General features: G+C 40.0%; 49 protein-coding genes (1 of these 49 running past the window's edge). 24 read left to right on the forward strand and 25 right to left on the reverse strand.

The window, feature by feature from the left end:
- Positions 1 to 131: 131 nt before the first annotated feature.
- Both norW and norV read right to left on the reverse strand, forming a co-directional pair.
- The gene (norW, locus tag C0T34_RS13990) at positions 132 to 1,286 is read right to left on the reverse strand and encodes an NADH:flavorubredoxin reductase NorW (RefSeq protein ID WP_109850339.1); all 1,155 of its coding nucleotides are present in this window, start codon (positions 1,284 to 1,286) and stop codon (positions 132 to 134) included.
- Positions 1,283 to 2,731, reverse strand: coding sequence for an anaerobic nitric oxide reductase flavorubredoxin (norV, locus tag C0T34_RS13995; RefSeq protein ID WP_109850340.1), 1,449 nt, complete (start codon positions 2,729 to 2,731; stop codon positions 1,283 to 1,285). The genes norW and norV overlap by 4 nt, the downstream gene beginning before the upstream one ends.
- Before the next feature lie 190 nt (positions 2,732 to 2,921).
- Here norV and norR point away from each other — a divergent pair, with 190 nt between their 5' ends.
- Complete coding sequence (norR, locus tag C0T34_RS14000) at positions 2,922 to 4,439, forward strand: nitric oxide reductase transcriptional regulator NorR (RefSeq protein WP_098941609.1); 1,518 nt, start codon at positions 2,922 to 2,924, stop codon at positions 4,437 to 4,439.
- Between the two features lie 99 nt (positions 4,440 to 4,538).
- On the opposite strand, the gene dmsD is transcribed toward norR, so the two are convergent.
- The 4 genes from dmsD to C0T34_RS14020 form a co-directional block, all read right to left on the reverse strand.
- Complete coding sequence (gene dmsD, locus C0T34_RS14005; protein ID WP_109850341.1) at positions 4,539 to 5,108, reverse strand: Tat proofreading chaperone DmsD; 570 nt, start codon at positions 5,106 to 5,108, stop codon at positions 4,539 to 4,541.
- A gap of 79 nt (positions 5,109 to 5,187) precedes the next feature.
- A complete protein-coding gene (locus C0T34_RS14010; protein ID WP_098941611.1) occupies positions 5,188 to 6,087 on the reverse strand; it encodes a DmsC/YnfH family molybdoenzyme membrane anchor subunit in 900 nt (299 codons plus the stop codon).
- Positions 6,084 to 6,725, reverse strand: coding sequence for a DMSO/selenate family reductase complex B subunit (locus C0T34_RS14015; RefSeq protein ID WP_075673997.1), 642 nt, complete (start codon positions 6,723 to 6,725; stop codon positions 6,084 to 6,086). Before C0T34_RS14015 ends, C0T34_RS14010 begins: the two co-directional genes overlap by 4 nt.
- The gene (locus tag C0T34_RS14020; protein WP_109850342.1) at positions 6,722 to 9,142 is read right to left on the reverse strand and encodes a DMSO/selenate family reductase complex A subunit; all 2,421 of its coding nucleotides are present in this window, start codon (positions 9,140 to 9,142) and stop codon (positions 6,722 to 6,724) included. Before C0T34_RS14020 ends, C0T34_RS14015 begins: the two co-directional genes overlap by 4 nt.
- Positions 9,143 to 9,588: 446 nt before the next feature.
- Between C0T34_RS14020 and C0T34_RS14025 the strand changes: the two genes are divergently transcribed.
- Complete coding sequence (locus C0T34_RS14025) at positions 9,589 to 10,374, forward strand: helix-turn-helix transcriptional regulator (protein ID WP_088495979.1); 786 nt, start codon at positions 9,589 to 9,591, stop codon at positions 10,372 to 10,374.
- 69 nt (positions 10,375 to 10,443) lie between these two features.
- On the opposite strand, the gene C0T34_RS14030 is transcribed toward C0T34_RS14025, so the two are convergent.
- Entirely contained in the window at positions 10,444 to 11,943 is a 1,500-nt protein-coding gene (locus C0T34_RS14030) for an MFS transporter (RefSeq protein ID WP_109850343.1), read from the reverse strand.
- An 87-nt stretch (positions 11,944 to 12,030) separates the two neighbouring features.
- Between C0T34_RS14030 and C0T34_RS14035 the strand changes: the two genes are divergently transcribed.
- Positions 12,031 to 12,585, forward strand: a complete 555-nt coding sequence (locus C0T34_RS14035; protein WP_109850344.1) for a TetR/AcrR family transcriptional regulator — start codon at positions 12,031 to 12,033, stop codon at positions 12,583 to 12,585.
- Between the two features lie 63 nt (positions 12,586 to 12,648).
- Here C0T34_RS14035 and C0T34_RS14040 read toward each other — a convergent pair whose 3' ends face one another.
- The 4 genes from C0T34_RS14040 to C0T34_RS14055 are packed head-to-tail and all read right to left on the reverse strand — an operon-like array spanning position 12,649 to position 16,331.
- The gene (locus tag C0T34_RS14040; RefSeq protein WP_088494264.1) at positions 12,649 to 13,404 is read right to left on the reverse strand and encodes an ATP-binding cassette domain-containing protein; all 756 of its coding nucleotides are present in this window, start codon (positions 13,402 to 13,404) and stop codon (positions 12,649 to 12,651) included.
- A 1-nt stretch (position 13,405) separates the two neighbouring features.
- Positions 13,406 to 14,413, reverse strand: a complete 1,008-nt coding sequence (locus C0T34_RS14045; protein WP_098941615.1) for an iron chelate uptake ABC transporter family permease subunit — start codon at positions 14,411 to 14,413, stop codon at positions 13,406 to 13,408.
- Entirely contained in the window at positions 14,400 to 15,362 is a 963-nt protein-coding gene (locus C0T34_RS14050; RefSeq protein WP_098941616.1) for an iron chelate uptake ABC transporter family permease subunit, read from the reverse strand. Before C0T34_RS14050 ends, C0T34_RS14045 begins: the two co-directional genes overlap by 14 nt.
- 9 nt (positions 15,363 to 15,371) lie before the next feature.
- The gene (locus tag C0T34_RS14055) at positions 15,372 to 16,331 is read right to left on the reverse strand and encodes a siderophore ABC transporter substrate-binding protein (RefSeq protein ID WP_098941617.1); all 960 of its coding nucleotides are present in this window, start codon (positions 16,329 to 16,331) and stop codon (positions 15,372 to 15,374) included.
- Between the two features lie 453 nt (positions 16,332 to 16,784).
- Here C0T34_RS14055 and C0T34_RS14060 point away from each other — a divergent pair, with 453 nt between their 5' ends.
- The 6 genes from C0T34_RS14060 to chbG all read left to right on the forward strand — a co-directional run bounded on the left by C0T34_RS14060 (position 16,785) and on the right by chbG (position 22,153).
- Positions 16,785 to 17,111, forward strand: a complete 327-nt coding sequence (locus tag C0T34_RS14060) for a PTS sugar transporter subunit IIB (protein ID WP_069369489.1) — start codon at positions 16,785 to 16,787, stop codon at positions 17,109 to 17,111.
- Positions 17,112 to 17,212: 101 nt separating this feature from the next.
- Positions 17,213 to 18,571 carry a PTS N,N'-diacetylchitobiose transporter subunit IIC gene (gene chbC / locus C0T34_RS14065; protein WP_006534492.1) on the forward strand — a complete coding sequence of 453 codons (1,359 nt, stop codon included), beginning with the start codon at positions 17,213 to 17,215 and terminating at the stop codon, positions 18,569 to 18,571.
- Between the two features lie 61 nt (positions 18,572 to 18,632).
- A complete protein-coding gene (chbA, locus tag C0T34_RS14070; protein ID WP_088494268.1) occupies positions 18,633 to 18,980 on the forward strand; it encodes a PTS N,N'-diacetylchitobiose transporter subunit IIA in 348 nt (115 codons plus the stop codon).
- A 1-nt stretch (position 18,981) separates the two neighbouring features.
- A complete protein-coding gene (gene chbR / locus C0T34_RS14075; protein WP_098941618.1) occupies positions 18,982 to 19,839 on the forward strand; it encodes a transcriptional regulator ChbR in 858 nt (285 codons plus the stop codon).
- Between the two features lie 160 nt (positions 19,840 to 19,999).
- Entirely contained in the window at positions 20,000 to 21,355 is a 1,356-nt protein-coding gene (locus C0T34_RS14080; RefSeq protein ID WP_098941619.1) for a 6-phospho-beta-glucosidase, read from the forward strand.
- A 36-nt stretch (positions 21,356 to 21,391) separates the two neighbouring features.
- Positions 21,392 to 22,153 carry a chitin disaccharide deacetylase gene (gene chbG / locus C0T34_RS14085; RefSeq protein WP_109850345.1) on the forward strand — a complete coding sequence of 254 codons (762 nt, stop codon included), beginning with the start codon at positions 21,392 to 21,394 and terminating at the stop codon, positions 22,151 to 22,153.
- 105 nt (positions 22,154 to 22,258) lie between these two features.
- Here the strand turns inward: chbG and C0T34_RS14090 are convergent, their stop codons facing one another.
- The 13 genes from C0T34_RS14090 to C0T34_RS14150 all read right to left on the reverse strand — a co-directional run bounded on the left by C0T34_RS14090 (position 22,259) and on the right by C0T34_RS14150 (position 40,637).
- Positions 22,259 to 22,771: an outer membrane beta-barrel protein gene (locus tag C0T34_RS14090; RefSeq protein ID WP_109850346.1), complete on the reverse strand. Its 513-nt coding sequence runs from the start codon at positions 22,769 to 22,771 to the stop codon at positions 22,259 to 22,261.
- Between the two features lie 67 nt (positions 22,772 to 22,838).
- The gene (locus C0T34_RS14095) at positions 22,839 to 23,390 is read right to left on the reverse strand and encodes an Ail/Lom family outer membrane beta-barrel protein (RefSeq protein WP_098941622.1); all 552 of its coding nucleotides are present in this window, start codon (positions 23,388 to 23,390) and stop codon (positions 22,839 to 22,841) included.
- Positions 23,391 to 23,661: 271 nt separating this feature from the next.
- Positions 23,662 to 24,150 carry a hypothetical protein gene (locus tag C0T34_RS14100; protein WP_226892341.1) on the reverse strand — a complete coding sequence of 163 codons (489 nt, stop codon included), beginning with the start codon at positions 24,148 to 24,150 and terminating at the stop codon, positions 23,662 to 23,664.
- A gap of 17 nt (positions 24,151 to 24,167) precedes the next feature.
- Positions 24,168 to 24,851, reverse strand: a complete 684-nt coding sequence (locus tag C0T34_RS14105) for a hypothetical protein (RefSeq protein WP_109850347.1) — start codon at positions 24,849 to 24,851, stop codon at positions 24,168 to 24,170.
- Between the two features lie 24 nt (positions 24,852 to 24,875).
- On the reverse strand, positions 24,876 to 26,432 hold the full coding sequence (locus tag C0T34_RS14110; protein WP_204100985.1) for an SUMF1/EgtB/PvdO family nonheme iron enzyme: 1,557 nt from the start codon (positions 26,430 to 26,432) through the stop codon (positions 24,876 to 24,878).
- Positions 26,422 to 27,657, reverse strand: coding sequence for an FtsX-like permease family protein (locus C0T34_RS14115; protein WP_109850348.1), 1,236 nt, complete (start codon positions 27,655 to 27,657; stop codon positions 26,422 to 26,424). Before C0T34_RS14115 ends, C0T34_RS14110 begins: the two co-directional genes overlap by 11 nt.
- On the reverse strand, positions 27,638 to 28,330 hold the full coding sequence (locus C0T34_RS14120; RefSeq protein ID WP_109850349.1) for an ATP-binding cassette domain-containing protein: 693 nt from the start codon (positions 28,328 to 28,330) through the stop codon (positions 27,638 to 27,640). The genes C0T34_RS14115 and C0T34_RS14120 overlap by 20 nt, the downstream gene beginning before the upstream one ends.
- Positions 28,330 to 30,333, reverse strand: coding sequence for a vWA domain-containing protein (locus C0T34_RS14125; protein ID WP_109850350.1), 2,004 nt, complete (start codon positions 30,331 to 30,333; stop codon positions 28,330 to 28,332). The genes C0T34_RS14120 and C0T34_RS14125 overlap by 1 nt, the downstream gene beginning before the upstream one ends.
- A 9-nt stretch (positions 30,334 to 30,342) precedes the next feature.
- The gene (locus tag C0T34_RS14130) at positions 30,343 to 31,353 is read right to left on the reverse strand and encodes a hypothetical protein (RefSeq protein WP_109850351.1); all 1,011 of its coding nucleotides are present in this window, start codon (positions 31,351 to 31,353) and stop codon (positions 30,343 to 30,345) included.
- A 3-nt stretch (positions 31,354 to 31,356) separates the two neighbouring features.
- Positions 31,357 to 34,062 (reverse strand): virulence factor SrfC family protein, encoded by a 2,706-nt coding sequence (locus C0T34_RS14135; protein WP_239450332.1) that lies wholly within the window; start codon positions 34,060 to 34,062, stop codon positions 31,357 to 31,359.
- 2 nt (positions 34,063 to 34,064) lie between these two features.
- Entirely contained in the window at positions 34,065 to 37,049 is a 2,985-nt protein-coding gene (locus C0T34_RS14140; protein WP_098941629.1) for a virulence factor SrfB, read from the reverse strand.
- Between the two features lie 3 nt (positions 37,050 to 37,052).
- Positions 37,053 to 38,528: an SrfA family protein gene (locus tag C0T34_RS14145; protein WP_109850353.1), complete on the reverse strand. Its 1,476-nt coding sequence runs from the start codon at positions 38,526 to 38,528 to the stop codon at positions 37,053 to 37,055.
- A gap of 579 nt (positions 38,529 to 39,107) precedes the next feature.
- The gene (locus C0T34_RS14150; RefSeq protein WP_109850354.1) at positions 39,108 to 40,637 is read right to left on the reverse strand and encodes a VWA domain-containing protein; all 1,530 of its coding nucleotides are present in this window, start codon (positions 40,635 to 40,637) and stop codon (positions 39,108 to 39,110) included.
- Positions 40,638 to 41,049: 412 nt separating this feature from the next.
- On the opposite strand from C0T34_RS14150, the gene C0T34_RS14155 reads away from it, so the two are divergent.
- From C0T34_RS14155 to C0T34_RS14180, 6 genes are all read left to right on the forward strand, one after another.
- Entirely contained in the window at positions 41,050 to 41,835 is a 786-nt protein-coding gene (locus C0T34_RS14155) for a class I SAM-dependent methyltransferase (protein ID WP_098941632.1), read from the forward strand.
- 11 nt (positions 41,836 to 41,846) lie between these two features.
- Positions 41,847 to 43,421: a nickel ABC transporter substrate-binding protein gene (nikA, locus tag C0T34_RS14160; protein ID WP_109850355.1), complete on the forward strand. Its 1,575-nt coding sequence runs from the start codon at positions 41,847 to 41,849 to the stop codon at positions 43,419 to 43,421.
- A 71-nt stretch (positions 43,422 to 43,492) separates the two neighbouring features.
- Positions 43,493 to 44,419: a nickel/cobalt ABC transporter permease gene (gene opp1B / locus C0T34_RS14165; protein ID WP_098941634.1), complete on the forward strand. Its 927-nt coding sequence runs from the start codon at positions 43,493 to 43,495 to the stop codon at positions 44,417 to 44,419.
- Between the two features lie 2 nt (positions 44,420 to 44,421).
- On the forward strand, positions 44,422 to 45,291 hold the full coding sequence (opp1C, locus tag C0T34_RS14170; protein WP_098941635.1) for a nickel/cobalt ABC transporter permease: 870 nt from the start codon (positions 44,422 to 44,424) through the stop codon (positions 45,289 to 45,291).
- The gene (locus tag C0T34_RS14175) at positions 45,269 to 46,084 is read left to right on the forward strand and encodes an ABC transporter ATP-binding protein (protein ID WP_098941636.1); all 816 of its coding nucleotides are present in this window, start codon (positions 45,269 to 45,271) and stop codon (positions 46,082 to 46,084) included. Before opp1C ends, C0T34_RS14175 begins: the two co-directional genes overlap by 23 nt.
- A 24-nt stretch (positions 46,085 to 46,108) precedes the next feature.
- Positions 46,109 to 46,861, forward strand: a complete 753-nt coding sequence (locus tag C0T34_RS14180) for a dipeptide/oligopeptide/nickel ABC transporter ATP-binding protein (protein ID WP_098941637.1) — start codon at positions 46,109 to 46,111, stop codon at positions 46,859 to 46,861.
- 51 nt (positions 46,862 to 46,912) lie between these two features.
- Here C0T34_RS14180 and C0T34_RS14185 read toward each other — a convergent pair whose 3' ends face one another.
- Entirely contained in the window at positions 46,913 to 47,341 is a 429-nt protein-coding gene (locus tag C0T34_RS14185) for a hypothetical protein (RefSeq protein WP_098941638.1), read from the reverse strand.
- Between the two features lie 440 nt (positions 47,342 to 47,781).
- Between C0T34_RS14185 and C0T34_RS14190 the strand changes: the two genes are divergently transcribed.
- The 9 genes from C0T34_RS14190 to C0T34_RS14230 form a co-directional block, all read left to right on the forward strand.
- The gene (locus C0T34_RS14190) at positions 47,782 to 49,368 is read left to right on the forward strand and encodes an FGGY-family carbohydrate kinase (protein WP_109850356.1); all 1,587 of its coding nucleotides are present in this window, start codon (positions 47,782 to 47,784) and stop codon (positions 49,366 to 49,368) included.
- Between the two features lie 50 nt (positions 49,369 to 49,418).
- Positions 49,419 to 51,065, forward strand: coding sequence for a signal transduction protein (locus C0T34_RS14195; RefSeq protein WP_075671193.1), 1,647 nt, complete (start codon positions 49,419 to 49,421; stop codon positions 51,063 to 51,065).
- A gap of 10 nt (positions 51,066 to 51,075) precedes the next feature.
- The gene (locus C0T34_RS14200) at positions 51,076 to 52,005 is read left to right on the forward strand and encodes a dihydrodipicolinate synthase family protein (RefSeq protein WP_109850357.1); all 930 of its coding nucleotides are present in this window, start codon (positions 51,076 to 51,078) and stop codon (positions 52,003 to 52,005) included.
- Between the two features lie 22 nt (positions 52,006 to 52,027).
- Positions 52,028 to 53,080 (forward strand): exo-alpha-sialidase, encoded by a 1,053-nt coding sequence (locus tag C0T34_RS14205; protein WP_098941640.1) that lies wholly within the window; start codon positions 52,028 to 52,030, stop codon positions 53,078 to 53,080.
- Between the two features lie 20 nt (positions 53,081 to 53,100).
- Positions 53,101 to 54,075 carry a tripartite tricarboxylate transporter substrate binding protein gene (locus C0T34_RS14210; protein ID WP_226892343.1) on the forward strand — a complete coding sequence of 325 codons (975 nt, stop codon included), beginning with the start codon at positions 53,101 to 53,103 and terminating at the stop codon, positions 54,073 to 54,075.
- A 61-nt stretch (positions 54,076 to 54,136) separates the two neighbouring features.
- Positions 54,137 to 54,598, forward strand: a complete 462-nt coding sequence (locus C0T34_RS14215) for a tripartite tricarboxylate transporter TctB family protein (RefSeq protein WP_109850358.1) — start codon at positions 54,137 to 54,139, stop codon at positions 54,596 to 54,598.
- A 19-nt stretch (positions 54,599 to 54,617) separates the two neighbouring features.
- Entirely contained in the window at positions 54,618 to 56,135 is a 1,518-nt protein-coding gene (locus tag C0T34_RS14220; RefSeq protein WP_109850359.1) for a tripartite tricarboxylate transporter permease, read from the forward strand.
- Positions 56,136 to 56,189: 54 nt separating this feature from the next.
- The gene (locus tag C0T34_RS14225) at positions 56,190 to 57,194 is read left to right on the forward strand and encodes a LacI family DNA-binding transcriptional regulator (protein ID WP_098941643.1); all 1,005 of its coding nucleotides are present in this window, start codon (positions 56,190 to 56,192) and stop codon (positions 57,192 to 57,194) included.
- 256 nt (positions 57,195 to 57,450) lie between these two features.
- Positions 57,451 to 57,671, forward strand: partial view of a DUF4291 domain-containing protein gene (locus C0T34_RS14230; protein ID WP_098941644.1) — the beginning only. 370 nt of this gene lie beyond the right edge of the window; 221 of the gene's 591 nt are visible here — the first part of the coding sequence; its start codon is at positions 57,451 to 57,453; the stop codon falls past the right edge of the window.

The raw sequence follows: 57,671 nt of genomic DNA on the forward strand, positions 1-57,671 counted from the left end.
ACATACTTATGTATGCTCCTAGCGACTCGCTCACTTGTCGCCTAGCTACACCTCGAATTATTTCGAGCATCTGTTTGCATTTATTTAAGTTGTAGCGTTGTTGGTTTTGTTTAGCGATATCACTATTAAAATTAAGCGGGCAGTGCTCTTAATAAAGCAAAAGCTTCTTTTACCCGCTGTTCTGTTACTACAAAGGCGCGTAATACATTGTTATCATCAAAGCCTTTGGCGATAACACCCGATTGTGTTGTATTAATATTCCACGTTAAGTCATTACGAGCAGTTTCACCGGCAAGATGTAGTGGCATTAACGGTGTTTTCACCCGAATAATCATCGACGGTAAATGAAGAGGCGCATTATTTTCGCCCACAAGTGATTTTGCTAAATGCATGGCACTTAATTGTATAGGCTGTAAAAAGGGTAATAAATTACCGTTGATTTGTGCACAATCGCCCAAGGCATAAATATCGCTATTACTGCTTTGCAGATATTCATTCACAATAATCCCACGATCAGTATGCAAACCTGCAAGATGGGCAAGCTCTATATTTGGCGTGAGTCCTGTTGCAGCAATAACACAATCAACGGTTAATTGATGATGTCGATTAAATGTCGCTAAAATACCGTTGTCGGTTTGTGCTAATGACTGTAATGGTGATTTCAGCATTAATCGCACACCAATTTCAGTGAGGCTAGATTGCAAGCGTCCACTGAGATCGGAGGGGATCAGGGAAGATAATAATTGTCCTGAAATATCTGCAAGGATCACTTCTTTACCTGCCCGACTAAAGTCCATCGCTAATTCAGTACCAATTAAACCCGCACCTAAAATTAATACGCGCTTAGCTTGATGAATTTGTGCTTCATAAGTTCGATATTCTTGTTGGCTATTAAGCGTAAACATTAACTCATGGCCCGAAATAGCAGGGCAATAAGTTTTAGCGCCAGTCGCTAATACTAATTTATCGTAATACCATTGCTCACCTTGAGTGCTCTGAATACGTTTTTCATCCGTATTAATATCAACAATTTGTGTATAAGGATAAATGGCTAGTTGATATTGTTGCGCAAAGTCTTCAGCTGTTTGTTTTGTTAGATCATCCGCATTTTGAGCCTGACTAATAACATGGCTTAAATCTGGCTTGTTATATTCATCAATGCTGTCTGAGGCAATGAGGGTAATGGGAATATCTGCATTAAATTTGCGAATATTTTTGACTAATTGGCGCGCGGCAAACCCCGCACCAATAATAACAATCCCATTATTGAGAAGATCTGTACTCATTTTGCCTCCTTTGCAAGCGCATCAAAGACATCTTTTCCTAATGAGCATTCAGGGCATAAGAAGCTATCAGGTACTTCACTCCATGGTGTATTAGGTTGAACGTTTTGCATTGGTTCACCTACTGCTGGATCGTAAATCCATTGGCATACACTACATTGCATACGTGGACCTAAATCGATAGCTTCAACACTTGTGGTAACTTCAGGTTGTGATGAGGTTGTACAACAAGATTGGGTCGCAGGAAGTGGCGCTAAAGCCCATTGACGTGCAATTTCACGGCCATACTCACGACAAATCTCTTGTGCTTGCATGTCTGGACGCCATTTGGTTTTTAGCGCTAGTGCGGTTTCAAATCCAGCATCCATCAAGCGGGTTTGAATGCGGTCAACGGCACCACCATTCCAACCATAACTCCCAAAGGCAGCAGCTTTCTTATTACGAAAACGTAAGCCTGTCATCTCTTCAAGCATGGCGGCAATTTTTGGCATCATGACATTATTCATTGTTGATGAACCAACAAGTACACCTTTAGAACGAAATGCACTGGTGATAATGTCATTTTTATCACTTTTGGCGACGTTATAGCTTTTTACAAACACGTTAGGATCAATTTCATTGATACCTTGTGCAATGGCATCTGCCATCATACGGGTATTGTTAGACATGGTGTCATAGAAAATAGTGATGCGGTCTTCTTGATAGTCTGCTGCCCATTTTAGATATAATTCAACGATTTGTGTTGGATTATCACGCCATACCACGCCATGAGAAGTAGCAATCATATCAACAGGTAAATTGAAGCCTAAAATTTCATTAATTTTTGGTGTCACAAGGCGACTAAATGGCGTCAAAATATTGGCATAATAGCGTTGGCATTGCTCAAATAATTCCGTTTGGTCAACTTCATCGTTAAATAAACGCTCATCACAATAGTGCTGACCAAAGGCATCATTACTAAATAAAATCGCATCACCAGTTAAATAGGTCATCATGCTGTCAGGCCAATGTAGCATTGGCGTTTCAACAAAAATTAGTTGCTTGCCATTGCCAATATCAAGGCTGTCACCTGTTTTAACGATATTAAAATTCCATTCAGGGTGATGGTGGTGACCATTGATTGAATCAATCGCATTTACTGTGCAATAAATCGGGGTATTAGGAATAAAAGACATCAGCTCAGTAAGTGCGCCAGCGTGATCTTCTTCTGCATGATTAATAATAATGTAATCAATCTCTTCCAGATTAATTTGAGCTCGTAAATTTTGCACAAATTCGCGACTAAATTTATGGTCAACTGTATCAATAAGGACATTCTTTTCTTCACGTATTAGGTAGCTGTTATAGCTACTTCCTAATAATGTTTTATATTCAGTGCCATGAAAATCACGAACTTCCCAGTCACGTTGCCCAACCCAATTAACATTATTTTTAACATGAATAGCCATTTTGTATTGTTCCTTCTCATTAATCTTTTCATAGGGATATGTATAGATATAATCAAGAAGCGTGCCAGTTTTTATCTTATTGTTTTAAAATAATTTTTGCTTTTGTGGTGATTTAAATATTGTCAATATGACTATCTTTATCATGTCAAAATGACCATAATAACAGTCATAATGACTATGAGGTGTTTTTATGGGCTTTTCCGTTGATGTGTTGGCTAAAATTGCCATTGAATTACAAAAAGATGTGGGTCATCAAGATAGATTTCAGCGGCTGGTGACTACGCTTCGGCAAGTGCTAAATTGCGATGCAGCTGCGTTGCTTCGTTATGAACCTCATCAATTTATTCCATTGGCCATAGATGGCCTTGTACCTGATGTTTTAGGTCGTCGATTTTTACTTGAAGGGCATCCTCGCCTTGAAACTATCGCGCGTGCAGGGGATGTGGTTCGCTTCCCTGCGGACAGTGATTTACCTGATCCTTATGATGGACTTATCCCAGATAGAGAGCATTTAAAAGTTCATGCATGTGTGGGATTACCATTATTTGCTGGGCAAGATTTAATTGGTACGTTAACACTTGATGGAATGGACCCTCATCAGTTCGATACTTTTAGTGATGAAGAATTACGTTTAATTGCGGCATTAACCTCTGGTGCATTAAATAATGCGTTATTGATTGAGCAACTCGAAAATCAAAATATGTTATTTACGCCAACCAATACGTTTAAGCCCACAGTAAAAACAGAAATTATTGGTTTATCACCTTCGATGATGCAACTGAAAAAAGAGATAGAAATTGTTGCACCCGCAGATATGAATATCTTAGTGAGTGGTGAAACAGGAACCGGTAAAGAGCTGGTGGTAAAAGCCATTCATGAAATGTCTAATCGTGCAGATAATCCGTTAGTCTATTTAAATTGCGCGGCACTTCCTGAGAGTGTGGCAGAAAGTGAATTATTTGGGCATGTGAAGGGGGCTTTTACCGGCGCAATTAGCCATCGTAGTGGTAAATTTGAAATGGCAGATAACGGAACTTTATTTCTTGATGAGATAGGGGAGTTATCATTATCACTTCAGGCCAAATTACTGCGGGTCTTACAATATGGCGATATTCAACGTATTGGTGATGATCGTAATTTACGCGTTAATGTACGTGTATTAGCGGCAACGAATCGTGATTTATGGGAAGAGGTATTAGCGGGAAATTTCCGTGCCGATCTTTTCCATCGTTTAAGTATTTTTCCTTTGCATGTTCCACCATTACGAGAAAGAGATGAAGATATTTTGCTATTAGTGGGTTATTTCTGCGAGCAATATCGTCAGCGTTTTAATCTCACGCAGGTGATTATTAGTCCTGAATTACGCCTTTATTTATTACACTATTCTTGGCCAGGTAATGTGCGTGAATTAGAACATACTATTCACCGAGCAATTATTTTAGCAAGAGCTGGAAATAAAACCGATAGCCTTATTTTACAAGTTAGTCATTTTGCTTTAGGGGCTGAAAATCCAGTTCACTCTGCTTCTCAAACATTACCTTCTGAAGAAAAGAATTTAAAAGAAGCAACGGATGAATTTCAGCGGGATTTGATTAAACAAGCATTGCTACGTAATAACCAAAATTGGGCGGCAACGGCGCGAGAATTATCACTCGATCCAGCTAACTTACGCCGTTTAACAAAACGCTTAGGATTAAAGTTGTCATAATTTAAAAAGAGAATGTCTTAAACGAAAAAAGGTAATTTGGGTGCGTGGTCCAAATTACCTTAAATAATTATGTTAGGATGATAAGTTGTTAATAAATTTCTATTTTCTGAATGCGTTCACCGTGATGGTTACCAGTTCTGTTAACGTGCTATAAAATTGGCTATACCCACTCATTTTTAATTTATTTAAATAGTGAGGTAGCCATGTGGTCAAATGAAGGGATAATAATTCATTAACTGCTTCTTCTCTGTTTTCCGATGCCAATACCGCTGCTTGAAATAACATCAAGCCGATATGATCAACAGGCTCCGGAAAAGGCGTGTTTACTTTTAAACGTTCCCGTTTTAAAAACTCACTCAGTGCAAGGGTAGAATCTCCTTGTAATAAGCCCTCAGGATCTAAATAGACTGAACCCCAAGGAGGAGCTGGTAATGCATTAGGGCCCACAAAAAGATTTTGCCATTGGGTTTTTAATTGCTCTGTATCGATAGAAACAGAATCAATTAAACGTTCACACAAGCGGTTTTCAATTTTACAAGGCCACTGTGCGGCAAAATCTCTAGTTTTAAAAAAGTTGAGTGCAGTTTTATTGGTGTCATCATCTGGTGGGAATAAATAACAAATTCCCAATAAATTAAATGCAGCCGCATAATAAGAGAGTCTGCTCATAATTTTTGATACTTCCTTAAACAAACCCCAATTAATGAGGTTTGTTTTTTTATTATTTAAACAACAAGCTCAATTACAATTAGTGAATTGAGTAGAAAACATAACGCAACATAAAGTCAGCGATAATCGCGATAACGCAGCCAAGTACAAAAATAGACTCAGTTGGTTTACCTTGATTTTTAGGGGCTAGGAATTTCACTAAACTATAGCCACAAGCCAATACTGCAAAGGTTGCTAAGATCCAGCATGTAGTACGTAACGAACCAATGGAGTAATACACTTGAATAGGTGATAACGGGAATGTCACCGATTTTTGGCTATATAACGTGCTAGTTAAATATTGCTCATAAAAAGGTTGATACAGTAATCGACCCATTAAGCTAAATGCCATTATTCCCCATAATTGCCATTTCCAGCGCATTGGGAAAGAGTTTTGTGGTATTTCAATACCTAACTTACTTCCTATGCGTTGTAGTGTTTTGATCAGCAAAAAGAAAATAGCCGCACCAAGCGTTAGCATCGTGCCAAAGAACATCACGTAAGTATTAGGATCCATCCATGTCAAAATGGAGGTATGGCGATAAATCGATGCCATACAATAAATATCAAATAGCCCAATCAGAATACTGGTACTTAATAGCAGCATTGAGAGTTTGCGAGTGCGCCAGAGCCATAAAAAGGTTAATCCTAGGCAACCGACAAAAATAGCAGTGACGGCAACTTCACGGCTTAACCAAGCAGAAAAAATATTCCTAATGGCATTAGGAGCATTTAATGGCACACCTAAGTGAGTAATTGAAGCGATAGAGCCTAAACCCGCTAATCCACAAATAACAAATAAGGCTAACAGCATAAAGCGATAGTAGCTTTCTGCATTGAGATAATGAGAAAGGCGATGAGCAAAAAGCCCTGTTGTTAGCGCAAGACCGATGGTCGCATTCATCATAAATGTGAAGATTAATAATGACCATTCATTCATTTTCTTTCTCCCTTATTATTAATTCCGTCATTATTGGCACCCTGATGTGGGTTAATAACAAGGTTTGGGTGCGTTATTTCAGGGGAAGGTAAACCTGTGACATAATCTAAATCGCCATAGCGTTCACGCAATTCATCAATAGGACCAAATTGGATCGCACCTAGCGGACAAGTCGCAACACAAACGGGTTGTTCACCTTTTTGCTGTAAATCGATGCAAAAGTCGCATTTTGACATCTGTTTGGTTTCTGGATTCATTTGTGGCGCGCCATAAGGGCAAGACCACGCACAAGCACCACAACCAACACATTTGTCTGTATCTACCATGACGATACCGTCGCCTTCACGCTTATGCATTGCTGTTGTTGGGCAGTTTTTAACGCAAATTGGGTCATCACAATGATTACAAGAGATAGATAACGTGTAAGCAAAGACATTATTGACCAGCGCACCTTTAGGATTGCGAGTATAACCGCCACCCGTGATTTCATAGACACGACGAAATTTGCGTCCAACATCGAGGTTGTTTTTATCTTTACAAGCAACCTGACACGCCTTACAACCTGAACAGCGAGCGCTGTCGATATAAAACCCTAACTGTTTGTTGCTCACAGCGGGATAAACGATAAATTTACTCATGCTTTTGCTACCTCGACCAATAATGTTTGGTGAGCATTGCCGTGTGCCATTGCGGTGCTACGGGATGATGTTAATACGTTGGCACATCCACCTTGATCTATGCCTTTTGCATCTGGTTGCCACCAAGCACCTGCTTGCAAGGCGACGACACCAGGCATAATTCGTTGTGTTAATTTGACGGGAACCATCGTGATCCCACGATCGTTATATACTTTGACTTTCTCGCCTTCTTTGATGTTTCTATCTTGAGCATCTAACGGGTTTAACCAGAGTTCTTGGCGCTGTACTTCTTGCAGCCAAGGGTTGGCAAATTGCGTTGAGTTTGCACGGTTACGCCCTTTCCATGTGATAAGTTGTAGCGGGAATTTATCTGTTAACGTGTCTTCAGGGCCCTCAATGGCGGGTACATAATGAGAGAGCGCAGGAATATCGACATTATTCATGTCATATAAACGCTTAGAGAAAATTTCAATTTTGCCCGATGGCGTTGGGAATGGATTATTCTCGATATCTTGGATATTTTTCTCAAACGCCACATTTTGAGTATGTGGACGATGTTTTAATAGATGACGACGTTTAACTAACAACTCTTTAAAGGTTGGAATACCGTCTTCAGGGCGTTTAACACTCGCATCATCGACTAAATATTCAATCCAATCGCGATCAGTCTCTTTACCTTCGCTAAATTGCTCACCTACACCTAATTTATCGGCAACTTCTCGTAACCAATCGTAGTCAGTACGACGCTCAAATTCAGGCTCAATAACTTTTTCAGAAAGAATAATGTAGTCGCCATAGCTCCATGTACCACCGATATTCCAGCGTTCTAAGAAGCTGGTTTCTGGCAGTAAAATATCGGCGTATTTTGCACTTGGGGTTAAATAGAGATCACTACAAACGATAAATTCTACTTTTGATTCATCTTCAAGTACTTTTGCGGCATGAAGAATATCGGTATTTTGGTTTGTCATGTAGTTACCTGCCATTGAGAAAATCATCTTGATTTCAGTATCAAGCTTCTCGGCGTTCAGTAACCCATTTTGTGGCGTGACTAAATTTTTATCTTCACACGCTTGTACCCAGTTGGTGATATTGATTTTCGCTTTTACTGGGTTAGTTAATAGGCTTGGCCCTGCAATGGTTTTACGCAATTCAGAGTTTAAAGCCATACCATAGCCGGCAGCCCAACCACCACGAACACCCACATTACCAGTGATAGTCGCAAGTAATGTCGCACCACGCGCCGTCCGTTCACCACAAATATGACGTTGAGGACCCCAACCTTGCATTAATGCAGCCGGTTTTGTCGATGCGTATTCACGAGCTAGCTGTTTAATAGTATCAGCCGGCACTTTAGTGATGGATTCAGCCCATTCAGGGGTTTTCTTAACACCATCTTTTTTACCCATTAAATAGGCAACTAAAGACTCATTTTCACCCACACCTTCAGGCATTTGGTGTTCATCAAAGCCAACTGTGTATTTATCGATAAAGGCTTGATCGTGTAGATTTTCGCTTACGATGACATACATCATCGCATCCATCATGGCGTTATCCGTTGTTGGCAATAACGGGATCCATTGATCAGCTAAAGAAGAAGCGGTATCTGAATAACGCGGGTCAACGACAATAAATTTAGTGCCGTTTTTCTTCATTTTTTGGAAGAAATGGTTTGAATGACCAAAAATAGTTTCGTTAGGGTTATGACCCCATAAAATCACAAGAGGGGTATTTTCTAACGTATCGAGTGTGCTACCACTGGCGGCTGTACCGTAAGTATAAGGGGTGACCGCAAGGGTATTACCGTTACTGACTGAGTGATAGTTTTCCAAAAAACCGCCTGTGATATTAAACAGACGACGTAACATATTTGCACCAGAGAAAATACCACCAGTAACACCGGTACTTAAGCTGACAAAGCGAGATGCTGGACCATATTGCTGGTTAATACGTTGCATATTTTGCGCAATAAGGGTGGTTGCTTCTTCCCAAGTGATGCGTTCAAATTTGCCTTCGCCACGTTTACCAACGCGTTTCATTGGGTATTTTAAACGGTCTGGATGATAGACAAATTTACGATAACCACGGCCTCGTACACAGGCACGCATAATTGGTATTTCTTCATCTAAATCAGCATCTGGGCGAGTGCTAATACGGGTAACTTTGCCATCTTTTACATGGGCACGAATGTCACATTTACCGCCACAGTCAAAGCTACTACAAGTTGAAACAACGCGCTCACCCTCTTCGGTTATTATTGATTTTACTGGGATAGTGTTGTCTGTTGTCGCAGCAAAAGAGTTTGATGCGAGAAAAGGAAGGGTGACTAATGCTGAGCTCGCTTGAATAAAGTGACGGCGGCTAACATCGTTGAGAATGCTCTTTGTATCACTATCGTGATCGGACTGATTGCTCATAATGAACTCTACCTTAAACATAATAGGCGGATCCCGATATACCCGATACTTGATATAAAGAATGTGCGTGATTTTTCTAGGCTATGAATAAAGGGAATGTCTGGTATCCGCTGCATTATTATTGAATGCATAGATAATTGCAGAAGGCTCGAAATAACCTCTGCGAGAGGGATAATAGTTGATTAATCTTTTGCCAACATTCTAAAACCAGACAATGACATTCGAATTTCAGCCTATTTATTAGGAGTGTTAAAAGCTCGTTTTTTGATTGTTAATAGGGTTTGTTAAATAGATATCAAGAAGGTTGAAATTTCACATAAGGTGCTTTCATTATTTATTTAAATGCATAACGATTTTAATTATATAGGCCATTATTTGCTAGTGTGTAGGGTGTGGGATAACTGCTATATTAAAAGAACGAAGATAAACAGAGAGTGACCCAAATCGTGAGAAATGTACCTTTAAAAAGCGTTGATTCACTCGACCGAGATGTTATTGCGCTGGGTACAGACTATTTGCCCAATACGTTGTTAGAAACGCATCAACATCGTCGAGCCCAATTTTTATACCCTGCAACGGGTTTAATTGAAGTGAGTACAGATGATGGCGAGTGGGTTATTCCACCGTCTTGTGGTGTGTGGATCCCACCAGAAACTGGGCATGAAACTCGTATGTTAGATGTGAGCACTCGAAGCTTGTATATCGAGCCTTCCGCAGCCCCTCGTCATAGCAAACAATGTGAGGTTGTCAGTGTTTCCCCTCTTTTTCGTCAACTCTTGCTTGAAGCTGTAGATGTGCCTGCAGAATATGATAAAAAAGGACGAGATGGCCTTTTAATGCAGCTAATCTTATGCGAATTAGCGAAAGCAAAACCGTTACCGTTTTTTGCACCTATTCCACAAGACAGCAAATTAGCTAAATTATGTCGTGATTTTATTCGCAACCCAAAAATAGATTCTTTACCCCAACAATGGGCAGATAAATTACATAAAAGTGAGCGCTCTTTTAGCCGTTTTTTCCGCCAACAAACAGGAATGTCATTTTCACAATGGCGACAACAAGTCTGTTTATTGAATTCATTAACACAAATCTTATCAGGACGTGGTATTACTGAAATTGCCTTTGATTTGGGTTATAACAGCGCTGGTTCATTCTCGACGATGTTTAAAAAACAGATGGGACAATCGCCTTCTCACTTTAGTATGGATGCTCTGGATATCGATAGGTTTTAGTTGAGTACGCTACCGTTATAAAAAACGCGCCGCTTAGACGCGTTTATTTTGCAAAAATCACTCCATAATTTAAGCTATTTTTGTCCTTACGGAATTATGCAAGCAATAAGGCAGAACCACTAAGCTAAGTGCGGTAATAATTGCTGTCGCGGTTAGTACCACGAAAAAAGCATTATCAAAAGCTAAATTTGCTTGAGATATCACAAGAGAAGCCATGTCATTTGGTAATTTCTCTGCCACAATCAACGCTTCATCTAAACTGTCATATACTGCATCATCAATGGTTAATGAGTCTGGTAACATCAGTTTTAAGGTGTATACCGTACTCATCAAACTGCCCATAAATGTCACGCCAATCACACTACCGAGCTCATAAGCTACATCTTCAATGGATGCCGCCATTCCCGCTTGTCTATCTGCCACACTCAACATAATTGACGTCGATGCGGTGGTAAAAATAATACCTAAACCAAAGCCGATTAAGAATAAGCTGCCGATTAATACCATTGGAGATGTTGTTTGATAAACGGCAACTAGCCACAGATTTCCCACTAAAGTCAGCATAAATCCGGCAATAATTAAGCGAATTTCTCCTAAACGCACCAAGAAATAACCAGCCAATGGAGATGCCAGCACAGAGCCAATAGGAATGGGCAAAATCACCAACGCTGCATTAAGTGGGGTAAAACCTGCGACAAGCTGTAAGCGTTGGCTGAGCAGTAATTCAATACCCACAATGATCACCATAGAAAGCACAGCCATTAAAATACCGATACTAAAAAAGCGGTTTTTAAATAGCCCAAAATCAATCATTGGGTGAGTTTGTTTACGCTGACGTAAGGTAAATAGAGTGAGAAAGATCACGGCAATGACTGTGGCAATCGTGGCTTCACTCCACTGTGTATAAGGTTTTCCTATCTCTTTTAAGGCATAAATGGCGCTGATCAAACCCACTAAAATCAGTACTGAGCTTAAATAATCAATTTTATGATCACCATGTCCTGAAAACTTAGGGATAAGCCAAAAAGAAAACGGTAGTACAAAAAGAACAATGGGAACGTTAATTAAAAAGACGGAGCCCCACCAAAAGTTATTTAATAAAATACCACCAATCAAGGGCCCTAACGCCGCACCGCCAGAGGCAACTGCAGACCAAATACCAATTGCAATAGCACGCTCTTGTGGATCGCTAAAAACTTGGCGCACTATTGATAGTGTTGCTGGCATACTCATTGCTGCACCCACGGCTAGAAAACCGCGTGAAGCAATTAAAGCAGTAGCCGAAGGTGAAAATGCCGCACACAATGAAGCGAGTGCAAATAGCGGTAATCCACTAATAAATAATGTTTTATGACCAATCCTATCTGTGAGCATACCTGCTGCGGGTAATAATCCAGCAACAATTAATGGATAGGCATTCATTATCCAAAGTTTTTCTGATGCACTTGCGTTTAAATCATGAGTTAAACGTGGTAATGCGGTATAAAGCACTGTTACATCAACAACAATGAGAAACAGCATGCTAGATACCAAAAGTAATACTATCCAACGTTTATAATCTTTTATCATAGAAGTCTCAGTTATTTTTATGTGTATTATTTTTACTAGCGGCTGTAATATAAATCCATACGATCGTATTGAAAAGAGGTTTTTTTTATGGGACGTCAAAGAACCATTGATAGAGAAAAACTGCTAGAAGCTATCTTCGACATTGTGATGGAGCAAGGCGCAGCAGCGTTAACGATTGATACTGTTGCAAAAAAAATGGGGATCTCAAAAGGGGGCGTTCAATACTGCTTTAGCAGTAAAGAGGCAATGATTGATGCAATGTTTGATTTCTGGGAAGAGAGTTATGAAGCTCAATTTAACAAGATAGTTGAAAGTGATAATTCCCCTGACAATCGTGTTGCTGCACATATCCATGCCACCCATCATCACGATAAAGTCTCTTTTGCCAAAGGCGCGAGTTTGATGGCGGCATTGCTACAAACCCCAGAATATCTACAAAGTACTAAAGAGTGGTATCAACAACGATTAGCGGGTGTAGATACGACAACAGAAGCGGGAAAACGTGCACGATTGGCATTTTTAGCGACAGAAGGCACCTTTTTACTGCGTTATTTTGGATTGATGGATATTGATGATAATGAATGGCAATCTATCTTTGAAGATATTGATTCAGAGTTACTTCAGCAAGGGAAAAAGCAATAAAAAAGCACGCTGTTAATGAGAAGAACAACATGCTTTTTATTGAAGATAATCGGCTAAATGGCATTAGTAATACATAGCAATTAGCTTATTATCGAGCTCTTTAACGTCAACGGGTGTGTCGAAAATATCTTCGATAATATCCGCTTTCATGATCTCTTTGGGTGAACCGTGATAATACAATTGTCCGTTACGCATAGCTAAAATATAGTCAGAGTAAACAGAGGCAAAATTGATATCATGAATAACGATAATAATGGTTTTTCCTAATTCATCTGCGGCTTTTCGCAGAAGTTTCATCATTATTACCGCATGTTTCATATCAAGATTATTCAGTGGTTCATCAAGCATGACATATTCAGTATCTTGACATAGCACCATAGCAACATAGGTACGCTGACGTTGCCCACCCGATAATTCATCTAGATAGCGATGACGAAATTCAGTCAGATTTAAAAAGGCGAGTGACTCATCGATCACTTTTTTATCATCAAGCGTTAAACGCCCTTTGCTGTAGGGATAACGCCCAAAACCGACTAATTCTTCTACGGTTAAACGGCTAACAAACTGGTTTTCTTGGCGCAATATTGAGAGATTTTTTGCAAGAACATCACTATTAGTTGCAGCAACATCCATACCGTTAACGCTTACCATGCCACTTTCAGGAAGTAATAAACGTCCAATAACAGAAAGTAGTGTGGATTTACCCGCGCCATTAGGGCCAATGATCGAAGTAATACCGCCACGCTGAATTGTTGTTGTTATATTATCGAGAACGGTTGTATCTTGATAACGTTTTGATATTTTGCTGATTTCAATCATATTAAAGTCTTCTTAACACCAAATAGATAAAGAACATCCCACCAACAAACTCAATCACAACAGAAAGTGTTCCTGTCATTTTTAAGCCATACTCTAAAACCAGTTGCCCACCGATTAAGGCGATAGTACCTAGTAGGAAGGCGACAGGCATCAAGAAACGGTGCTGACTGCTACCACTGATATGATAAGCAAGATTAGCCACAATTAAACCTAAGAAGGTTAACGGGCCAACTAATGCGGTAGATACCGCAACTAAAACAGAAATCAGCAACAGGATATAAGTGGTCTGTTTGCGGTAATTAATACCAAGGTTAATGGCGTTCGCTTGCCCTAATGCCATCACATCAAAGCTATAACGCATACGCCAAAGTAAAACACCAACAACCACAATAATCGCTAAGGCACAAAAGATAAGATCAGGCGTGGCACGGGTGAAGGTGGCAAACATGCGACCTTGTAAGATGGAAAACTCATTGGGGTCCATCAAGCGTTGTAATAATGTGGCGGAACTGCGAAATAGAGTCCCTAAAATAATCCCAATCATTAGGACTAAATTAATGTTAAAGCGTACAGAGCTAAACAGCCAACGGTAGAGCATAACGGAAAATAGCACGAGCAATGTCGATTCTAAGAAGAACTTTGATAGGTTCAGCATCCACGATGCAGGCATATCTCCTTCAAAGAAAACAAACACGGTCTGTAGCAATACAAACAGGGCTTCTAACCCCATAAGTGAAGGTGTCAAAATACGGTTATTCGCGATAGTTTGGAACAGTATTGTGGAAACACCAGCGGCAAACGCCACCACAATCATGGTGAGAATAATGTAAGCACGGTGAGTCAGAATATAAGAGATATTGCCGTTTAGGTTTATCGTCATAAATAACACAATGGATAATAACGATACCCCTAATAATAACCAGATACGAGACATGGGTGAGAGGCGCGTTTTCTTATGTTCGACAGCGCCAGTACATTTGCTAATTATGGATGAATTAACTTTTTGCATAACGTTGCTGCTTGAGTAGTAAGAAAAGGAAAATAATGGCACCCACTGCCCCTAAGATAACACTGGCAGGAATTTCAAATGGATAACGAATAAGGCGACCAATCACATCACACAGTAAAACAATCGCGCCGCCACTTAAGCAAACCCAAGGGATAGTTTTACGGATATTATCCCCCATCACTAAGCTCACTAAATTGGGCACAATCAAACCTAGGAAAGGCAATGCACCAACAACAGAAACCACAACACCACTGATTAGCGCGATAATCGATAACCCTATTATCATTACTTTGCGGTAATTCAGCCCCACGTTAATAGAGAACTCTCGCCCCATTCCAGCCACAGTAAAGCTATCAGCAACCCAACATGCCATTAACGCAAGAGCACCGACAAGCCATAAAAGCTCATAGCGGCCTTGTAATACACTTGAAAAATCGCCACTTGTCCATGCGTCTAAAGATTGCAATAAATCGAAATAAACGGCTAAAAAGATAGTCAACGCACCGATAACAGCGCTAAGCATAATCCCCACTAAAGGCACTATTAATGTCGTTTTTAAGGTGATCCTTTGCAGAAGTAACATAAACAACAAAGTACCAAGCAGGGCAAAAACAGTGGCGACCATCATTTTGGTGAAGATGCCTGCCGCTGGAAAGAGCAGCATAACGACTAATAATCCAAGGCTTGCAGATTGTGTTGTTCCAGCAAGAGAAGGTTCGACAAAGCGATTTTGAGTGAGCAGTTGCATGATTAAGCCAGCAACACTAATGGCACCACCGGCGAGTAATAATGACAGGGTTCTTGGAACGCGGCTGATAAAGAAGATATCGCGCATATCGGGATCAGAAAAAAGCGAAGCAGGAGTAATATCTCCTGCGCCGACAAATAGACTGATCATTGAGAGGATAGCGATAACCCCTATCCCCAATGATAAATGGAACGTTTTCATTCAGTTACTTTATTTTTTTTGATCCAATGCCTGATTAATTGTATCCATTAAACGAGAGTAAGTTTGGATCCCGCCAGAGATATAAATGGAACTTGCATCAAGATAGATAACTTGGTCTTTATTCCAAGCATTTACTTTTCTTACCAGCGCATTATCAAGGACTTGTTGGGCTGGTTGTGAATCTTCACGACCAATTGCTGCATCACGGTCAATAACAAACATCCAATCTGGGTTCAGTTTTAACAGTAATTCAGAGTTAACGATGTTGCCGTGTGAACCTGGGCTATCAAAAACATAAGCCGGTTCAAAACCTAATACATCATAGATAAAGCCAAAGCGAGAGCTTGGGCCATAAGCAGAAATTTTACCGCCACTGACTAAAACCACCATTGCTTTACCTGCATCTGGTGTTTTGGCTTTTACGGTATCAATTTTGCTATGGAAATCAGCCAGTAATTTTTTGGCTTGTTCTTCTTTGCCAAAAATTTGACCTAATGTTGTGGTGCGTTCAGCAAGGCTTTCAACGAAACGCTTCGGATCGATATCCATTGAAATCGCAGGTGCAATTTCACTTAATTTTGCATACGCATCACGAGCACGGCTACCACTTAAAATTAAATCAGGCGCTGTTGTGCTGAGCTTTTCATAGTTTGGCTCGAATAAAGCACCTTCATTGATATAGTCGTTCGGATTGGTGTATTTCTCTAAGAATTTTGGTAAATGAACATTCGTTTGTGGAAGACCAACAATAGAAACACCCAATGCATCAATAATATCGAGGGTTTCCATATTCATCACAACCACTTTTTGTGGATGTGCAGGGATTTCAGTTGTCCCTTGGAAGTGTTCAATCGTGAGAGTTTGTTTCTCTGCTGATTGTGCTGTTGATGTGTCTTGAGCGTTATCACAACCAGTGATAACAAGTGAAGAAAGCAGTAAAACCAGTGGGCTTAATGACTTTTTAAACATTCTCTTTCCCATATTGTTGCAACACGAAATAACACGGATCTTTACAGCAGTGGCCTAAATGTCGATCCACAAAAAAGACGATAATACCATCAAAAGTATAAAGAGTAATGATACTAATTCACATTCTCATAATAATAAAGGATTAACTTGACTAAAATGGCGAAATTTTGCGAGTGGTCATAGTTGTAAATGGAAAAGACAAATTTCGTGACGTGAAAGAACTCTTCAGATTATTTGCTCAATTTGTGAAGAGTGTCAAAAGAGTAGGTCAAGGAGAGACAATTCTTAACCTATAAGAAATATCGTTAACTAGTATCATTGCGTATACTTCATTCAAGCAGAAACAATCCTTATTTTAATCTTACTTCGGTTTCTGTACTGACACAGTAATGAATACACAAGAGAAAGCCTTGTTATCTCTAGGGTAAATCGTTGCCAACTCAAGAGGGTTTTATGCAAAAGAAATATATTTACTTATTTTGTTCTGCTGGCATGTCAACATCTCTTCTCGTGACCAAAATGCGAGCACAAGCAGAAAAATATGAAGTGCCTGTGGTTATTGAAGCATTTCCTGAAACCTTAGCAGCACAAAAAGGACAGGATGCAGATCTGATTTTACTTGGTCCACAAATTAGCTGGATGTTGCCTGATATCCAAAAATTGCTTCCTAATAAACCGGTCGAAGTGATCGATTCTTTGTTATACGGAAAAGTAGATGGCTTAGGTGTGTTAAAAGCCGCTGTCGCCTCTATTAAAAAAGCATCTGCAACAACAAATTAATTTTATTTTTTATTTTTTATTTTTTTATTATTTCTATTCCAGTCAAAGAGCGAATTTTTCAGCAAGCCGAGCAATTAGCGGCATTTTAAGGGTATTTTTCTATGAGTAAGTTTATTGGTTCACTTGAAAAGGTACTCCTTCCTTTTGCGGTTAAAATTGGAAAGCAACCTCACGTTAATGCGATTAAAAATGGTTTTATTCGTTTAATGCCGTTAACCCTTGCAGGGGCAATGTTTGTACTTATCAATAACGTCTTTCTTAGTTTTGGTGAGGGCTCCTTTTTTTATTCTTTAGGTATCCGCCTTGATGCATCAACAATAGAAACACTCAATAGTTTTAAAGCCATTGGGGGGAATGTCTATAACGGAACATTGGGTATCATGTCATTAATGACACCCTTTTTTATCGGTATGGGATTAGCCGAAGAGCGTAAGGTCGATCCTATCGCTGCTGGGTTACTCTCTATCGCTGCGTTTATGACTGTCACACCTTATAATGCTGGGGGGGCGTATGCTGTTGGCGCCAACTGGTTAGGGGGTGCGAATGTTATTTCAGGTATTATTATCGGTCTTGTTGTGGCTGAAATGTTTACCTTTATTGTGCGTCGTAATTGGGTGATCCGCTTACCTGATAGCGTACCAGTTTCTGTTTCACGTTCATTCTCGGCCTTAATCCCTGGTTTTATTATCTTATCTGTTATGGGAATTGTTTCGTGGGGATTAGGACATTATGAAACACATTTCCACCAAGTTATTTTGGACTCTATCTCAACGCCTTTAGCCTCATTAGGCTCTGTAGTGGGTTGGGCGTATGTTATCTTCACATCATTGTTATGGTTCTTTGGTATTCATGGTTCACTAGCGCTGACAGCGCTTGATAGTGGCATTATGACGCCATGGGCATTAGAGAATATTGCGATTTATACAGAATACGGTTCTGTTGAAGCTGCATTAGCGGCAGGTAAGACATTCCATCTCTGGGCCAAACCGATGTTAGACTCCTTTATCTTCTTAGGGGGGACGGGGGCAACGCTGGGGCTGATTCTGGCTATCTTTATCGCATCTCGTCGCGCCGATCATCGTCAAGTGGCAAAACTGGCATTACCAGCAGGTTTATTCCAAATTAATGAACCGATTATTTTTGGTTTGCCTATTATCATGAACCCAGTGATGTTTATTCCCTTTATTCTTATTCAGCCTATTCTTGCCGCAATTACTGTGACGGCTTATTACTTAGGGATAATCCCACCAGTAACAAATATAGCGCCATGGACGATGCCAACGGGATTAGGTGCATTCTTTAACACTAACGGCAGTATTGCAGCACTGTTATTAGCACTATTTAACTTGGGTGTTGCCACACTGATTTATCTTCCTTTCGTGATTATTTCAAATAAAGCTCAAACTGAAATTGAAAAAGAAGAAAGTGAAGAAGATATTGCCAATGCATTGAAATTTTAAGTGATAGAAAACACAAGTGCAGAGGCTTCTCTGCACTTGCCAGTGCCAAAGAGGAAATATGATGTTAGATATTGAAAATGCCGTTGATAGCAGTGCAACTGATGATGAATTTGAAGAGATCATCATGGGGCTTATCATTAATTCTGGCCAAGCCCGTAGTGTGGCTTATGGCGCATTAAAAAAAGCCAAAGAAGGTGATTTTGATGGCGCTAGAAAATTAATGGAACAGTCTCGTGAAGCATTAAATGAGGCGCATAAAATACAGACTCGTTTAATTGGTGATGACCAAGGTGTTGGCAAAACCAAAGTCAGCTTGGTATTAGTCCACGCGCAAGATCATTTAATGACATCGATGTTAGCCAGAGAGTTAGTGACAGAATTAATCGAGTTACATGAGAAGATAAAATAAGATGAATACTGTGGTGGAGTCATTGAGAGCACAAAGCGAAATACGCATGGTCTATGAAGATCAGCTATTTAATGGCAAAAACTTTCATGTCTTTATTTATAATAAAACAGAAAGTGTCAGTGGATTGCATCAACATGATTATTATGAATTCACCATTGTATTAACAGGGCGCTATTATCAAGAGATTAATGGTAAAAAGGTTTTATTAGAGCGGGGTGATTTTGTTTTTATCCCCATAGGCTCTCATCATCAAAGTTTTTATGATTTTGGGGCAACACGCATTTTAAATGTGGGAATTAGTAAAGCCTTTTTTGATAAGCATTATCTCTCGTTATTGCCTTCTTATTTTATCGCTTCGCAAGTTTATGAATTAAAAAATGAGTTTCTTTCCTATATTGAATCGGTTATTGGCTCATTAAATTTCCGCCATACCGAATTTAATGAATTTATTGAAATTGTCACCTTTAATGTGGTGAATAGATTACGACACCATCGAGAAAATAGAACGCAAGATGATATTCCTTTATGGCTAAGAGACACTGTTAGCGAGATGCATGACAAACAAAAATTTGGCGAAAATGCACTGGTTAATATGATAATGCTATCAGGGAAATCACAAGAGTATTTAACCCGAGCAACTCGGCGTTATTACGATAAAACACCAATGCAAATTATTCATGATATTCGAATTAATTTTGCGAAAAAACAATTGGAAATTACAAACTATTCGATAACAGATATTTCTTTTGATGCGGGCTACAGTAGTCCAAGTTTATTTATTAAGACATTTAAGAAAATAACTTCGTTGACGCCAAATAGTTATCGAAAAAATTTGTGCAGTATTAAAGAAACAAACTAATTCATTATTAAGCGTAAGAAATTAATCAACAATAAAGATTAATTTTATTGAAAATAGAGAGAAAGAAGAAAATAAGCTTATTTTCTTCAGGGCTCTTTACGCCTTAATTTCGCCATTAATACACAAATAACAGCACTATTACGCTGTATGGGAGTATTTTATGAGTCATAAATTAAAAGTTGTTACCATTGGTGGTGGAAGCAGTTATACGCCTGAATTATTAGAAGGTTTTATTAAGCGTTATCATGAACTACCAATCACAGAATTATGGTTAGTGGATGTTGAAGAAGGGAAAGAGAAGCTTGATATTATTTTTGAGCTTTGCCAACGCATGGTAAAAAAAGCAGGTATTCCTTTAACCATTTATAAAACACTTAATCGCCGTGAAGCATTAAAAAATGCTGATTTTGTCACAACACAATTACGTGTTGGTCAATTGAAAGCAAGAGAGCTTGATGAATCTATTCCTCTAAGTCATGGCTATTTAGGACAAGAAACCAATGGTGCGGGTGGTCTCTTTAAAGGCTTGCGCACTATTCCTGTTATTTTCGATATTATTAAAGATGTCGAAGAAATTTGCCCTAATGCGTGGATCATTAACTTTACTAATCCAGCTGGTATGGTAACAGAAGCGGTTTATCGTCATACCAACTTTAAGAAATTTATTGGAGTTTGTAATATTCCAATCGGTATGAAGATGTTTATTACAGATGTTCTAAAGCTGACGGAAAAAGATGAACTCTCTATCGATTTGTTTGGCTTAAATCATATGGTGTTTATTAAAGATGTCATTGTAAATGGTCAATCCCGTTTTCCTGAATTATTAGACGGTGTGGCTTCAGGAACATTAACCGCAGGCTCTGTGAAAAATATTTTCGACCTACCATTTAGTGAAGGATTGATCCGCTCTCTTAATATGTTGCCATGCTCTTATTTGCTGTATTACTTCAAGCAAAAAGAGATGTTAGCGATTGAGATGGGGGAATACTATAAAGGTGGTGCTCGCGCTAAAGTGGTGCAAAAAGTCGAAAAACAACTGTTTGAATTGTATAAAAATCCTGATTTAAATATCAAACCGAAAGAGCTGGAATTACGCGGTGGTGCTTACTATTCTGACGCAGCCTGTGAAGTGATTAATGCTATTTATAATGATAAACAAGCAGAGCATTATGTGAATATTCCTCATCATGGTCATATCGATAATATTCCAGCAGATTGGTCAATTGAAGTGACGGCTATTTTAGGGCGTGATGGCGCTAAACCTCATCCACGTTTAACGCATTTTGATGAAAAAGTGATGGGATTAATTCATACCATCAAGGCTTTTGAAATCGCGGCGAGTAAAGCGGCTATTAGTGGCGAATTAAATGATGCTTTATTAGCAATGAACTTAACACCACTGGTACTTTCAGATAAAGATGCAGAAGTACTTACGCGTGAAATGTTGTTAGCGCATAAGGCACATCTACCGAATTTTGCTAAAGCGATTGCTGAGTTAGAAAAAGCCTCTCATTAATTGTCGGTAGAGAAAAATAAGTAATAAGGAGACAGAATGGCTGGTTTATTAATTGTGAATGCGGATGATTTTGGGCTTAGTAAAGGCCAAAACTATGGTATTGCAGAGTGTTTTCGTCATGGTGTTGTTAGTTCAACAACGGCACTTGTCAATGCCGAGGGAATTGAACACGCAGCACAATTGCGCCATGAGTTGCCCGGTTTAGGTGTTGGGCTTCATTTTACTTTGACGATGGGTAAACCGCTGTCTCCTTTACCTTCTTTAACGCGTGAAGGTATGTTAGGGAAATGGGTATGGCAAATGGCAGAAGAGGGCGATTTACCACTTGATGAAATTCGTATTGAGCTTAACGCACAATATCAGCGTTTTATTGAGATCTTTGGTTGTGCGCCAGACCATATTGATAGCCACCATCATGTACATATGTTTAAGCAAATTTTCCCTATTGTGGCGGAGTTTGCCAAAGAAAAATCATTACCAATGCGAGTTGATAGGCCACTTGCACACAAAGAAGGGATTGATACTCAAGGTGTGATTAGTAGTGATGGTTTTGATAGCCAATTTTATGGAGATGAAATCACTCAAGCATTATTTTTAAAGGTGCTTGATGAATCGAAAGCGCGTCATGAACATTCTATTGAAGTGATGACACATCCTGCTTTTGTGGATAACCCATTGCGTGCAAGTGGTTATTGTTTTCAGCGTTTAACAGAGCTTGAAGTATTAACAGATAGCGCATTAAAGCATGCGATTTTGGAAAGAGGTTATCAGCTAGGAACGTATCAAGATTTAATGTAGTGGGTTTTTAGACAATCGGTGTCTGTGTTATGCCCTGGTGTGGGTCTTTTTGAATTATTTTGCCTCTATTTTTATAAAGTAGAGGCATTTTTATTTTGAATAAAATCAAAACCGATAACCAATACTGGAGATAAATGTTTTGCTTGGATGGCTTTTTCCTTCCATTTTGAAATAATTGCCTTCATAGCCTAAAGTAAGTGTCATATTTTGTGGTGATGTTAACGTGATGCCTGCTCCCCAACTTACTGATTTAGAAAAATTATCTTTATTGATATTTTCTGATGTTTGGTAACTCACACCACTTACCCCGATAATACCGTATAGTTCCACAAAAGGTGTTAATGAGTAAGCTGGGCCCATTGTAAGTGATGCATAACGTAATCTGCTATTATGAGATAATGTCTTCTGTGCCATCGTTCCTGAAAATTGAAGAGAGGTTTTTTTATAAGTATTGGGATTAATTTGGTATTTAATATTTATTCCATTCGCAGTAGGTAAATCTTTTATTTTAATATAAGCGTAGCCAGCAGAGATGAGCCTATTACTATCACTATTTTCTGCATGGAGTGATGAGGTGAAAAATAAAGGTAAATATATTAATAATATTTTTTTTATCATAATATAAAATCAAATTATAATTTAATAAAAAAGCACATATCATAAAATAATATGTGCTTAAGTTTATTTAAAAACGATAACCAATATTGGCAACAAAGCCATCTAAAATAATTTTACTATCGGCATCTTTAAATTTAAAACGGCTATTTTCATATCCAAGAGAAATAGAAACCATTTCTGCTGGGTTAATGATTAAACCTGCACCCCAACTAAATGCATTTTTCTTTAGTTTTTTTAAGTCTGAACTTTCAGATTTAAATTGTATTTGGCTCATACCCGCAGCACCATAAACACTAATAAACTCATTTAAACGTAGTGTAGGGCCTGCCATAACAGAGTAATAACGTGCATTTACGTCTTTAAAGAAAGTATTAACAGGCTTGTTTAAGTCATATTCATTTTGAGCATAAGTAGCTGTTGCTAAAATACCAAACTGTGAATTGATTTCTTGGCGAATAGAAAAAACACCTCCATGCATTGGATTTTGGCCTGCCATTTTGACTTGTGCATAACCTGCTGAAAGTGTGGTTTTCTCTAATTTAAAATCGTTTTGAGCATAAACAGAGGAAGTGGCTAATAAACCAGTTATAAATAAAGTTGATAGTAATTTTCTTTTCATTAGTTATATCCCATAAGTAAAATAATAAGAACACGCTATTAAGCGGAAGGGATTATAGTAATGTGTCTATTTTTAATGGAATAAAAAAGAGTACTCTTATTTAAATAAGGTTATTTTATTAAAGTGACCTATTAATTATTATCAATATTATATTGTTAATTATATGGCATTAATATAAATCACTATAATAATATATAAAAAATAAAAATAAAAATAAAAATAAAAATAAAAAAAAAGGCTCTCTAAATAATCATAGAGAGCCTTTTTATGTTTATTTAAGCCCTAAATCACTTTGCAAACTAAGTACTTGATTTTGTAAATTATCTAATTCAAGTTGTTTTTGCATGACTGATTTTGAAGGATTATTTTGAGTTGCCTTCATTTGTCTATCAATTTCATTGATCTGTTTTTGAATATCATTTTGCCCTTTCGTTTTTTGGCGAATTTGATTTAACAGATTATTTATTGATTGATTTAAGGCTTGTTGGCTTGCTTGCTTACTCTTGAGAGAGGCATTAGTTTGTTGCTTTTCTTTCTCGATAGCAGCAAGAACCGCTCTAAACTCAGTATTTAATGCTTTCTCATTAGCGAGAATAGCTTGTTTTTGCTCAATACGATTGTCATAAGTCCCTGAATAATTACAATTAAACTTAGTAATTATACTAACATCACCGGTTGTTGGATCACAATCAGCGGGATTGGTGACACAACCACTTAATAGTAATGTCATACCAACAAGAGAAAGAGGTAAAAATTTCATTATCATCCTTTTTAACGTTAACTAAGTTTTATTGCTGTACGCTGAGTATAAAGGCTATCAAGTTCTTCTTGTAAAGAGGTCACTTGTTTCTTCATCCCATCAATTTGTTTATCAAGTTGAGCGGTTTTTAAGCCATCTTGACGACTTTGTGCTGCGATATCTCGCCATTCAGCTTCGCGTTTTTTCATATCCGCTAAGCGAGAGCGCAGTGCTGCAATATTGGCATCAATACCTTTCAGTTGTTTCTCAGCAGCGACTTTATTGAGACGTTGTTGCTTCATGTCTTGCTCAATTTTCGCCAGAGCTCTCTTATCGTCATTAATAACGGCTCTTGCTGTATTTGATGCTCGTTGTAGATGCTGATTTTCTTTTTTCACATCGTCTATCATCGAGTTGAGCATCGATTCTTTAGAAGCATAGTTTTGGCGTTTGTTATCTAAATAGGCATTGGCACCAATACCGACACCACAACCAGCGACTGCCGCAATGAGCATACATGCGCCTTTATTGCTCGAATTTGAGACTAAACAGCCTAATGCACCGATAGCCGCCCCTCCTGCACAAGCTGTAATACCTGATTTACTGAAAAACTCCATATCACTGTTATTTTTCAAACGAGGATCTGCACCGCTATTACTTTGACACCCTGATAAGGCCAGTATGGCACTAATGCCAAGTACCGCCATGAGTCGTTTATTCATACCACACCTATCCCAAAGTCTCTGTTATTGTTTTTTGCACGCTTCAAGCCATTCGTTCCGTGAAACTTTACCGTTAGCCCAATATCCTTGGAGTCCCTGCATATACGTTGAAAGGTACGTATTTAAATTTGATTTGCCTCTGGCTTCCATTAATTGACGTACAACGTCAATTTGAGGTTTTACTAAAGAGGCATCATATGTGGTTGCCATATCCACTAATGTGTCTGCGTAATAACTCACGACAAAGTCGAGGGTTTTCTTATGTTCGTTGACTTGCTCTTGGCGTCGTTCACATGTGGCATCTTTTGTGCCTGCAGGACAGTTTTTCTCATGCAATGCAATTAATCGATCATAGAATTCGCCATCATCTTTTAATTTGGTACATAAAAAAGCGCCTAATTGCAGTGAAGTGCGGATAGCCTGATCACGTTGCTCATCACGCAGTTGTGCATTTGCTCGAAGTATATTTTTCAATTCAGCTAACTGTTTTTTCAGCGCTTCATCTTGTACTTGGGTTGAGAGCGTATTCAGGCTATTAATGGAGTTATCGCTATTGGTTTTTGAGTTATTGCTTGCTGGCTTCTCATTCCCTAATTGTTGCCACTCTTTTTCGATCTCTTTAATTTTGTCGCGTGATGTCAACGCAGGGGCAACAATGGCTAAACGAAAACCTGTGTATTTGTTTTTATTTGCACCTGTATTGGTGTAATAAGGCTCTTCTTGACGCCATGAACTGCGCATATCGCTTTCTGGGGTGAGATAGCTACCTCCGCGCACAATAAAGCCACCCGCTTGCCCGTGTAAGCGGTCGAGTTTATTTAATCTAAAAGGCTCAAACATCATTTCAGCGACATTACCTAACATGTCATGTAAGCCTAATGGATTGGGTGATAACAAACCGGTGAGTTGTAATGAGCCATTAGCAGATTGACTACCTGCTGACCAAATATAGTTTTTGGTACCTTCTGGCATTGGAAAACGTATATCACGAAACTCGGAGGCTGAGACTTTTAAACCGCCACGTGCCGCAAATTCCCACTCAGTTTCTGTCGGTAATCTTGCGAAACCTTTTGCGCCATCTTCAACAGGTAACGCTTCGGGATGATTGCTTCTTAACCATTGGTTGTATTGGTCAGCAAATTGCATCGCTTCATACCAACTGATATTCACTTTTGGTAAACGTAATTTATTTGAAGCAACGGGGCACTCTTTACCATTAATCACGCTCTGCATAGCGTTATATTGCAGATCGGTAACAGGGTATTTCGCCATAAGGTAGTAACGGCCTTTTTCTTTGCCTTTTAATGGAAAGCTACCCGCAATATGTTCTGCTCGAGATTGTTCTAAATAGCCCCATTCATCACCTTCTTGCCCTAAGGTCACACTGTAATCTTGTAATGGCCGGCTTAAGGGTATGGTGACTTGGCGAAAAACCATTGAACCTTCACAAGGGAAAGGCAAGGTAACATCATCAGGCAACGCTTTTGGGTTAACGAATTTATCTTCCCATTTGGCAGATGCGGTAAAACTGCTAGATAACAGCGCGAATGATAAAGTTAGAAGCGATAAATTAAATTTCACGTAAGCTCTCCGCAGGTTCAATCGAAACGGCACGCAGTGCGCCAATACTTGCCACGACTAAGGCCACCAGTAAGGCACTGCACATGGCAATCAATAAATCCCAAAACGTTAACTGACAAACAAAGGCTTGCTCAGGTAAATGTGTGCCTAATAATGTGGTGAATAAGGCGCTACCGATGCCATAAAGCCCAAGGGCTAAAATAAAGGCAACGCTCGTTAATAACAGTGCTTGCAGTACAATATATAAAGAGACTGCAAATTGACGAAAACCCAACAGGCGTAATACCGCCATATCTTTACGTTTACGGTCAATATTGGCAAGGAATGCGCCAATTAATGAGGCAATACAGCCTAATAGTGATACCCAAGCAATCACGGAAAAAATAACATTAAGCACGTAGCTGATTGCTTTTACAGAGTCTATTTGGCTTTTTTGTGTCATCACATCAATGTGTTGTTGTCTAAACCAATCATCTAGTGGTGCAATGGCATCTAAATTTTTTGCATAAAGACGAGCTTTAGCAAACTGGGTTCTTGGCTTCGCTTCAGTGCCTTCTGTTACGCCAAAAAGAGGCGCTTGATAACCATCTCGGTAATCTTCCATTGCCACTAAAACATCAAGAGAAACAAAGGCTGCCGCTCTTGAGAATTTGCTATCACTGATAATGGCACCAACAGTAAAGGTACGTTTGACTCGTTCATTGACGCCATTAAGCTTACGACTGATAAATAAGCGCACGCTATCGCCTACATTCGCTTGTAGCTTTTGTGCTGCATTGGCAGAGAGCACTAAGGTGTCTGCATTTTGGGGAATTGCGACACCTTCTAATAAAGGATCGTTTTCTGCTGTTGGGATAACTTCAGCATTATCAATAAAATGTTGCCCATCAATCACAATATCGGCTTGAGTGTTTAAGCTGCGTGTTAATGGGATAACAAATCGAACCTCTTCTTTGCGTGCAATATCATTAAACCAACTTTGTGGATAATTACCATTGCCTAACATACGTATTTCAAGGTTACGCGGATCATTTAAGAGTTGGTTGTGAAGCTGCGTCACAATGCCGTTTTTTAGCCCAAATAGCAGTAACAGTGGTGCGATAACTGAGACTAAAGAGAACACAATACAGAGCGCAACTTTGCGATCATAAATTAAGTCACGCCAAGCGAGTGAACTGAGTAAGCCAAGGCGATTGGGATTAGTGTTATTGTTTGATAAAGACACTACCGCCCCCTTGTAGTTGTGCGTGATAGTGGCTAAATCCAAAACGCTCGACTAAAGACCAATCATGACTGACAACCAGCGCAGAGATATCGAGTTGTTTTACCATTTCAACAATCAATGCATATAACGCTTGTGCATTATGAGGATCGAGGGCAGCAGTAGGCTCATCAGCAAGTAATAGAGCAGGTTCATGGGCGATCGCACGAATAAACGCAACACGTTGACGTTCACCAATGGAGAGCTGGCGAGGAAGACGACTAAGTAAAGGGCGTAATTGTAAATAGTCAATGGCGTGATCAAGCCAAGCGGAGTGCGGTGTTAACCCCAGCATCTTACGAGGTAATTGAATATTTTGCATGACAGTTAAAAAGGGAAGTAATCCGCCACTTTGGAGCATAAAACCCAATTTCTCAGCACGTAATGATGCGAGTTGAGCTTGTTCATTATTTAGCACCGCTTGCGTGATAATTAAATCATCACCGAGTTGAGAATGGGTTAATTCATCAGGGCGTAAGATTAACCCTATCATTTCTAGTAAGGTACTTTTACCACAACCACTTAATCCAGTTAGTGCGCCGATTTCCCCTTTTTCAAGGGTCAATGAAGGAAGCGCAACACGAAAACCATGTTGCGCATCACCACGCGTAATTGCCATGCCATCAATCTGGATCATTAAGGCAAGTTTTCCAGTGGAACAGGGTAAACGTGATCGCGAGGATCGCTTTGTGGTGCAAGGGATATCCAACGATCAACATCTTCATTATAACGTTGGTAGTACTGTAATTTCGTATTTAGACGACGAATAAATTTCTCTTGTGCAAGACCATCCCAGCTTTTCCATGTCTCTTCATCTAAGCCAAGCACTTCACTTAAATAAGGGAGATTCTCGACATATTCACCGAGTAAGCCCATTTCACCTAATTTGGTCGCTGAACCTTGCTTGATTTGATTTGGATCGTTACCCATAGTGGCGGCAATCGAGCGTAAATCAGCAAACATATTGTCAGGAGAGATCAAACCTTCATTAGCGGCATTAACGATTTTTTTCATCACATCACTTAAATCGCTAAGCTCACTTTTAGTCAGTAAAACCTGCACTTCTGTCGTTGGGATATTTTGCTGTAATAAATCCCGATCACTTATCCATGCTTTAAAAACAGGAGGTGCTTTTGTGCCTTGCTTCTCACCTAAATAAGCTAAACGCATTGCATAACCTAAATCGTGTGCATCACTGAGTAAGGCATCTGTCTCTTTATTTTTGCTATAAGTAGGATCGGCATTTAATGCACTACCTACGGTGGCTTCACCACGATAAGCCGTTTGAATTTGAGTGGTTACAGCGGTTGCTAAGCTATCTACCATACGACCAAAACTATTTACATCCCCTGAGTTGATAGGGTAGTAAAGCGATTTGTGTAAGAACGGATTAAGCGTTAACGCTTCATATTGCGCTTGTGCAGACGCGTGATTTTTTGCACCTGATGGTGTTTTTAAATGCAGTGTATAAAGTGCAACACCGCGATAAGCCGCTTCTTGGCGAATTTGTTCCGCATCGAGTTTAGTGGATGAAAGAGGATCATCTCCCGTTAATGCGCCTGCATCGGTAATTAAAATAACGTAACGTGCACCAAAGCGTGTCCAATCAACATCATCAAGAGCTTGCATTACACCAGCATAAGCATCTTCATCGAAACGACTACTTGAGACTTTAGCTTGGCGTAATTCTTTAACTTTATTTAGGAAATCAGGGCCGTCTTTTACATCATTAGGATTTACAAACATTTTGCTGTCGTATTCCAATGCAGGAACGGCTTTGATATTAGAGCGGAATGCGACTAAACCAAATTTTACCTTATCCAACATGTTGTCTTTTTCGACTTGTGCATAAACCTTTTGAATCGCTTCTTTGGTTCTATCAATGTAAGGATCCATTGATATGGTTGAGTCGATAACAAAAACGACTGCGGCAGAAAAGCCTTGCATCATATTGTCAGCATCTTTGCTGTTCGGTGTTGCAGGTTTTGTACTGTTTGGAGTTGCATTCGCATTCTGTGCGTCTTTGCTGTCTTTAGTTTGAGAAGAGACAGATGCCACATTGAGTACTCGCACTTTATAGCCTGCATCAGTAAAGACTTCATCTGAGCCTAAGACAGGTAACAGATAGAAATTACTTTTCTGATCAATCATATAATCTGGCTCTTTTGCTAAAACAGCCGGATTCACTTTCTGGTTTTTGATATCTGCTAAAAAGGGTTTGTACTGTTTTTCAGGGGTTGGGCTTTCAAGTAAGCTTTCAACTGTTTGCTTATCTTTGAAAAACAGCATTGGGTTACGACCCGCAGGGTTAGTAAATGCGAGTGTTAGCTGCATTTTCCACTCTGATGTGCAACTTGCATTCATCCAACCACTGATATGACCTAAGCTATCAGGGCCAACTTGTAACCACTCGTTGGCACCTTGTTTTTGGCGTTGATAAACATAAAAACGGCTAAATGCAGGTTGCTCTTTACCTTTTGCGCCAACAGTGTCAGCCACTTGGCAACCTGGATAAGTTAATACACGTTGATAGAGAGTCTTTTTACCCTCTTGTAGTAACGGCTTTTTCTCTTCAGCACTTGCTGGCGCTGCCAGAATTAAACCGCTGAGAATAAGAGTAAGCCAATGCGCCTTTTTCATGCGACTTTCCTATTTTTTCAAAGCTTCAAGACGCACTTTTGCGTCACTGTTTTGTGAGTCGTGATTAAGAACCGCTTCGTACCAATAAATGGCCGTTTCTTTGTCTGCACTAAAGCAACCTTGTGCTGATGCGGTTTCAGGATCGTATTCACGAGCGTAATTTAGAGCGATATCAACATCACCTGATTGTGCTTTATAAGCATATAAACGCTGAGCAACATCACATTGATTGTTCTGTTTCGCTTGTTCAATAGTTGCAAGAATAGTTTTGCTATCCGGTTGACTCTGTATGCAGCTTTGTACAAAGGCTAATGCTGTACCTGATTTCATATTTTCAACACTGCATACACTAGGTGTTGCGGGTTCTGGTGTTGGTTGTGGTGCAGGTTCGCCAGCAGGATTTCCTCTTAGTAAGAAGAACCATGTTAAGACACCCGCTAAAATTAAGATCAAGATAATGGCTAAAATTAAGCCAATTTTGGATTTCTTCGGCGCAGGTGGTGTTGGTCGTTGTGGTGGTTCATCTGCCTTGATTTCAGGGATAATCGACTCTATTTTTTCAGGCTCAATTTTGAGTGGTTCTGGTTCTGGCTGTGTTTCTTCAATAATAGGAGCAGGTGGAACAGGCTGATTATCTAATGTCGCCGTTGATTTCAATGCTTCACTCTGACCTTGTGCTTGTGAAGCCAATACGCCATCACGAATACGTAATCGTCCGATATCTTGTGTTTCGTTATCGTCTTTTAACGTAAATTGATACGCCATCTGTAAGTTGCTAACGAGGGGATCAACGAGCGTTTTATCAAGAACGATTTGATAACCATCATCAGCATCTTCAAGTGAAAGTTGGTGGAAAAAGGCATTACCTACCCATTCCCCTTTATCATTTAAGAAATAGCGATCTTGGTTACGCTGAATACTTAAATAAACAGGGGAAGCGTCACCTTCCCAATTACGAATACTTAATACCGCAAAGCCGGGACGAGCAGGTTGTACGGGTTTTAATTCTGGATTAAACACGAATTATGACTCCACGACGGATGATTTCATGGTTTGAATTATTTGGCCTAATAGTGCGTTTTGCTCAGCACTGATCTCTCTTCCTGCAGAATGCCCTGCATTCTCAGTAATAACCGCTGATAAAGCGATAAGCCAATCAATCACAAATAAAAGGGTATAATTAACAGGGTTGGTAGGTAAGCGAACTAAACGCTCATCATCCCCCCATTGCACGCTAGCGCTATCGGGTCTTTCAAAGATCTTATGGCCTGCATTGATTTTGCTATCAGGCTTCTCAACACCGTTATCTTTGAAATTAAACCAAGTAATAAAATCACCCAGCACATTATAAACACGAGATGATTGCTGTTCAGCTAAGTCATCACGACGAGCAATGGCTTCTGTCCCTGCAAGGGTTTTCAGCATGCGTTGTTCAACACCAAGGCGGTTAATAGCAGTGATCAGTTCATCAACTAACAGCACCATAATTTCTTGTTCGATGCCTAAATAGGTTAACAAAGTACTGTTATCAGGCAGGCTACGCAGATGATTTATCCATAATGCCATCACTTTTTTAGGGTAAGTAACCTCATTGCCATGACCTTTAGGGGCTTCATCTTCTTCTGATACTAGAGAGATTGGCGCATCACTAAAGAGATCGAAAGCAGGTTGTTCCATAGCTGCAAAGGCGGAAACAGGGGCTTGTGTTGCCTTCTTATCTGAAAGTGTATCGATAACCTCTTTTTCCTGCATATACAGATCGTAGAGTGATTTGCGAGAAGGTAACAGGTAATCTAGTAACGCACCTTGTAAATAAGGGCGACTTTGCATAAAGCGTAAAATAGTGGCGGCATTACGGCGTTTTACCTGTAATTCCTCTTCACCACCTGATTGATACCATTTTTCAAGATGATGACCGATTAAATCACGTTGAATTTCTTGCAGTTGCTCACTGATACGTTCAAGTTTTAGTGGTTTTAAGGCAACGGTTTCAAGATAATCAGCAAGGCGTTGCATACCACCATCGTTAAGCGACAACATGGCATCCCATGCTTGGTCTGGCTCACGAATATAGCGTTGGACAGTTTCATCTTCAGCAAAGGTTTTTTTCATCAAATGTAATTGTGAAACACTGTCTTCATTTAGAACCGTTTCTTTGCCATTACTGATTTGAATAAACGGTGTCGGTACGCACGGTTTACGCACTAAAAAGGTGTTATTAAATGCTTCACCGTTGATCCAATCTAATGACATCCATTCATATTGACCAAAGCGCTCTAACATCGCCATTTTGATCATGCCACCTTTACCCCATGATTGACGTAATAACGCTTCATTCATGGTTAAGGAGTTAGTAATTCGCATATCAAACATGGTCATTGCCCAAATCAAGCCTGAAGGGCGTTTAGCTCGAGTTTGCGCATCTTTACCTTGCGTGTTATTGATCCATTCTGTGAGGACTGCACCAACTTCTTTCACATCTGATTGTTTGTTTGATGCGGTACATACCACTAACACATTCATCTCTTGGTTATCGGTATAACGTTCAAACAGATAGGCAACTTTACCCCGTAGAATAAGCTGTGCCAGCGGGTTTGCACTGTCATCGTTAACCTGACGACGCACATCTGCCATAGTTTCGACCCCTAAACGACCGCGATAGCCCGGAAAATCGAGCAGTTCAACGTGTTCAAACAGGGGTTTACTTGGTGCATCTAATAATGGAACGACTAATTCAACCGTCAGCGCAGTTAACTCTGCTAACGAAAGAGTTACAGGGGCATCAATACGATCGCCATGAACAGGACAAATGCTGATCTGGCTATCATTGGCAGTATTGAGACGCTCTAACATATCCACGTTCATAATACTGTCTTTTTGTACTAACACGCCGTCTTGCTCTTTGACTAAAGAAGAGAGCGGAGCCAAAACAAGAGGTGCATTACCTAAAGAGGCAAGTGTGGTGCTAAAACGTTGATAAGCGGATGTCAGCTCTGCAATATCTCCCCATAAAACAGAAAAAAGTTTAGCTCGTTGCGCAATGTTGAGATAAGGCGCTAATTCAATCGCTTTAGGCCAATAGGTTGTTGCTAATTTTTTCTGGCTTTTTTCAGCATGACGTTGCAGATAATCCCATAATGAAACGACGTCATCATGAGTAATGCCAGCAACGGGGGTGGCGTTGCATTGTGTGCTTAATGAATTGATTAAACGAGAAATTTTCTCGTCATCTAATTCAAATTCAATTTTTTCTTGATTGAAGTCGTACAAGTAGGCATTGGCGAGAATTTTAACGATCTCAATTTCGCTGAAAAGATGTAGCTCAACAGGAAACTGTTGCGTACCTTTTGTGGCGTTGCGACTAAAGCGAGTCACTAAACCTGTCGCCTCTTTACCACCACCCGGTGGGTTGATATGGTCGATAAAATCAAGGGTTTTACCTGACATGCTGGTTCTTAAACGACCTTCTTGTCCTGCAGCAAGAGCTGAAATCAGGTACGATTTTCCTGCTTGAGAGAGACCAAAAAAGCCCACAGACATTGGTCGTTGTGTCGCTAAACTGAGATTTTTTGCCATGTTACGGCTACGTCGTAGGCGATAGATAAGGCTATCGGCTTCGGTATTTAAACGAGGTGCATTACCTCTTACTGCCGTTACCCAATCAATGGCTTTACCCGCACCTTGATAAATGGCATCCCATTTGGCTGTTAATTGTTTTTCATCCATCATATTCATTTACCTAATACACTCCCGCTATCCAGCCAATAGGATGTTTCACCAATTCCACTATCTGCTAACGTATTGAGTTTAAAGCTTAAACCGTTCTTATTAACGCCACCTTTGCCATTAATAAGCTCCATCTCTTCAATACGTAATTTTTCAGATTTATTGTCATCATTATGGCCAGATGCACCCCTTTCTTCTCCAAGTTTGATATGTAATACGCTGTCTTCTTGGCTAAGTTGCTGTGCCAATTTCGGATTTTTAATGCGTAAGGTATAAAGTGGAGATGCAGGCCAACGGGCATTATCTAATTGACGGAAACCTAAGCGGATCCCGCCTCTGACTTCAAAATAGGTATCAGGATCAGGCTCAAATTTATCCTGAATATCACGGTAGTAAACATCATTATCAGAAATGGTGTTGTTATTATCCAACATCCCTAAATAACGTACTGTTGAGTAAGTTTTAAAGTTACCTGTCGAGAAGTAGAAGTTGAGTAAACGTGCATTTTCAGCCATTAAACACAACATTGCACCAACCGCTGCTGTTGATTTTGGATCGTCAATACGGCCTTTTTTGTTAAATGGATACCAACCACCCGTTTTGTAGCCATGTAATGGCAGAATACGAGAAGGCGGTACTGGCTGTAATACTTTTAACAGTGCTTGAATACCCGGTAAGCGAGAAGGGCGGCCCGTCAGTAGTAAAACATCACAGGAGTAGTAATAAAGCACTTCACACAGGGCTTTTAAACTACGCGTGATATTAATGCGTTCACCTGAAATAAATTCGGCGTGCAATTGCGCAAAGTTAATTTGTACAGGCACATTTAAAATGGAGAAACTCTCGCCACCACCAAGCTCTTTATTGGTTGCGTCATCAATATAACGACGTACATGCTCTGTCGGTAGAACGTTAAGTAATTCACCAAAAGTACTGTTAATGCCTTCATGTGGAACTAATGGATCGTAGTTTTCATATTGGCTTAAAATCTTTAACCCAATCGGATTAAAGATTTGTAGGGTAAGTTGTTGGCGCAACACTTGTTGCCCAGCATCTAAACCTTCACTACCAAAAAGAGAAGACATCAGAGCATCGGCATCAGAAATACCTGCATCCGTTAATGCTGTGCGTAATGCAGGCAGTACGCAAATTTGGATGATATCTAATAAAATATCATCGCCCGCAATTTTGAATCCTTCACGGAATAATTGTGTTGGAATAATTTTGACGTTGCTACCTGTGCCCGTATCCAGTTTATAACGTGTGATAACGAGATCGGTTGTTCCACCACCAATATCAATTGAGGCAATTTTTAACGTGCTATCACCCGTTAATGCGCGGTTATCTTCACGTACTTGGCTGGCAAAGAAGGCTTCAGTACGTTCACCAAATTTAATTTGTGTTTCGTTGTAGAGGTAAACTAACTGGCCACAAGTGGCTTCATCCCACTTCACATGGATGTTTGGCATTGGGATACGACATTGTTCATCTTTGCCATCAAAACGCAGTTTTTCGTCAGTTGGATCCCAATTCATGGCTTTCCAAATGAGTCCTAATGCGTTTTCCATGCACGTTTCAAAAATGGCACGCTCTGGTTTTGGCATCGCTGGTGGAATAGTCAAAATGATATTGCGCAATTGACGAGGCGCACTTGCGTGACTCATTTTAAGGCGTTGAGCAGGGCTGTTCATTTGCGTTAATGCCTGCGCTAACACTTCGGTTAACATCATGGTCATTAATGAACTACGGGTATAGTTTGGCGTAAATACCGGCATGCGAAAGTCAGGCTCTAAACGGAATAACGGCTCACCGTGATCGTTTAGAAGGTATGTCATCGGAACCGCGGTTGCCAGTGGCTCTCTGTCTGTCTGACCAAAAGAGCGACTAAAGCGCCAACCGGGAGAATATGGCGAATCATCCCATAAATAGCGTTTAGGGCTTGAAATACCCGTTGAGCCTTCTGTACCTAATCGTTGCGCAGCCATGCGGTTGGCTTCAGGGCCAACGCGGCCAATCGTCGGCCACATAAAGGCATTATTGCGACCGCTATTTACTGAGAAATCTTGTTTACCAAATTCAGCTTGCGCAAATTCAACACGGCTTTCAAATGGCTCATTATAGATTTGATAAGGGTGGCTTAAATCACGCAGCGTCATTTCATAGAGTTGCGTTAGTCCTTTATTATCATTGATATGATCTTCAATTAAGATCCCACAGGTACGTGAGTTACCCACATCAAGAATAAGATCAACTTCAATCGCGGGCTCTTGTGGTTTAGTTTCGTTAATTTTTATTTCAGGTAAGCGTAGCTTCTCACCTAAGATATTGAGTAAATTGAGATAATGTGCCTGATGTTGAAACTCTTTAAGCGCATCTTCAAGTTCATCATGGTACATTTTGGTCACAGCCAGTGCTCTTTCGCTAAAGACTTCCTTTAACCAACCATCAATCCACGGTGTTTCAAGGAAGTTCTCAACTTCATAGCCCAAATAAGCCAACGCAAAAGCGACACCCGAGCGAACATCTTCTTCGTTTGGCGCCAGATAAGCGGTATTGGTGCGATTCGGTTCAATTCGAGTATCAAATGCCACAACAACGCGGTGTGTATGTCCATCTTCATCTGGCTCAGACAGTTGATGGAACATCATTCTTACCCAGTTATCAGGGCCTTGAGAGAATGCGCGTGGTGGATTAAAACGGAAGAATGGCACCGGTAGCCATGTGTCATTTAATAGGGTTAATGACTCTTCAAGGGAGAAGCTAAATTCAGCCTCTCTTGGTGTTTGAGGCTGGTTTTTAGGTGCTGGGTAAAGATAGTTATCATCTCGTTCATTATAGATGAGTCGCATTAACGGGCCGTTTTCGCCTTTTTTAACAAACTCACCGTACTCTTTGCGCTGTGGTAACTTAAAACCAAAATCCAGAAACTGAATATTACTGTCTCGGATAAGGGTAATTTTATCTTTATAATCGGTCAGTGGCGCTAACATGAATTAATTATTCTCCCGCTTCATTGATAATGGGAATGGCTGACTGTTCTCATATTTCCCTTGGCAATCAGCAATATTTTGGCTTCCTGGTTGGCAAATAATATTTGGCATCAAATAGTTTGAACCATCACTACACAGAGCCTGACCTTGGTTATTAATATTTAATCCGCCTTGATTGACGGCTGCATTGACAGGCGCTTTACAGGTCACGCCATCACTGCGTGTCATGACGACTTGTCCTTTACCATTATCTAATTGATAGTTCAGGCTCAGTGGTTTACCTGTTTTTTGATCTTGAATTCCCGCCCCTGCTTTCCATTGACCATTTAGGAATTGGGTTGAGCCATTCGCTAACGCATTTGCTGGAATGGTCAGTGGTGTTGTGTTATCAGCCGTGGCTGGCGGTGTGACATCTGGTGGTGCATTGGGATCAACAGGAGGGTTAGCCGTGTTGTTCTCATTCCCTGTATTTTGATTGTTATCTGTTTTCGGTTGCTCATTTTGTGCGGCTGGATCAACCGTAGGTACGTTAGGCTGTTGTGCATCGTCGGGCGCTGCTCCTTCAGGTAAAGCACCTTGGTTATTATCTATTTGAGGATCAACCACAGGTAAACCAGTATTAGGATCAACTACTGTGCCGTTCCTATCAGTGCCATTAATCACATTCTCATTGGCATCAACGGTGCCTAATGTTCCTGAGTGAACTGTACCTGTTGGTATACCAATGGTATGGCCATTAGTCACCACCGTGGGGACTTTGGGCTTTTCAAGCGTAGGATCAGGCAATTTAGGCGCTTCAATATCTGGCGTTTTAATATCAACCGTAGGCAGTGCTGGCGTTGAAAAACAGCCTCTTAAGAAGAAAATTGCGAGTAGAAGTAATAATAGAGGTAACAGCCACCATAAGAAACGCCACCAAGGGCGCTTAGTTTCAGTAATAATGAATTTTTCTTGCACTGGTGGAGCCACGGTTGATGTTGGTACGATTGGCGCTACAGCAGGTTTTAAACAAGCAACAGGATCAACTCTAATTTGTTGATTAGCATTGACAAAACCCCAGAAGGTAATAATAGGTTGGCCATCAACAATAAAAATATGGTTTTCGTCAGGAAATTGGATAGTTTTGCTGAGCAGGGCACCAAAAAGCTGACTTTCTTTATTTCCAGCCCTTTGCTGTTCTTGTTCACTAAAGGAGATTAAATCATCTTGATTCTTTTTCAGTAGCGCATAAGCGGCGGTGCGTTCTTCTTCTGAAGCCGCAGACCAAGGAATAACAGAGCCATCAATCGGTGAATACCAGTCAATGCGCTCGCCAGTTTCATTTGGCTGAGGAATAGCAAGACATTGAGAAATATGTGCCTTTCCTCTTAAACGCAGGGTTTCACGTAGCTGCAGTGCAGAGATATAAACAGCCTGTCCATTTTCTCCCATAGGGAGGTAACTTTCTAATTTACCACTTCGTAAGAATGCTTTATTCACGACGATCATTCCGCTAGGCAAGATTATCTATGGGTAAGTTGGCTTATCCGTAAATAGGTTTTAAGGCTAAAAATAAAGATATAAAATTTATATTCATTTTATATTATCAGAAATTGGGTGTCTATCTAGCGGATTATTTAGGGTTAATTAACTGATTATTATTAAAGGCTTTTTTATTTTTCTTGAGTGAAAGTGGGAATATTAAGATGACGATTATGATAATGAAATAATGACATTACAGGTTGCGCTATATTTTCTTAAATATATGGATTAAATCACCGATATATTAGCTTTTACATTAAAAAATAATGAAATAGAAGAAAAAAAAGACAAAATATAAAAGAATAAACTATTAATGAGCATCTCGCCATTGTGATAGTAATCACAAAATAGGTTTATTCTGAATAATGAGAGAATGAGAAAAGAAAAAAACAGACAATTAAGGAATGGTCTTAAATAGATAAGATATAGAGTTCGTCAGTGCCAATATAATAATAAAATACACGTAATACGTGAAAAATTCACCCTCAATGTGAAACCAAAGAGGGTGAATTAAATATTAGAAACCGTAATCAATCATTATTTACAGTTCTTTGGAATATAATCTTCAATTGCTTTTCGAGTCATTAAAGTAACTTCATTAGCATTACGCGCCGTGAAGACTTTTCCACCAGTGGTACTCGCCACACAGTTACCTGCACCTGTACCTAAAATATCAACCACATTAATGACCGCGCGAGGATGCGCGCGTTTTAATGTACGTGCTGCTGCACATGGATCTTGATCACAAGATTCTAACCCATCAGATAACAAGACAATAATCGTGTCACGATTGTTGCCTTTGATGAGAGAACCTGCTCGTTGAATAGATTCGGCTAACGGTGTACCACTATCAGGTTCAATACGTTTAATGTAGTTAAGCAATTTTGAGCGTTCATTACCGCCATAAGCTGGACTTGATTTCACTACACCGCAGTCTGATGCCACAACGGTGGTGATTTTCATATCAGAAGGAATGCTATTAATAATTTTTGTTGCTGCATTTCTTGCCACGGTGATACGACGAGGTTCGGCATCATAGCCCGCGAACAGTTTTCCTGTGCTTGAAATAAAGTCTAAGTCGTCTTCCGTTAAACTCATACTCAATGCCATTGAGCCTGAAGCATCAAAAATAATGATCACTTGAGGTGCTAACTCTGGTGGACGTTCAGCTGGGCACATTTGCTTTATTTTACTGGCTAAGCGATTTTCACAGGTTGCATTTGCTGTTTTCTCTGTCACACCCGATTTTTTCAGTTCATCTTGCACACAAGCTTCTAGTGGTGTGAGTTTTTTCACTGGCACAGGTTTAGGCGCAGGTACTGGAGCCGGTTCTGGTACAGGTTCTGGTACAGATTCAGGGATAGGCTCTGGCTCTGGTACAGGCTCTGGGATGGGTTCTGGAATAGGCTCTAGCTCAGGGATAGGTTCTGGTTTTGGCGGTATGACAACGGCAGGTTTCTCTTCAACCACAGGAGGAACCACTTTCGGATCAAAACAGCCTTTTAGCCAAGATGCCAGTAAGACCAAAAACAGTAAGAATAACAGCAGTAATAACCAACGCCGCCAGCGATTACGTGTTTTGGCGGGCATATCGGCAAGTGCGGCACCCGCAGCTGCGGCACTTGCCCCCGCGGTAACTTGTGCAATAGGGGGTGGCAATGGTGTGGTGCGTGGCCACCATGTAATAACGGGTTGTCCATTAATAATATAGACACTTTCGCTATCAGGTAGCGTTGATGCCGTATCTAAAAGATGGCGCTCTTCATCCGTAATTCTATTTTGCGATGCTAATAGCGCCGTTTGCGTTTTAATATCGTTAAGGCGTTCATCTAAAATACGTCTTATTTCTTGTTGTTCTTGTCCTTGTAACGATGTTAAAGCGACAGGATTACCAGAAACCGGAGAATACCACTCAACCACGTCATCCGATTTTTTCTCTGGCGTCGCAAATAGAGAGCGGTACTTAGTCGGGAAGTGTTGAGTCAGCAATTGAAGTAATTGCTGTTGATGCGTTAAGGCAAAATCGGCGCGGGTAATATCAGCCGTTAATCGTGAGATTCGATTCATAATTTAGAGAGCCTTATGTGACGGCTATATTCGTTTAAAGAAAGAAATTTAAGATAGCAATATTATTGACTATAACGGTTTTATAAAAAAGGTGAAATTAAAGCGCTCACTTTTTTAATATAAGACAAAATTAATTTTTATTTCTAAATTCGCTCAATTTATTTCTCTATTTTAACAGGGAAAATAATCCATTTGCTTATTTATCTTCACAGCCATTAGGATGACGCATTTATGTTAAAGAGGGAGATCGCAAATTGGCAGATCTTCCTTATTGAGTACTGGTGAATATTGATATAACACATAGAGCATCTTGGGGTTACAAGGTATGTTACCCACACTAAAAAATAGCCAAATCATTCGCTTTTAGGGGAATTTATTCCTCTCTTTACGTTGATATAACAGCAGGTTTCTGATGACAAATAAAATAAATAATAACCAATTACTTAATGATGTAACTCGCTACTGGAATATCCGAGCTGAAAGTTATAGTGAGTCGAATCAACAGGAATTGCTGAGCGAGAAACAACAGAAATGGCGTCATCTATTATTGGGGCATACTAAAGTAGGTGAAACCTTAAAAGTGCTAGATATTGGAACGGGGCCTGGTTTTTTTGCCATTTTATTAGCGTTATCAGGTCATGAGGTGACGGCAATTGATGCAACGGAAGGCATGTTGCTGGAAGCCAAACAAAATGCACAAACGCACAAGGCAAATATTCAATTTGTTCGCGGTGATGTACACCAACTGCCTTTTGCTAGTGAACAATTCGATTTAGTAGTCAGTCGCAACGTGACATGGAATTTAAAAGCACCTCAAAAAGCGTATTCGGAGTGGTTTCGAGTATTAAAACCGGGTGGCAGTTTGATTAATTTCGATGCTAACTGGTATTTACATCTCTTTGATGAAAGCTACTGGCAAGGTTTTGTGGCAGATAGAGAACGTTCAATTGAAAAGCAAGTTGAAGATCACTACGTTAATACAGATACCAAAGAGATGGAGCGAATTGCTCGCCAATTACCATTAAGTCAAATTAAACGGCCACAATGGGATATTAATACCCTGCTAGAAGTCGGTTTTAGTCGATATATGATAGATACTCGTATTGGTGATTTCGTGTGGAACGAAGAAGAAAAAATCAATTATGGTTCAACACCGATGTTTATGATCCACGCACAAAAACAAAGAATAGATAATTAAAGGAGAATAACGTGAAGCCCTTACTTTCAGTGTTCCCAACACTATTATTAACACTGGCATGTGCTTTTCCTGCATTAGCAGACAAAAGTAATAATATGTTGGATTATGCCAGCACAAAAGATATTCGTGATATCAACCCGCATCTCTACTCTGGTGAGATGGCGGCTCAAAACATGGTATTTGAATCCCTTGTATTAAATACCGAAAAAGGTGTTGCACCTTATTTAGCAGAGCGTTGGGATATCTCTCCTGATGGAAAGAGCTACACTTTCTTTTTACGCCATGATGTGACGTTTAGTGATGGTGAGCCCTTTAATGCTAAAGCGGTAAAATTAAATATTGAAGCGGTACTAGACAACTATGAACGTCATGCGTGGTTAGAGTTAGTTCGTCAGATTGATAGCGTTGAAATTGTTGATGAATTCACTGTTAAATTAAATCTAAAAAATCCTTACTATCCAACATTAACGGAATTAGGCTTAACTCGCCCATTCCGCTTTATTTCACCGAATTCTTTTATTAATGGCAAAACCAAAACAGGTGTTGCGAACTATGTGGGCACAGGACCTTGGGTATTAACTGAGCATAAAAAAGACCAATATGCTGAGTTTAAAGTTAATCCCAATTATTGGGGAGAGAAGCCGGTATTAAATGGTGTGATATGGAGAGTGATCCCCGATAGACAAACCATGTTACTTTCTCTGCAAAAAGGGGATATTCAGCTTATTTTTGGTGCAGATGGCGACATGTTAGATATGGATTCATTTGAAGCTCTTATGACATCAGATAAATTCAAAACGGAAATGAGTGCACCGATCGCGTCTCGTGCCATTGTGCTCAATAGTAGCCGAGCAATGACATCTAGCCAAAAAGTACGCCAAGCATTGCAATATGCGGTTGATAAAGAAGGGATTGCCCAAGGTATTTTAGCGGGTAGCGAAAAAGTCGCTGATACTTTAATGGCGCGCAGTGTGCCTTACTGTGATTTTGCTTCCCCAACCTATATTTATCGTCCAACAAAAGCGATTGATCTATTAGAGTCTGAAGGCTGGGTATTACCAAAAGGTAAGACTATCCGTGAAAAGCAAGGCGAAAAATTACAGCTATTGCTCTCTTATAATGTGAATAATGCTGTTGAGAAAGAGATAGCTGAACTTATTCAAGATGACTTTAAAAAGATTGGTGTCGGCTTAACGATTTTAGGTGAAGAGAAACAAGCCTATTTAGATAGACAAAAAAATGGTGATTTCGATTTACAATATTCGCTCTCATGGGGAACACCTTACGATCCGGCTTCTTTTGTTTCATCATTTAGAATACCTGCTCACGCGGATTATCAAGGGCAAAAAGGATTGGCGAATAAAGCCCAATTGGATGCAATGATTGGTGAGTTATTAATTACACCTAATGAAGCGCGTCGTCAGGAGTTATATAAAACCTTGTTTACCTCATTAGCAGAGCAAGCAGTTTATATTCCATTAACTTATTCACGTACTAAGGCTATCCATCGTAGTGAATTAGAAAATGTGGGCTTTAACCCATCTCAATATGAAATACCGTTTGAAAAGATGCGCTTTAAGCCTTAATTAATGCATTAATGAGGTCAACTAACATAAGTGTGGCTCGTAATATCAACGTGCCACACTGATCAAACCTTATGCTACGTTATATATTCTGGAGAGTGCTGGCTATCTTCCCACTGGCACTAATGATTTCATTTATTGCCTTTATTCTGTTGGAGTTAGCCCCGTCTGATCCTGCGGAAGTCGCGTTACGCGTCAATGAAATAGTACCAACACCCGAAGCCATTGAAGGGATGCGCCATGAGTTAGGGTTAGATAAACCTTTTTTTACGCGTTACTTTTTATGGTTAGTGTCAGGTTTACAACTCGATTTTGGTACTTCTTTTCTTACAAGAACCCCTGTTATTCAAGAGATGCTAAGAGCATTACCGCCAACACTTTGGTTAGCTTCAACGGCGCTATTCTTTACGATTATTCTGGCATTACCTTTAGCATTATGGTGTGTGGCTAAACCTCAAAGTTTTACGGATAAATGCATTCGTTTCATTGTGTTTGTTTTAACGGCAATTCCTAATTACTGGTTAGGGTTACTTTTAATTTGGGGAGTCGCAGTTTATTTAGATTGGTTGCCTGTCAGCGGGATGTTATCGCCAAAGTCTGTTATTTTGCCTGCACTGGCACTCTCTTTAGGGTATATCGGTACTTATTTGCGGTTATTACGCGGTGCGATGTTAAATCAGTGGCATCAGCCTTATGTTTTTTATGCCAAAGCACGAGGATTACCCGATAACCTTATTTTACGTCGCCATATTTTACGTAATTCGCTGTATTCCAGTTTAACAGCATTGGGAATGAGCATTCCGAAGCTTATTGCTGGTACGGTGGTGATTGAAAATATTTTTGCTTGGCCGGGAATCGGACGACTATGTATTAGTGCTATATTTGGTCGTGATTATCCGATGATACAAGCTTATATTTTATTGATGTCACTGTTATTTCTCTTTTTTAATTTTCTGATGGATGTCATTCAAATGATGACTGATCCACGGTTAAGGAGATAGGGATGTGGCAACTGTTTTGGCAACGACTTGCAAAAGATAAAAGCGCACAGCTGTGCTTATCGGTGATTATGATTGTGATTATTGCAGGAGTATTTGCCCCTTGGTTGGCACCACATGATCCCACATTAACTTCGATACGTTTGAAATTTAAGCCTATGAGTTTTGATTATCCGTTAGGTACGGATAATTTAGGGCGCTGTATCTTTTCAAGATTATTGTTTGGTGTAAGAACCACGGTATTTTATGCCTTATTAGCCATGAGTGTGACATTAATAATTGGTTGGTTAATGGGAATGTTAGCCGGATTTTTTCATGGCAAGACAGATACATTAATTATGCGGTTATGTGATGTAGTTTTGTCATTTCCAGCAGAAATTATGATCTTAGCGTTAGTGGGAATAATGGGGCCGGGTATTGGTAATATCTTAATTGCCGTTATTTTAGTGAAATGGGCATGGTATGCCAGAATGATCAGAGGGGTTGTTCGCCAATATTCTCATCGTAATTACATTGCATATGCACAGGTCATTGGCGCGCCGTCCAGTCATATTTTACGGCGACATCTATTACCTGTTACCTTTGCTGAAACTATTGTCTTAGCATCAACGGATATTGGCAGTGTTATTTTAATGATCTCAGCGCTCTCTTTTTTAGGGTTAGGCGTACAACCACCCACGCCAGAATGGGGAAATATGCTCAGTGAAGCAAAAAATGTCATGGTATTACATCCAGAACAAATGTTGCCAGCGGGGATTGCTATCACTCTTGTCGTTACCGCATTTAATTTTTGGGGTGATTTTTTACGTGATGTGTTTGATCCCGATAATCGCCAGTCAGTAGGAGAAAAGCATGAACAACTTACTGACGCTTGAGCATGTTTCTATTTTTCATCAAGAAAGTGGAAAAAAACTGATTGATGATATCTCTTTCTCGATAAAACAAGGACGTACATTAGCGATTGTCGGAGAAAGCGGTAGTGGTAAAAGTTTGATGAGTAAAGCCATTATGGGATTGCTACCTGAACAATTAGCAATGTCAGGAGAGATTTTCTTTGAAGGAAAGAAAATCAGTCATGAAGCACTTTCTCAACGCCGAGCTTTATTAGGAACATCTTTAGGTGTGATTGTGCAAAATGGCATGAGTGCCTTTGATCCCTTGATGAGAATAGGAAAGCAATTTTGCCAAACTTTAACCTACCATTTTTCCTATTCTAAAAAGCAAGCCATAGAAGAAACTCAGTCGGCATTATCTCATGTTTTTCCTTATCAATTTCAATCTATTATGCAGGCGTTTCCTCATCAATTAAGTGGCGGACAACTACAACGTGTGATGATTGCGATTGCGCTCGCTTTATCACCGAAATTATTAATTGCGGATGAACCGACAACGGCGCTTGATGCACCACTTCGCCAAGATATTTTAAAATTGCTTCATCATGTCGTCACAACTCATCATTCAACACTGATTTTTATTTCTCATGACTTAGGACTAGTTAATGAAATTGCCGACGATATAGTCGTCATGCAAAGAGGAAAAATGGTTGAATGTGGTGATAAAACAACCGTTTTATCACATCCAACACAAGAATATACGCGTTATTTAATTAATGCACGCCGACAACTTTCATTACGTTTCGAGCAATTGATTAATGAAAAAATAGATTAATGCCATCATAATAAAAGAGGGTTTATGTTATTAAACGTTGAGAATATTAGTAAGTTTTATACTCAAAAAAATAACACATTATTTGGTGAAAAAGTGAAGGTTATCGATTCACTCTCTTTTAGTATTAATTCAAGTGAAGCCTTTGGTTTAGTGGGTGAAAGTGGCAGTGGAAAAAGCACGTTAGCACGTTTAATTTGTGGATTAGAATTACCTGATAGTGGCGCTATCTCTTTAAATAATAAGCCTGTTACAAAACGACTTCATCGCCAAGGTATAATTAGTATCGTTTTTCAAGATTATATGACTTCCGTTAATCCGACATTAACGGTAGGCGAAATTATTGCTGAGCCGATTAAAATCATTAATCCAAATATTAGCTATCAAGCATTGAAAACGCTTATTTTTTCTTTTTTAGATAAAGTAGAATTACCTAAAAGTTGCTATACACGTTATATATTTGAACTTTCTGGTGGGCAGGCTCAACGAGTTTGTTTATGTCGTGCATTAGCGTCTTATCCAAAACTTATTGTATTAGATGAAGCGCTTAGCTCTTTAGATATTCCCACCCAAGTTCAAATATTAGATTTATTAAAACAGTTAAAAGAAGAGTTTACACTCTCTTATCTTTTTATTAGTCATGATATTCAAACGGTGGCTTATTTCTGCGATAAAGTGATGTTTTTTTTACAAGGTAGGAATATTGAACTGTGTGAGATAAATAATTTAGGCAATGTTTCTCATGATTATTCTAAAAAGCTTATTCAAGCTGTTATTTAATCAATAAACAGCAATGCCTTTTAGCATTACTGCTTGTTGAATTTAATCTATTTAGAGATTATTCATTAAGTGTTCTTGAACCGCTTTTGCATCATTTGCGGCATTGAAATCAATACCAAAATTCAGCGTGCCTTCTTTAAGTTCAATACTACGAGGTGTTGCTTTAGAACAGGTAATATTCTGTATTTTTTCTTTTACTGTTTCTTGTGCTATTTTCGAGCTCTCACAAGTATTAATTACGCCTTTTAATCCTTCGCTACAATAACTATCAACACCTATTGTTTTTAAATCATCAGCAGTAAATGCAGGCCAATCAAAAGTAACTTTTATATTGACATCACAGCTTTTATTTAAATCGACAACACGGGACTGAATATTTTCTTCGAATTTTTGTTGTAATTCTCTTTCAGCTAATGTCGCTGAAAAAGCAGAGGAGGAAATAAACAGCAGAGAAAGACTGATAGCAATATTTTTCAACATAATTAAATGCTCCAAAAAAGAATATATAAATTTAAGTTAACTTATTAAAAATAAAGTAATAGTGCGTTATAGCAATAGGAATATTATTGTTTTTCCTTTTTTCATTATTTTTTGAATAATATCTCTCATTATTAGTGAGATATCTTTTTATAAAAGGATATTTATTGTTGAGATATTGATATTTTTATAAGTGATTTTACTTATCTAATTAATTAAATGTTCGTTAGTTTCATAACGAACATAATCGATTCAGTACATCATTTAAATAACCCACAAAGCCAAATAAATGAATTTCCATTAAAAACATATAATTACATTATCTATGTAGATCTACATCACAAACTAATCTTATTGTGATTGTTTTTTCGTCATGCTCGAATTAACTTGCTAACTCGAAGTAGCAAAAATTAGCATAGCGTTAGCAAATGATGAGGGTTCGCATGGAACAACAATATTTTATTGGCGTTGATGTTGGCTCAGCCAGTGTCCGTGCAGCGGTATTTGATAGCAATGGAAAGCGTTTGGGCTTTTCTGTTCGCCCTATTGCTCAATTCCGCCCAAAAACGGATTTCGTTGAGCAATCGTCTACCGATATTTGGCAACAGGTTTGCACTACCGTAAAAGAGTCGGTGGCGTTATCTGCTATTGATCCTATCCATGTGAAATCTATTGGTTTTGATGCCACTTGTTCTTTGGTTGCGGTGGATAAGAACGGTAAAGGGCTTTCTGTTTCACCAAGCGGTAAAGCTGAACAAGATATCATTATGTGGATGGATCACCGTGCTGTACAAGAAACGGTCACTATCAATCTCACCAATGATCCTTCACTGCGATATGTTGGTGGTGAAGTCAGTATCGAAATGGAATTGCCTAAAATTCTGTGGTTAAAAAATCATTATCCAGAGCGTTACGAGAATGTATGGCGATTCTTTGATTTAGCTGACTTTTTAGTTTGGAAAGCAACATCAGGGGATGTAGCAAGTACTTGTACATTAACCTGTAAATGGAACTATTTAGCACATCAGGGGCAATTTAGTGAGAGCTTGTTAGCCGATGTAGGTTTGGATGAATTATTAGAAAAAGTACCACAAACCATCCTTGCGTTAGGTGAACAAGCAGGTTGTTTAAATGAGTCGGTTGCCAGTGCATTTGGCTTGCACACAGGTGTCATTGTTGCTTCAGGCATTATTGATGCTCATGCAGGTGGCTTGGCATTAACAGCATCACAACCTGAAGGGAGCTTGGCAATTATCAGTGGTACGTCTAACTGCCACATGATTGTGAGCCAATATCCAATTATGGTACCTGGAGTTTGGGGGCCTTATTTTGGCGCGATGTTACCTGAATTATGGCTAAACGAAGGCGGTCAAAGTGCTGCTGGTGCGTTAGTTGAATGGTCTATCCGCCGTCATGAATCATGGGCTGAATTAGAGCAAGAAGCGAATGAAAAAGGCGTTAACTACTATGCCTTATTAAACGAAGCTGTCGCTGAATTGGAAGAGAATGAACAATACCCAACAGCTCAGTTTCATGTTTTAGCTGACCATCATGGCAATCGTTCTCCGCGCGCAAACCCTGCCGCCAAAGGCATAGTAAGCGGATTAACGCTGGAAAGTGGTCGAGTTGCATTAGCTCGTTATTATCTCGCGACACTGCAATCTATTGCTTACGGTACACGCCATATTATTGACACGCTTGAAGACGCTGGACATCAAATCAATCGCATCGTGATGTGTGGTGGTGCAACGAAAAATCCATTGTGGCTACGCGAATATGCCAATGCGACAGGTCGTGAAATTCATTTAGCACAAGAAGAAGATGCAGTGAATTTAGGTGCTGCATTATTAGGTGCAGTGGCATGTAAAGCCTTTGATGATTTCTCTAAAGCTGCCAGTGCAATGGTGCGAGAAGGTGGCATTATCACACCAGATAGCGACACGTTTGCCTTCCATCAGGCCAAATACCAAGTTTATTTGCAGATGTATCAAGATCAGCAGCGTTATAACGAAATGATGTCAGATTGTTGACCACTAATTTTTCCGATTATGAACCGAGTTTACCTTACCAGGGATATCTTATGTTGAACTTAAATCTACCAAAATTACCGACAACCATCACAGCAGGTCAGAAAGAGATCCTGATGGTCACTAACGCAGACTTACGCGAGCCTGCAAATGTAACGTGCTGGCCTGTACAGAAAAAATTTGAAGATAAACTGGCAGCAGCATTAGAAGCTCAAGGTTACAAAATGAAGCGTGCTCATGAAATTAATGAAGCTCGCGGTCATGGTTTTATCAGTAGTCAGCGTGAAGGTTGCGATATGTTTGCTGCAATCGATCCTGATGCACCGGTTATTGTGTTATTAACCGCATGGCAATATTCACACCATATTGCCTCTTCATTAGCACACCATCGTGGTCCTATTTTACTGCTGGCTAACTTTGATGGTACATGGCCGGGTCTGGTAGGCATGTTGTGTTTAGCGGGTACGATGACCAGTTTAGGTAAAAATTATTCACGTTTATGGTCAGAAGAGTTTGATGATGAATTCTTTGTAGATGGTTTAGCAACTTGGTTGAAATATGGTTATGTAAATCATAAGCTTAGCTATCTTACAGATATTGCGCCAACACACAGGGTAATGGCGACAGAAGCCGGCGAAGTGGGTCGTAAAGTCGGCGAATATATAATTAAAAATAAAGAAATAATCGGTTTGTTCGATACATTCTGTATGGGAATGATTAACGGGGTCTTCCCACAACAGGCAATGATCAATATTGGTATGCCAATTGAATCCCTTTCTCAATCTGCGTTACTGGTCGAAATGGCGAAAGTACCGACAGAATTAAGAGAGGCATGTTTACAGTGGTACGAAGATAACGGGATGACGTTTATGTTTGGTCAAGATGACAAAACTGAACTCACTCGTGAACAAGTGATGGAGCAGTGCGCCATGATGATTGCAATGGCGCGTTTCGTAAAACGTTTTGGTCTAACAGCGGTGGGTGTGCAATATCAGCAGGGCTTAAAAGATTGTTGCCCTGCGTCTGACTTTGCTGAAGGTGCGATTGGTTCAACTGCACGTTTCCCACTGCCAGATGAAAACGGCGAGATTATCTGCCCTAACACACCAATTCCTTGTATCAATGAAGTGGATATGGGTACGGCTATTCCTCAAACGATGTTATGGCGTTTATTAACATCATTAGGATTACCTGCTGAAACCACACTACATGATATTCGTTGGGGTAGTGAGTATGAAGGAACATTCTACTGGGATATGGAAATTTCAGGCTCTGTTCCTTTTGAACACCTCAAAGGTGGCCTAAAAGGTGCAACAGGTTATCGCCAACCTCCGATGTTCTTCCCTAAAGGGGGTTCAACTATCGCAGGTCAAGGTAAAGCAGGGCGCTTATTATGGGGCCGTGCACACTATGAAGGTACTGATGTGATTATGCATATTGGTACAGGTGTGGCTGTGGAGTTACCTGAAGCAGAATTTGAACGTCGCCGTAAAGCAACTAACTACGAATGGCCATTATTGAACTGTACGTTAGATGGCGTAACTCGTGATGACCTTATGGCGGGACATCAAAGTAACCACATTACTGTGGCTTATGTTGATGAAGATAAATTGGCGTTTGTGCTAAAAGCATTTGTTGCTCAAGCACTGACTCAAGGTATCCAAGTGAAAGTGGCAGGCGATGCCATTAACTTACTGTAAGGAATTGATGATGAGTCAGCAAAAATACGTCGGTGTTTGGCCTGTTATGCTAACCCCTTTTGATGCCAAAGGGGAGATTGATTGGGCGTCATTAGAGCGCCTTGTAGACTGGTATATTGATTCTGGTGTACATGGACTCTTTGCCGCCTGCCAATCAAGCGAAATGTTTTATTTAAGTGATGAGGAAACTCAAGCACTCACCCGTTTTATCGTTGAAAAAGCAGATGGAAGAGTACCTGTAGTTGCTTCTGGTCATACTGCAACAGCATTAAGTCAGCAAAAAGAACAATTGCAGGCAATGGCTGGCACAGGCGTCGATGGCGTCATTATGATCAGCAATCGCTTGGCTCTTGTCGGGGAGTCGGATGATAAAGCGTTGGAAACACTGCAAGTCTTAACCAATGTGGTACCAAAAGAGGTTGATTTGGGTATCTATGAATGCCCTTATCCTTACAAACGCTTGTTATCTGAAGAAATTGTAGAGTGGTGTGCGCAAAGTAATCGCTTTACCTTTATCAAAGATACGTGCTGTTCTCTTCCGATGATAGAACGTCGTTTGGCATTATCAAAAGGGACTCGCTTGCATCTTGCAAACGCTAACAGTCAAACGCTATTAGCTTCATTCCAAGCTGGATGTCAGGCATATAGCGGTGTAATGGCAAACTTCCATCCAGAGCTTTATGTTTGGCTTTATGAGAATTGGAAGGATAAACCAGAGCAGGCTACGGTATTAGCAGATTATTTATCAACAGCAGCGATGACCGAAACACTGGATTATCCAGCATGCGCTAAATATCATCAGCGCTTGATTGGTAACTTCAGCACGCTGGTCTGCCGTTCCCGTAATAGCAGTCAGTTTGAAAATTCATTTTTCCCTTCTGCTGTCAATAGCATGACTGCATTGGGTGAAAACATGAAAAAATGGCTTTCGTTAGATTAATTTAGGACACAGGAGTAGGAATATGCCTTTCGTGATGAAGGAAACCCAGTTTGTGCTTGATAATGCACATTCACTTTTTAATCACTGCCATGCTTCAACGATTGTGCGTGTGCCTAACTCTGAGCGTTTGTTAACCGCATTTTTTGCTGGCGATAAAGAAGGTAGCGGTAATACCGCTATCTGGCTGGTAATGAAAGAAGGTGATCATTGGCAACACGCTCAACCTGTTGTTAAAAATCCGGGTGTTGCACACTGGAATCCAGTTTTACATGTTGACCCATCAACAGGTAATATCTGGCTGTTTTATAAAATGGGTCCCGACGTACATAGTTGGACAACCCAATACGTTATCTCGAAGGATGGCGGAAATAGCTGGAGTTTACCGAGTGAATTGGTTTCTGGTGATGTAGCACCTAGAGGTCCTGTGAAAAATAAAGTGTTAGTGATGTCGAATGGCGAGTGGTTGGCACCGGGATCGGTTGAGGATGACCAATTCTGGGATGCGTTTGTCGATATTTCGAGTGACAACGGTCAACACTGGCTGCGAGTGGATATTCCAATTGAACATCATAAAGGTGAACAAGCGGAACATGAAATCTGGCAAGGTTTAAAGGATGATGCCTTATGGGAGACTGATCTACAACGCGTTTTTCAATGGGATGGCGTGATACAGCCAACACTATGGGAATCCCGGCCTGGGCATGTGCATGCCATGATGCGGAGTACGCGCGGTACTATTTATCGTAGCGATTCAACGGATTATGGGCGCAGTTGGTGTCCAGCTTATGCAACAATATTACCAAATAATAATAGCGGCATTGATGTCGTCTCCTTCGCAGATGGTCAACTGGCATTGGTGTATAACCCGAATTCAGGTAACTGGAGTCGTCGTTATCCTATCTCTGTCAGTCTTTCATCCGATAATGGCAGTACTTGGTCTGAACCATTCGATTTACTCGATGGGGAAGGCGAATTTTCATATCCGGCTATTATTGCTGAAAACAATACCCTACACGTGACCTTTACTTGGAATCGAAAAAACATTGTTTATCAGCAGTTAATGGCTACTCAATAAAAATGTGGAGAAAGGGTTTTATGAAAAAGAGTCTACTCGCAGCGTTGGCGATTACGATGACACTGGGTATGGGGAACGCAGTTGCCCAACAGTTAACGTATCCTACAAAAAATATTGATGTTGTCATCCCGAAAAACCCGGGTGGTGGTACTGATACTTCTGCACGTACTATCATTGAATTTGCAAAAGATGTGATGCCAGCTGGACGTATTTTCGTTCCTGTGAATAAGCCTGCTGGTAATGGTTTAACGGGGCTGATTGAAGTGGCTAATGCACGTCCAGATGGCACGAAATTAGTGATGACAACTGTTGAATTGGCGATGTTCCCACACCAAGGGAAATCACCAGTTACTTATAAAGATTTTACTCCAATCGCAACAACTATCGCTGATCCAGTGGTGTTAGTTGTTAATGCAGAATCACCTTATACCACGTTACAAGAGTTTATTGAGGGTGCGAAAGCGAACCCGGGTAAACTGAAAGTAGGTAACTCAGGTATGGGGGCTATTTATCACTTAGCTGGCGTTAATATCGAACGTACCACTGGCGCTAAATTTAACCATATCCCTTACAACGAAGGTACAGGCCCTTCAATCGCTGCTTTAGTGGGTAATCACATCGATGGCGTATTAACAACTCCGGGTGCAGTTAAATCTCAAGTTGATGCCGGTATTCTACGTGTTCTTGGTGTAATGGATGAGCGTCGTTTCCCATTATTCCCAGCCGTACCTACTTTCAAAGAAGCATTAAAATTAGACACTAACGTGAAAATGCGTGCTTGGGCTGTATTAGCAACAACCGCTAATGTGCCTGATAACGTGAAGAAAGAGTTAGTTGGTGCATTCTCTGAAGTGGTTCAAAAACCTGAATACCAAGAAGCACTGAAAAAACAAGGTATTATGCCTGTGTTTATCACTGGTGACGATGCTTACCAAATGATGAAAGAAGACCACGAGATGTATGCTGAGTTAATTTCAGCAACCCTGAAAAAATAACTTTTCTAATATTATAAACCACCCTACCTGTTACGGCAGGTAGGGTCGGGGAGATCCCGACATGACAAAAATCAATACAATCATCGGTGCGATTTCAGTGGCTTTCGGGGCACTAATTATCTATCTCTCCCGTGATATGAGCATGTTTGATGATTATGGTGTGCCTGGGGAGCGTTTTTGGCCTTATGGTCTTGCCATCTTATTTATTTTACTGGGGATTTTTCAATGGATTAGTATTGTGGTTGATAAAATCAAGCACGTACATAAGTCTGTTGACCTGAGTTCTACCGCAGTTAAACGCGCTTATGGTTTAGGTATCTTTATGTTGGCCTATGCCACTGGCCTGCACTTTTTTGGCTTTATTATTCCGTCACTGCTTCTTATCCCGGTCATTATGTGGCTGATGAATGAAAGAAAACCTATTGCACTGGTTGTTATTCCGGTTGTGATGGTTGCCGCCGTTTATGTCTTCTTTGACATTATCTTTAATTCACCTCTGCCAACCTCCGTTTTTTTTGAATAAGCGGTAAAGGAGCTTTGAGATGGAAATACTAGACGCTTTAATGGTCGTTTTCACTCTGGAAACGATAACGATGATCCTGTTAGGGGTATTCGCGGGTATTATTATCGGCGCATTACCGGGCCTAACAGTAAATATGGGGATTGCATTACTTCTCCCATTAACTTACTCCTTCCAAGGAATGACAGGGATACTCCTATTATTAGGTATGTATTGTGGTGCCGTTTACGGTGGCTCAATTACTGCGATATTGATTAGTACGCCGGGTACTCCCGCTTCTGCTGCAACGGTATTGGATGGTTATCCAATGGCGAAAAAAGGTGAAGCAGGACGCGCGCTGGGTTTATCTACGATGGGTTCTATGTTTGGGGGGATCTTTAGTACGATTGCCTTGATTGTAATAGCGCCTCAATTAGCAAAAGTGGCAACAGGTTTCTCTGCGGCTGAATATTTTGCACTCGCGGTATTTGGCATAAGTATTATTACCAGTGTATCATCGCAATCGATTGTGAAAGGATTAATGGGGGGGGCGATAGGTTTAGCTATTGCGACAATTGGACTTGATCCCATGACATCTGGACCTCGTTTCACCTTTGATACTGTGTACCTAATGGGTGGGGTTTCATTTATTCCTATCTTGGTTGGTCTGTTCGCTTTCTCTCAAGGCTTGATTAGTTTTGAAGAAGAATATCGTGAGCGCAAACAGAAGAAGAATGAAAAAATTAATGCGCGTATTCACCGTGTATTACCTACATGGGCTGATTTTAAACGTGTACTACCAACGTACTTACGCTCTTCTGCTATTGGTACAACGATTGGTGCAATTCCGGGAACGGGCGGAGATATCTCATCATTTATCTCTTATAACGAAGCAAAACGTTGGTCTAAACACCCTGAAGAGTTTGGTCACGGTTCACCAGAAGGTGTTTCTGCACCAGAAGCCGGTGCAAACTCAGTAACAGGCGGAACCATGGTGCCTTTAATGACCTTAGGTATTCCGGGTGATGGCGCAACCGCCATTATCATGGGTGCATTTATGGTTCAGGGATTGGCATTAGGGCCTCAGCTCTTTACTGACAATCCAGTTGAAGTTAACAGCATCTTTATTGGCTTGATGATGGCGAATATTTTCCTCGGTATCTTAGGTTTCTTATGTATGAAACTCTTTGTTCGAGTGATGGATGTTCCGCGTCGCGTATTAGTACCAATTATCTTTGTATTATGTAGTGTGGGTGCTTATTCTGTGAACCATAGTATCATTGATGTATTCGTGATGATGGGGGCAGGGTTACTCGCTTACATTATGATTAAGCTCGATTTCTCCATGTCTCCTGTGGTTATCGGGATTATCTTAGGGCCGATGGCGGAATCAAATTTACGTCGTGCTTTAATGATGTCTCAGGGTGATTTATCTATTCTGTATACACGCCCAATTACTGCGACATTCTTAGGTATTGCGATACTGACGTTGATCTTACCCATTATTGGACCTTCGTTAAAAGCAATGTGGAAGAAATGCCGAGCTAAGCCTGCTCAGTAAAGGTTAACTGGCCCTCATCATCAAGGGTGAGGGCAATATCAATATGGAATATTAATGGCAAAAACAGTTGAACAGATTGCAAATGACCTGAATTTGTCTATTACCACCGTTAGATTGGTATTAAATGGCAAAGGTGATCAATACCGGATCAGTGCAAAAACGCAAAAAAAGATCGCGGACTATGTTGAGGTGTTTGGTTATACCGTCAATCATGCGGCTAGAAGTTTAAAGCTTAATAAAACAGATACCTACGGATTGGTTATCCCTCGCCTTTCTAACCCATTCTTCGCCGCTTTGGCTGAAAAATTAGAGATGCATTGTCACCAAATTGGTTGTCAGCTAACGATTAGCTGTACCTATGGTGATATCAAAAATGAAAATAAGCTCGTTAAATCAATGGATGAGCGTAATGTTGATGGTATTTTCATTGTGTCATCAAGCCGTAAAAATCAGCTACATCATGTGAAGCATCGCCAAAAACCATTGGTTTTTTTAGATAGAGATTTCTCTGTCAGTGAGGCTATTTGTGTCGCTTCAGATAACTGTGACAGTGGTGCTCAACTGACAAGAGCGATGATAAAGCTAGATGCGCCAATTCATTTTTTTGCGGGTGATGCATTATTACCCACCATTGCAGCGCGTTTGCGCGGTTATGTGCAAGCCATAAAAGGACATTATGGTGATGATAACCGTGTGACTGTCTCTTATGCTGAGCATAATACGACCAAAGATGGTGAGCAGATGATGAAACAGTATTTAGAGCAACATCAGCAAATACCCTCTCATTTTATTGCCTCATCATTGCCTATTCTTGAAGGTTTATTGAGTGTTATTCGTCAACGTGAAGGAAGTATTCCGGCTCATCTTCATATTGGTACCTTCGATGATCATGTGATGCTCAGTTTTTTACCTAATAATGTGTGGTCAATGAAGCAAGATGAAGCTTTATTGGTCGAAAAAGCTTTTGAAATCATGACTGCAAAGATAGCAGGCACCGCAGTTAAATCCCCTGCATTAATAAAAACACAGCTTATCGAGCGCCTAGTTTCTACTCAGTGAGTCAATTAAATCGCTTATTCGCCTCACTTTGTGAGTAGATTAGCAGGATTAATTGACTCATCACTGTATAAATAAAACACAATAGGAACATTTGTCTGCTCGTTTTATTGTTATTCTTTTTTTTACTTTTATAAATGCGCGCTACTCTACTTATCTCGTTTTAACAAAAATAGGGGCTCTTGATTATCTGCAATCAGAGGCTCATAATTTAAGCGGATAGTTCCATTTTATTAATATAAAAGGATATTAAAGAAAGATGAACGATGATGTTGACCGATGTCCTGAGTGTGAAGTAAGGGCATATTATACGAATGATTTTGTTCGTGTTTATCAAGCCTATTCAAATACTATTGCTCAGAGCGCAGTCGCAAACGGAACATTTGTTTCGCCCCCTTTTAGTATGACCCGTATGACTTGGGTAAAACCTTCCTTTCTTTGGATGATGTACCGTTCTGGTTGGGGACGTAAAGACGCTAA

Source organism: Proteus sp. CA142267 (assembly GCF_003336825.1).
In the GTDB taxonomy this organism is placed as follows: Bacteria; Pseudomonadota; Gammaproteobacteria; order Enterobacterales; family Enterobacteriaceae; genus Proteus; species Proteus terrae.

Excerpts from the sequence above, each read along its gene's own strand:
- norW (WP_109850339.1), bottom strand. The coding sequence starts at position 1,286 with ATGAGTACAGATCTTCTCAATAATGGGATTGTTATTATTGGTGCGGGG.
- norV (WP_109850340.1), bottom strand. The coding sequence starts at position 2,731 with ATGGCTATTCATGTTAAAAATAATGTTAATTGGGTTGGGCAACGTGAC.
- norR (WP_098941609.1), top strand. The coding sequence starts at position 2,922 with ATGGGCTTTTCCGTTGATGTGTTGGCTAAAATTGCCATTGAATTACAA.
- dmsD (WP_109850341.1), bottom strand. The coding sequence starts at position 5,108 with ATGAGCAGACTCTCTTATTATGCGGCTGCATTTAATTTATTGGGAATT.
- C0T34_RS14010 (WP_098941611.1), bottom strand. The coding sequence starts at position 6,087 with ATGAATGAATGGTCATTATTAATCTTCACATTTATGATGAATGCGACC.
- C0T34_RS14015 (WP_075673997.1), bottom strand. The coding sequence starts at position 6,725 with ATGAGTAAATTTATCGTTTATCCCGCTGTGAGCAACAAACAGTTAGGG.
- C0T34_RS14020 (WP_109850342.1), bottom strand. The coding sequence starts at position 9,142 with ATGAGCAATCAGTCCGATCACGATAGTGATACAAAGAGCATTCTCAAC.
- C0T34_RS14030 (WP_109850343.1), bottom strand. The coding sequence starts at position 11,943 with ATGATAAAAGATTATAAACGTTGGATAGTATTACTTTTGGTATCTAGC.
- C0T34_RS14035 (WP_109850344.1), top strand. The coding sequence starts at position 12,031 with ATGGGACGTCAAAGAACCATTGATAGAGAAAAACTGCTAGAAGCTATC.
- C0T34_RS14040 (WP_088494264.1), bottom strand. The coding sequence starts at position 13,404 with ATGATTGAAATCAGCAAAATATCAAAACGTTATCAAGATACAACCGTT.
- C0T34_RS14045 (WP_098941615.1), bottom strand. The coding sequence starts at position 14,413 with ATGCAAAAAGTTAATTCATCCATAATTAGCAAATGTACTGGCGCTGTC.
- C0T34_RS14050 (WP_098941616.1), bottom strand. The coding sequence starts at position 15,362 with ATGAAAACGTTCCATTTATCATTGGGGATAGGGGTTATCGCTATCCTC.
- C0T34_RS14055 (WP_098941617.1), bottom strand. The coding sequence starts at position 16,331 with ATGTTTAAAAAGTCATTAAGCCCACTGGTTTTACTGCTTTCTTCACTT.
- C0T34_RS14060 (WP_069369489.1), top strand. The coding sequence starts at position 16,785 with ATGCAAAAGAAATATATTTACTTATTTTGTTCTGCTGGCATGTCAACA.
- chbC (WP_006534492.1), top strand. The coding sequence starts at position 17,213 with ATGAGTAAGTTTATTGGTTCACTTGAAAAGGTACTCCTTCCTTTTGCG.
- chbA (WP_088494268.1), top strand. The coding sequence starts at position 18,633 with ATGTTAGATATTGAAAATGCCGTTGATAGCAGTGCAACTGATGATGAA.
- chbR (WP_098941618.1), top strand. The coding sequence starts at position 18,982 with ATGAATACTGTGGTGGAGTCATTGAGAGCACAAAGCGAAATACGCATG.
- C0T34_RS14080 (WP_098941619.1), top strand. The coding sequence starts at position 20,000 with ATGAGTCATAAATTAAAAGTTGTTACCATTGGTGGTGGAAGCAGTTAT.
- chbG (WP_109850345.1), top strand. The coding sequence starts at position 21,392 with ATGGCTGGTTTATTAATTGTGAATGCGGATGATTTTGGGCTTAGTAAA.
- C0T34_RS14090 (WP_109850346.1), bottom strand. The coding sequence starts at position 22,771 with ATGATAAAAAAAATATTATTAATATATTTACCTTTATTTTTCACCTCA.
- C0T34_RS14095 (WP_098941622.1), bottom strand. The coding sequence starts at position 23,390 with ATGAAAAGAAAATTACTATCAACTTTATTTATAACTGGTTTATTAGCC.
- C0T34_RS14100 (WP_226892341.1), bottom strand. The coding sequence starts at position 24,150 with ATGAAATTTTTACCTCTTTCTCTTGTTGGTATGACATTACTATTAAGT.
- C0T34_RS14105 (WP_109850347.1), bottom strand. The coding sequence starts at position 24,851 with ATGAATAAACGACTCATGGCGGTACTTGGCATTAGTGCCATACTGGCC.
- C0T34_RS14120 (WP_109850349.1), bottom strand. The coding sequence starts at position 28,330 with ATGATCCAGATTGATGGCATGGCAATTACGCGTGGTGATGCGCAACAT.
- C0T34_RS14125 (WP_109850350.1), bottom strand. The coding sequence starts at position 30,333 with ATGAAAAAGGCGCATTGGCTTACTCTTATTCTCAGCGGTTTAATTCTG.
- C0T34_RS14135 (WP_239450332.1), bottom strand. The coding sequence starts at position 34,062 with ATGATGGATGAAAAACAATTAACAGCCAAATGGGATGCCATTTATCAA.
- C0T34_RS14140 (WP_098941629.1), bottom strand. The coding sequence starts at position 37,049 with ATGTTAGCGCCACTGACCGATTATAAAGATAAAATTACCCTTATCCGA.
- C0T34_RS14150 (WP_109850354.1), bottom strand. The coding sequence starts at position 40,637 with ATGAATCGAATCTCACGATTAACGGCTGATATTACCCGCGCCGATTTT.
- C0T34_RS14155 (WP_098941632.1), top strand. The coding sequence starts at position 41,050 with ATGACAAATAAAATAAATAATAACCAATTACTTAATGATGTAACTCGC.
- opp1B (WP_098941634.1), top strand. The coding sequence starts at position 43,493 with ATGCTACGTTATATATTCTGGAGAGTGCTGGCTATCTTCCCACTGGCA.
- opp1C (WP_098941635.1), top strand. The coding sequence starts at position 44,422 with ATGTGGCAACTGTTTTGGCAACGACTTGCAAAAGATAAAAGCGCACAG.
- C0T34_RS14175 (WP_098941636.1), top strand. The coding sequence starts at position 45,269 with ATGAACAACTTACTGACGCTTGAGCATGTTTCTATTTTTCATCAAGAA.
- C0T34_RS14180 (WP_098941637.1), top strand. The coding sequence starts at position 46,109 with ATGTTATTAAACGTTGAGAATATTAGTAAGTTTTATACTCAAAAAAAT.
- C0T34_RS14185 (WP_098941638.1), bottom strand. The coding sequence starts at position 47,341 with ATGTTGAAAAATATTGCTATCAGTCTTTCTCTGCTGTTTATTTCCTCC.
- C0T34_RS14190 (WP_109850356.1), top strand. The coding sequence starts at position 47,782 with ATGGAACAACAATATTTTATTGGCGTTGATGTTGGCTCAGCCAGTGTC.
- C0T34_RS14195 (WP_075671193.1), top strand. The coding sequence starts at position 49,419 with ATGTTGAACTTAAATCTACCAAAATTACCGACAACCATCACAGCAGGT.
- C0T34_RS14200 (WP_109850357.1), top strand. The coding sequence starts at position 51,076 with ATGAGTCAGCAAAAATACGTCGGTGTTTGGCCTGTTATGCTAACCCCT.
- C0T34_RS14205 (WP_098941640.1), top strand. The coding sequence starts at position 52,028 with ATGCCTTTCGTGATGAAGGAAACCCAGTTTGTGCTTGATAATGCACAT.
- C0T34_RS14210 (WP_226892343.1), top strand. The coding sequence starts at position 53,101 with ATGAAAAAGAGTCTACTCGCAGCGTTGGCGATTACGATGACACTGGGT.
- C0T34_RS14215 (WP_109850358.1), top strand. The coding sequence starts at position 54,137 with ATGACAAAAATCAATACAATCATCGGTGCGATTTCAGTGGCTTTCGGG.
- C0T34_RS14220 (WP_109850359.1), top strand. The coding sequence starts at position 54,618 with ATGGAAATACTAGACGCTTTAATGGTCGTTTTCACTCTGGAAACGATA.
- C0T34_RS14225 (WP_098941643.1), top strand. The coding sequence starts at position 56,190 with ATGGCAAAAACAGTTGAACAGATTGCAAATGACCTGAATTTGTCTATT.